Origin of the sequence: Amycolatopsis sp. NPDC098790 (assembly GCF_044759945.1) — a bacterium.
GTDB lineage: Bacteria > Actinomycetota > Actinomycetes > Mycobacteriales > Pseudonocardiaceae > Amycolatopsis.
Genome location: NZ_JBIWAI010000001.1, coordinates 2,305,116 through 2,359,524 on the forward strand (window position 1 = coordinate 2,305,116; position 54,409 = coordinate 2,359,524).

Sequence of the window (54,409 nt, forward strand, 5' to 3'; positions counted from 1 at the left end):
CAGCGCCGTCGTCACGAACGACAACCTCGACTGCAAGGACTTCGTCGGCTCCTGCACGACGACCGTCGACGTCTCCAACAGCGTCGTCGGCTCGCCGTCCGGGGGCGGGAAGAGCGTCGTGCACATCAACCTCTCCGTCGAGGTCAGCGCCGACTCGCTCGGTGCGCAGACCTGCACGGCGGCGGCCGACGCCGAGCCGTACGCGACGGTCAAGATGTCCTGCACGGTCAAGTTCAAGCTGCCGAACCGCACGGCGAGCTACCAGGTGCTGTCCAAGCCGAACGCGACCGCGGAGGTCCGCGCGGCCCTCGACGTCAACGCGGTGAAGCAGCAGGTCGCGGCGGAGTTCGCCGGCCTGGGCGGCTGAGCTGGACACCTACCCCGGGGTGCGTTGCTTTCGTTGCAGTACGTGATCTTCCGTTCTTAGCATCGGCTGCGTACAGCCGAGACGAACGGAGAATCAGACATGGCCAAGCTGGTCATTTTCGGGGGGACCGGGTACGCCGGAAGCCGGATCGGCGCCGAGGCGGTGCGACGCGGCCACGAGGTCGTCGGCGTCGCGCGCAACGCGGGTTCGGCGCCCGAGGGAGTCGACGAGCGGCGGGGTTCGCTGCACGACGAGGAGTTCGTCGCGGGCCTGGCGAAGGACGCCGACGTCTTCGTGGTCGCCACGCCGGCGCGTGCGATCGACGGCAAGAAGCTGATCGAGGCCGTGCCGTCGCTGGCCCGGATCGCGCGCGAGAACGGCGTCCGGCTGTCCTTCGTCGGCGGTGCGGCGAGCCTGCTGGTCGCCGAGGGCGGCCCGCGGCTGTTCGACACCCCGGAGTTCCCCGACGAGTACAAGGACGAGGCCGGCAGCCACGCCGAGGTGCTCGGCCTGCTGCGCGAGCAGCCCGAGGGCCTCGACTGGTTCTACGTCAGCCCCGCCGCCGAGTTCGGTGCCTGGACGCCCGGTGAGCGCACGGGCGCCTACCGCGTCGGCGGCGACGTCCTGGTGACCGACGAGAACGGCAAGTCGCACATCGGCGGCGACGACTTCGCGACCGCGTACGTCGACGAGATCGAGCAGCCGAAGCACCACCGCGCGCGCTTCACCGTCGCTTACTGAAGTTCTTTCAGCACTGGCGCGAAGGTCTCGAGGAACGGCTCGAAGACCGTGATGTAGGTGAAGCCGTAGCGCTCGCGCCGCGCTTCGAGCTGCCCGGCGATCTCCTCGACCGTGCCCAGCAGGAGCTGGGGCGCGTCGAGGAGCTCCCGGGCGTCGGGGACGGCGCTGCGCTCGGTCTTCTCGTGCCACTGCGCGGCGGCTTTCTCGCGGTCGTCGGTGACCTCGACGTGCTGAACGAGCATGTTGTACTCGACTTCGCGTTTCGCCTTCGCGCGGAAGTACGCGACGCGTTCGTCCATGGCCTCGGCGTTGTCGAGCTTGAAGGTGCCCGGCGGCTTGCCCGGTTGCTGCCGGAGCCCGGCGAAACCGACGATGTCCGCGTGCTCGGCGGCCAGGTCCAGGACGCCGTCGCTGTTGCCCGCGATCAGCAGCCGCGGGTGCTCGATGCCTTCGTCCTCGAAGTGTTTCCGCAGGTGGCCGAGGCTCTCTTCGAGGTAGCCGATCCGGGTCGCGGCGTTCTGCCAGGGGAGCCCGGCGTTGTCGAACTCGGCTTTCATGTGCCCGGCGCCGAGCCCGAGGTCGAGGCGGCCGTCGAGCAACGCGGCCGTCGAAGACGCTTCGCGCGCGAAGAGCGCGAGGTTGTAGAAGGGCACATTGGACACGAGCGTGCCCAGCCGCGGCCGGTCGGTGACGGCGGCCGCCATGGCGAGCACCGGGAACGGTGCGAACCGGCCGGTGCCGAGGTGGTCGGGCACGGTGATGGCGTCGTAGCCGAGCTCCTCGGCGCGACGGCACTTGGCGATCCAGGCGTCCCGGCTGCCGATCTCGCGGAAGCTGACGCCGAACTTGAAGTTCCCCATGCCGGCGACGCTAGCGCCGGGAACCACCGCCGGGCGCGGAGTTCGCGCCCGGCGGACGGGTTCAGGCGTTGCCGTCGAAGAGGGACGTCACCGAGCCGTCTTCGAAGACCTGCTGGATGGCTTCGGCGAGCATCGGCGCGATCGACAGGACGGTCAGCCCCTCGAAGCGCTTCTCCTCCGGGATCGGCAGCGAGTTCGTCACGATGACCTCGCGCGCCTTGCACTGCGAGAGCCGCTCGGTCGCCGGGTCCGACAGGATGCCGTGGGTCGTCGCGATGACGACGTCCGCCGCGCCCTCGTCGATCAGGGCCTCGGTGGCCTTCACGATCGTGCCGCCGGTGTCGATCATGTCGTCGATCAGGACGCAGAGCTTGCCCTCGACCTTGCCGACCACGCGGTTGGCGACGGCCTGGTTGGGCTTGTCCGGGTCGCGCGTCTTGTGGATGAACGCGATCGGCCGGTCGCCCAGCGTCTGCGCCCACTTCTCGGCCAGCCGCACGCGGCCCGAGTCCGGCGAGACGACGGTGATGTCGGCGTTGCCGTAGGTCTTCTTGATGTGGTCGGCCAGCACGGTCTGCGCCATCAGGTGGTCGACCGGGCCGTCGAAGAAGCCCTGGATCTGCGCGGTGTGCAGGTCGACCGTCATGATCCGGTCGGCGCCCGCGGTCTTGAACAGGTCCGCGATCAGCCGCGCCGAGATCGGCTCGCGGCCCTTGTGCTTCTTGTCCTGGCGCGCGTACGGGTAGAACGGCATCACGACGGTGATCCGCTTCGCGCTCGCCCGCTTGAGCGCGTCCACCATGATCAGCTGCTCCATCACGTACTCGTTGATGGGCGTGGTGTGCGCCTGGATGACGAAGGCGTCAGTGCCGCGTACGGACTCCTCGAAGCGGACGAACAGCTCGCCGTTGGCGAACGTGTGCGCCGTCTGCGGGGTGATCGTCACGTTGAGGTGCTGGGCGACCTCTTCCGCGAGCTCCTGGTGCGCGCGCCCGGAGAAGAGCATCAGGTTCTTCTTCGGCGTACCGGACTTCGGACTCATGCTGGCGACTCCCCGTCGGTTCCTGCTGCTGACTCGGCGTCGAGCGCGGCCTGGGCCGCTTCCGCCGCGGGCGTACCCGGCCTGCGCCGGATCGCCCAGCCTTCGATGTTGCGCTGCGGCGGCGCCGACACCGCGAGTGTGCCCGGGGGGACGTCCTCGCGGATCACGGCACCCGCTCCACTGTAAGCGCCGTCACCGACCTGCACCGGAGCGACGAACGTGTTGTCCGCTCCCATCCGGACATACGACCCGATAACGGTCCGGTGCTTGTTCACGCCGTCGTAGTTCACGAACACGCTGGAGCAGCCGATGTTGCTGTGCTCGCCGATCGTGGCGTCGCCGACGTAGGTCAGGTGCGGCACCTTCGTGCCGGCGCCGATGTCGGCGGCCTTCGTCTCGACGAACGCGCCGAGCTTGCCCTTCTCGCCCAGCTTCGTGCCCGGCCGCAGGTAGGTGAACGGCCCGACGTTGACGCCGTCGCCCAGCTCGGAGTCGGAGCCGTGCACGCGCACCACGGAGGCGCGCGCGCCGATGGTCATGTTCGTCAGGGTGCTGTCCGGCCCGACCGTCGTGCCTTCGCCGACCGTCGTGGTGCCCTTGAGCTGGACGCCGGGCTCGATGACGACGTCCCGCGAGAGGGTCACGCCGGCGTCGATCCAGGTCGTGGCCGGGTCGACGACGGTGACGCCCTCGCGCTGCCACCGCTGCACGATCCGGCGGTTCAGCTCGGCGCCGAGCACCGACAGCTGGACGCGGTCGTTGACGCCCTCGGTCAGCCACGGGTCGTCGACGACGAGCGCGCCGACGTGCAGCCCGTCGCCGTTCGCGATGCCCAGGACGTCGGTGAGGTAGAGCTCGCCCTGTGCGTTGTCGGTCGAAAGGCGCGAAAGGCCGTCGCGCAGGACAGCGGCGTCGAAGGCGTAGACGCCGGAGTTGATCTCGGTGATCTGCGCCTGGTCGGGGGTGGCGTCCTTGTGCTCGACGATCCCGGTGACCTTGCCGGTGCCGTCGCGCACGATGCGGCCGTACCCGGCCGGGTCGGCGACGACGGCGGTGAGCACGGTGACCGCGTTCTTCGCCTCGGTGTGCTCGTCGAGCAGGGCGCGCAGCGTCGTCGTGTCGAGCAGCGGGACGTCGCCGTAGCTGACGATCACCGTGCCGGTCAGGTCGGCGGGCAGGGTCGCCAGCGCGCAGGACACGGCGTGGCCGGTGCCCTTCTGCTCTTCCTGCACGGCGGTGCCGACCGCGCGCCCGAGGGCGTCCCCGACCCGCGCGAGGTGCTCGCCGACGGCTTCGCGGCCGTGGCCGGTCACGACGACGAGGTGCTCGGGACCCAGGCCGGCGGCGGCCCGGACGGCGTGCTCCACGAGGGGCCGCCCGGCGATCGGGTGCAGCACCTTCGGGGTCGCGGATCGCATGCGGGTGCCCTCACCCGCGGCGAGGATCAACGTGCTCAGCGGGCCGGTCAACGGCGCTCCCAACGGTTACCAACGTGTGGCTTCTGTCGGGACACGATCCTAACTGGGCTCCTCAGGCTCCCACGCGGGGTCGGTGGGAAGGCCTTCGCTCGCCCACGCACCCGCCGGGTCGGCGGCCATCGAGTTGGCCGACGCCACCTGGTTGCCGCCGCCGCGTTTCGCCTGGTACATGGCCGCGTCCGCGCGTGCCAGGACCTGCTCGCCGCGCTCCTGGGGGCGCAGCGAAACGAGCCCGATGGACAGCGTGACGCCGTGCGAGAGGTGGTGCGGCAGGTTCGACACGGACTTGACCGCGCGGCCGAGCGCCATCTTCGCCGCGGACGCCGGCGTGCCCGGCAGCAGCACGATGAACTCGTCGCCGCCGTAGCGCGCCACGAGGTCGTCGCCGCGCAGGGCGTCACGCAGCGTGCTCGCGACGACGCGCAGCACGTTGTCGCCTTCGGCGTGGGACTGCTTGTCGTTGACGCCCTTGAAGCCGTCGAGGTCGACCAGCGCGACCGCCAGGGGCTGCGCGTCGGCCGACGACGCCAGCTGGCGCAGCTTCTCGTCCAGCGCGCGCCGGTTCGGCAGGCCGGTGAGCGGGTCCTGCAGCGCCTGCTGGGTGATCGCGCCGTGCTCGGCCGACAGCCGTTCGTGCTCGCGACGCGCGTTCAGCGTGGCGATCTGCGACTCGCGCAGGCTCCACATCTCGTTCTCGAGCCGCCGCGCGTAGTCGATCAGCGACTCGCTCGCGCCGGACGCGTAGTCCGGCGTGGTGTCCAGCCGGGCCAGCTCGCGGGCGATGTTCAGCCGCATCGACGGCTGCGAGGTGTCGTCGGTCAGCGACTCGCGGGCGTGCCGCAGGACGTCGAGGGCCTCGTCGCGGCGGCCGGCCTGGTCGAGGCAGCGGGCCAGCGCGATGGCGACGATCTCGCGCTCGCCCGGGTAGCCGGTGCCTTCGTGCAGCGCCCGGAGCCGGTCGATCTGGTCGGCGCTCGGGCTGTGCAGCGCCTGGGCCGAAGCGAGGACGCCGACCTGGTCGACGGCCGCGACGCCGGCCTTGCGCGGGAACAGCGACTCGGTGAACGGGCCTTCCGCGGCCACGGCCATGGACGCGGCGGTGCGGAACTTCTCGGCGCTCTCGTCGTACTCGTCGATGCGCTCGAGCCGCAGGCCCCAGCCCAGCAGCATTTTGACGCGGTTCATCAGCTGCAGCGTGATCTCGTGCGGGCTCGCGCTTTCGCGGATCGCGCTCGCCGCGCGGCCGATGACCTCCTCGGCGGCTTCGTACACGCCGAGCTGGTTCAGCACGATCCAGCAGTCGTTCAGCGTCGACCACAGCATCCGGTTCCACTGGCGGATGCCGACCTGCCGGTTCGGGATCGCGGAGTCGTCGAGGATGGCCAGCGCGCGGGCGATCTCGGTGAGCGCGGGGTCCTCCTGCGCGGCGATGACCAGCCGGCGGCCGCGCAGCGCGTGCGCGTCGGCCCGCAGCAGGGCGAGGCCGTGACGCCGGGTGTGCGCGAGCATCTCGTCGAGCCGCGGTTCGGCCTCGGCCGCCAGGCCCTTGGTGATCAGCCGCGCGATCGCGGACGCGCGCAAGAGCTGCGCGACCATCGTCGGCTCGCCGCGGCGCTGGGTCTCGTCGAGCAGCTCGTCCATCAGCTCGACGATCTGCAGCTGCTGGGTGTACTCCTGCCGCTGGACCGCGGCGATGAGCTCCCGCGCGCGCCCGACCAGCCAGGCGTCGGACATCTCGGCCAGCGCGGGACGCCTGGCCGCACCGGGGTCGGTCGCCTCGTCGGTCAGCGCCAACCTCCCGGTCTCGTGGGTTCGGGTCCTTCTGCTGCTCCGCCGCCAGGATTCGAACCTGAACTGTCAGAACCAAAATCTGAAGTGCTGCCGATTACACTACGGCGGATCGAACCTGGTCAGGATAGCGACGATCGGGTGTCGTCCGCGCGGGGGATGCGTTACGGGGCCGTCCGCCGGGTACCCCACTCCGCGGTGCAGGCACTCCCCAGCCGCCGAAACCTCCTGTACCGTAACTTACGGCATCGTAGGTTAGGTCACCCTTCGCAAGGGCGCCCGCGTAGGAAGAAGTGAAGCGTATGACGGCCACGCTCGACCGATCTCAGCCCGCCGGGGAGCCTTCGGCTCCGAAGGGGCCCAAACCCGTCACCGAAGGCACGCGCGGTATCGGCGTGCAGCTGTCGGTGTACTTCGGCGTGATCGCGCCGCTGGTCGCACTGCTGGTCGCGGTGCCCTTCGCGTGGGGCTGGGGACTGAGCTGGGTCGACGTCGCCATCTTCGTCGTGTTCTACGCGATCAGCGGGCTCGGCATCACGGTGTCCTACCACCGCTACTTCACGCACGGCTCGTTCAAGGCCAAGCAGTGGCTGCGCGTGTTCATGGCCATCGCGGGCAGCATCGCCCTGCAGGGCCCGGTGATCACCTGGGTCGCCGACCACCGCCGCCACCACGCGTTCTCGGACCGCGACGGCGACCCGCACTCGCCGTGGGCGTTCGGCACCTCGCCGTGGGCCATCGCGAAGGGCTTCTGGCACGCGCACATGGGCTGGCTGTTCGAGCGCGACCAGACCAACGCCGAGCGCTTCGCGCCGGACCTGGTCAAGGACCCGGCGATCAAGAAGGTCGACGACCTGTTCTGGCTGTGGTCGCTCATCAGCCTCGCGCTGCCGGCGCTGCTGGGCGGGCTGATCTCGTGGTCGCTGTGGGGCGCCGTGACGGCGTTCTTCTGGGCTGGCCTGGTCCGCATCTGCGTGCTGCACCACGTGACGTGGTCGGTCAACTCGATCTGCCACATGATCGGCGAGCGCCCGTTCGCGGCCCGCGACAAGTCGGCGAACTTCTGGCCACTGGCCATTTTCTCGTTCGGCGAGTCGTGGCACAACCTGCACCACGCCGACCCGACGTCCGCGCGTCACGGCGTCAAGCGCGGCCAGATCGACATCTCCGCGCGGCTCATCTGGATCTTCGAGAAGTTCGGCTGGGTGCACGACGTCCGCTGGCCGACCCCGCAGCGCCTGGCCCGTATCGCGACGGAAAAGGGCTAGTCAACTAGGCTGCCACGGTGGCGGGGAGACGACGTTCGAAGCGTGAGCAGCAGGTCACCGGGGCACGTCCGGTAGCCCCGGTGACCAGGGTGCGGATGACCGGAACCGAGCGGCGCCAGCAGCTGCTGAACGTGGCGCGGGCGCTGTTCGCCGAAAAGGGCTTCGACGGGACGTCGATCGAGGAGATCGCGCACCGCGCCAACGTGTCGAAACCGGTGGTGTACGAACACTTCGGCGGCAAAGAGGGCATCTACGCGGTGGTGGTCGACCGCGAAACGCAGCTGCTGCTGGACCGCATGGTGTCCACGCTGCACGGCGGCCACCCGCGCGTGATGCTCGAGCAGGCGGCGACGGCTTTGCTGTCGTACGTCGAGGATTCGCACGACGGCTTCCGGATCCTGGTGCGGGATTCGCCGGTGGCGAGTTCCACCGGGACGTTTTCGACGGTGCTGAACGACATCGCCAGCCAGGTGGAGCACATCCTGGCTCAGCAGTTCGCGGCTCGGGGGTATGACGAGAAGCTGGCCGCGCTGTACGCCCAGGCTTTGGTGGGGATGGTCGCGTTGACCGGGCAGTGGTGGCTGGACGCCCGGAAGCCGAAGCGGGACGAGGTTGCGGCTCATCTCGTCAATCTGGCTTGGAACGGGTTGTCGCACTTGGAGCACAAGCCGAAGCTCCGGCTGGGTTAGCCGAGTCTTTCGGAAGAACCGCGCGGCAACGCCTGAAGGGCGAGCTTCCCGAGCAGCGCGGTCAGCGCGGCTTCGAACTCCAGTGAGTTGTCGGACTCGCCGGAAACGGCGTGCGTGAGCTCGTGCAGCAGTGTCGCGCAGTACTCGGCGGCACCGGCCAGCCGACTGCGGTGGATCACGATCCGGTTTTCGGCCGGCTCCCACAGGCCCACGGTGGAGTGCCCGGTTTCGTCGAGGCGCATGGTCTCCGAAATCACGATGTCCGGTGCACTCGACTGCCGCGGATCGACGTCCGCGAGCCGCAGGACAGCGTCGGTCAGTTCGTAGACGGACCGTTCCCGGTGCGCCAGCTGATCCGCACTGACCAGCGAGAAGGTGAAGCTGTCGTTCCACGTCGCGCGGTAGCGGCTCAGGTCGAGCAACGGCCGGCCGGACAAGTCGACCTGCTGACCGAGCTTCGCCGACACTTCCCCGGGCACGGTCACCAGGCGGTATCCCTCATCGACGGCGTAGCGCAGCTGCGGGGCGCCTTCCTGCAGCTCCGACGGCGTCACGAACACGACCTTTTCGTGGCTCGCCAAAACCGTGCACGCGTGCACGGTGATCTCGCGCCAGCTCAGCTCGTCGTGCATTCGTCCGGTCGCGAATTCGGCCAGATCGCCGGCCAGGGGAGACGCGACCCCGGTCGACCGGCACTGCCTGAGGATCGCCTTGACGCGATCGGTGTACGCGGATCGGCCGACGTTGCTGCGCTCGCGGTTGAGAGCTCGCCGCAAGGGCGCGTTGATGTCCGTGATGTTGTAGGAGAACAGGAAGTTGGGTTCCTCCGCAACGAGGAGCCCCTTGACGTAGATCCGACCGGGAGCCGCGGGAGAAGCCCGTTCCAGGACTTGGCCGATCGGGGTGGTTTCCAGCGGGTGGTCGCCGCTGTAGCGCAGGAAGAACTCCTTGGCCGCGGCCACGTCGTCGTCGGTGACGCCGTGCAGCACGACGTCCGTGCCGGTCCGGCGGGGATCGGCCGCCCCGCGGATCACGGCGTGCAGAGTCCGCACGTCGGCGAACGTTTCCTTGGCACGTTGGCGGGTGGTGATATCACCGTGCGCGGAGCGGATCTCGACGCCGACGTCGTGCCTGTCGAAAACGGCGAGCGCGTCCTTCAACCCCATGCCGAACTGGCCGATCACGGCGCCGGAACGGTGTTTCTCGTCGTTCTCCTTCTGCGTCAGGTGCGTGTAGCGCAGTCCTCGGCCGAAGTCGGCCACGTGCCACGCGCCCGCGGGGTCCTTGGTGATCACCGGCTCGGCGGTCTTCGTGAGGGTGTGTTCGTCGAGGGCGTTGGCGATGATCTCGCGGATCGCGAAGGCGACCGGCCAGTGCTCCAGCACCCGTTCGATGTTGAGGTCGAAGAACTGCTCAGCACCGTCCATCGCACGATTGTGCCCGACAAGCCGCTTGGCCGGGCCTCAGCGAAGCCGGCCGTCCTCGTGGAGGTGGTCGAAGATGATCTGGTCCACCGCCGACACCTCACCGCGGTTCGCGTACGCCAGCCAAGCGATCTCTTCGATTTCGCTGCTGGCGGCCAATGTTCCGGCGTACTCCGCCGTGTAGCAGGTCATCCGGACGACCGTGCCCGGGTGGCCGTGCGCCTCCGCTTCGAACACGCCGACCCGATCGACTCCTCCGCGATCGTCACGTCGAGTTCCTCGCGGATCTCGCGGACCAGCGTCTCGGCGTCCGATTCGCCCGGCTCGCGTTTGCCGCCCGGGAGGTAGTACACCTCCTTGCCGCGCGATCGCGTGCTCAGGATCCGGCCGTTCGCCAGGTGCAGCCAGGCGATCTTGTCGATCACCGCAGCGCGCCGGTCGCGTGGAGGTGGTCGAAGATCAGCTGTGCCACCAACGACACCCGCGGCCGGTCCTCGTATCCCAGCCACGCGATCTCCTCGATCTCGCTGCTCGCCCGCAGCGTTCCCGAGTACTCCGCCGTGTACGCCGTGGTGCGGACCAGCGTTCCCTCCGCGTGGCCGTGCGCTTGGCCCTCGAACGTGCCCGCCGGCTTCACCGTCGAAAGCGTGATCTCCACGTCGAGCTCCTCGCGGATCTCGCGCACCAACGTCTCGGCGTCCGTCTCGCCCGGCTCGCGCTTGCCTCCCGGCAGGTAGAACTTGTCCTTGCCCCGTGAGCGTGCCGCCAGGACCCGGCCGTCTGCCACCTCGATCCACGCCACCTTGTCGATCACGCCAGGACCTCGTCCGTCGTCATGACCGTGCCCAGACGGGGGAAGATCTTCGTGATCGCGTTCTCGTGCGAAATGTCGGACAGCGCCGTCATCGCGTCCGACACCGCGACCGTGTCGTAGCCGTGGTCGGACGCCGCTCGCAGCGTCGACTCCACGCCGAACTCCGTGGCGATTCCGCCGAAGTACACCGTTTTCACGCCCTTGCCGCGCAGGAACTCGTCGAGGTCCGTGTTCGCGAAGCCGCCGATCGTGTACTTCGTGACGATCTTGTCGTCCTGCGCGTCGAAGACGAGGTCGTTGCCCGGCGGGTTGTCCGGCCGCGACACCTTGACGATCACCACCGGCGCTCCGGCCTCGCGGAACGCCGTCCGCAGCCGCAGCGCGTTCGCGACGACGGCTTCGCCTCGGTGCGGCGTGGTCGGCAGCGCGACGATCCGCTCCTGCAGGTCGACGAGCACGAGCGCGGACGTGGCCGGATCGATCTTGGTCATGCCCCGATCCTAGGCACTAGGGTCGGGGCCATGGGGAACAGCAGGGAAGTAGTGGTCACGGGCGGCGGCACCGGCATCGGGTACGCCGTCGCGGCGGCGTTCGCCGAGGCCGGCGACCGGGTGACCGTCACCGGGCGCCGCGAGCAGGTCCTCGCCGAAGCCGCGACGCTCCTGGGCGCGCGGCCCGTCGTCTTCGACGCCGCCGATCCCGCGGCCGTCGAGTCCGCACTCGGGGAGTTGCCCGGGCGCGTCGACGTCCTCGTCAACAACGCCGGCGGCAACACGGACTTCCTCGACGCCGACGGCGAAGGGCTCGCCGGCTTCGCGGCCGCGTTCGAGCGCAACCTCCGGTCCAATGTGGTCAGTGCCGCCCTGGTGACGCACGCGCTGCGTGAACGTCTCGCCGACAACGCGCGGATCATCACGATCGGCTCGATCGCCGCCCGCACCGGCGCCGGCTCGTACGGCGCGGCGAAGGCCGCGGTCGAGGGGTGGAACGTCAGCGTGGCCCAGCAGTTCGGCCCGCGCGGGATCACCGCGAACGTCGTCGCGCCCGGACTGGTCGGCGAGACGGAGTTCTTCCACGGCAAGCTTTCCGACCGCCGTCGCGAGTGGCTGATCGGGAACACGATGAACAAGCGACCGGGCACGGTGGAGGACGTCGCGGCGGTCGTGACGTTCTTGGCGAGCCCCGCCGCCGGGCACGTCACCGGACAGGTGGTGCACGTCAACGGCGGGGCTCACCTGGGCAAATAGGACAGACTTGGAGGCCGGTCCCCGATCGTCAGGTCGGCGATGACGATCGAGGACCGGCGCGGGTGCTGCCGCGGGAACGCTATCTTCGGACCGCGTCCAACACTCGTCGGGGGCGGGCGAAAACTCTTGGTGCACACCATGTTCCGCGATCCGCGACCCCGGCGGAAGTGTCCACGGCATTCCACGGCCGTGGGTTTCTCATGATCAGGCGGGCGTGACCTTCAGCAGCTTGTCGTCCGTGCCGTCCGAAGTCGTCACGTACAGGGTGCCGTCCGGACCGCTGCGGACCGCGCGCAGGCGGCCGAACTTGTCGTCGAACTCCGGCGGGAGCGAGACGTCCAGGACCTTGCCCGCCGCGTCCAAGTGGTACAGCAGCAGCTTCTGGCCCTTCAGCGCCACCACGACGAGCGCGCCGTCGTTCGGGCCCCACTGCGCGCCCGTCAGGAACGCGTTGCCGCTGATCGCCTCGGTGATCTCACCGGACGTCCACAGAGGACTGACCGCGTCCGGGAAGCGCTTGAGGTCCGTCATCGGCACGCTCTCGTCGTAGCTCGAGTCCGTGCCGCCCTTCGACGGGTCCCAGCCGTAGTTCGCACCCGGCTTGAGCAGATTGACCTCGTCGTCGAAGGTCGGCCCGTGCTCGGCCGTGATCACCTGGCCGCTGCCCGGCCGGATCGCCACGCCCTGGACGTTGCGGTGGCCGTAGGTGTAGATCAGCCGTTCGTGCGCGTCGGACGAGGTGATGAACGGGTTATCCGGCAACGGGTCGCCGGTCTTCGCGTCCAGCCGCAGCACCTTGCCGCCGAGGGAGTGGCGGTCCTGGGCGATCGACGCACGGGCCGTGTCGCCCGTGCCGACCAGCAGCGCGCCGTCCGGCGCGAACGTCGGGCGGCAGCCGGAGTGCCGGCCGCTCGGGTTCACCGGCAGCCCGGTGAGCAGGTCCTTGACGCGGGACGCGCTCGCGCCGTCTTCGGCGAGCTTCCACGTGACCAGCCGGATGTCGACGGCCTTGCCGCCCTCCTGGTGGTCCTGGCAGGTGATGAACTCGCGGCTGGTCGCGAAGTCGGGGCTGATCACCATCCCGAGCAGCCCGCCTTCGCCCTTGGCGTAGACGTCGGAGAGGTCGGCCTTGACGTCGGTCGCCTTCCCGCCGCGGACCAGCGCGAGCTTGCCGGGCCGCTGGGGCACGAGGATGCCGCCGTCGGGCAGGAAGCCGACGTCCCAGCCGTGCTCCAGCCCGGCGCTCACCGTCTCGACCTTGAACTTCCCGGTCGACGCCGGGGGCGTGGACGCCGGCGGGACGCTTTGGATCGGCTCGCTGGCAGCACCCGAGCACGCCACGACCAGCAGGGACACGGCACCGATGAGACCCAGCACACGTCGCATACGGCCCATCCTGCCATCAAGCGGTGAAATCGCCGTGCGACGCGACCGCCGTCAGGAAGTCCAGATCGCGTGAACCCGGGATGTAGTGGCCGGTGCCCGGCACGAGGTCGACGACGGCGCCGGCCGCTTCCAGGCGCCGCGCGGTCGTCGCGGAGTCCACCATGGCGTCGTCCGCGCCCGCGACGGCGTACACCGGCATGGTCAGCCGGCCCAGCGCGGCGTCGCCGAAGACCGGGAACGGGCCGGTGCGGTACCGGTAGTGCGCCGACACCAGCAGCTGGTGCTCGACGATCGGCGACGTCTCCGGCTCGCCGATCGTGCTCGCCACGGACTTCCGCCGTCCCTTCTCGCCGAGCAGCGACAGCAGCACCGCCTTGACGACGAACCCCTTCTTCATCGGGCCGAGGCCGATCGGGCACCGCAACGCCAGCGCGGCGACGCGCTCGGGCCGCCGGGTCGCATAGTCGAGCGCGAGCCACCCGCCGAACGACGAGGTCAGGAACGCCGCCTGCGGGAGGTCGAAGTAGTCGAGCACGGCGTCCAGCCAGCGCGCGTACCGGTCGCTGTCCAGCGGCGGCCGCGTCTCGGCGCTCAACCCCGGCTCGCCGATGATGTCGACCGCGTACACCCGGAACCGCTCGGTCAGCGACGGGACCCGCGGCGCCCACTCCGCCGCGTTGCTGCCGGAGCCGTGCAGCAGCACCAGCGGCGGGGCGCCGGCCGGGCCCGCGACCACGACGAACGTCTCGCCTTCGGGCGTCGGGACGCGCACCTCCTCGCGGGCGCCGGGCCACGCCGTCAGCGCATCGAGGTAGCGCTCACGCAGGAGGCGCGCGCCGGCTGCGGACTTGTAAATCGTCATGCAAAGTACTCTATCCTTCCCTAACAAGTGGATAAATGAGGAGTTATTACGATCCTGGTCGCACCAGCCCGGACTCGTAGGCGAAGACGACGGCGTGCACCCGGTCGCGCAGCCGCAGCTTGCCGAGGATCCGCCCGACGTGCGTCTTCACGGTCGTCTCGCCGATGTACAGCTTCGCCGCGATCTCGCCGTTGGACAGCCCGCGCGCGATGAGCCCCAGCACGTCCTTCTCGCGCTCGGTCAGGACGTCGAGCTTCGCGACGTCGACCGGGTCGCGGTCGTCGGCGAGGTAGCGGTCGAGCAGCCGCCGCGTCACCGAGGGCGAGACCATCGAGTCGCCCCGCAGCACGCCGCGGATCGCCACGAGCATCTCCTCCGACGGCGCGTCCTTCACCAGGAACCCGCTGGCCCCGGCGCGCAGTGCGGCGTAGGCGTACTCGTCGAGGTCGAAGGTCGTGATGATGAGGACGCGCACGTCCGGCAGCTCGGCGCAGATCCGTTCGGTCGCCGCGACGCCGTCGAGCACCGGCATCCGGACGTCCATCAAGATCAGGTCCGGCCGCAGCTCGCGCGCCTTCGCGACGGCTTCCTCGCCGTTCGCCGCCTCGGCCGTGACGACGAGGTCGTCTTGGCTCTCGACGATCATCCGCAGCCCGACGCGCACCAGCTCCTGGTCGTCGCAGAGCAGTACCCGGGTGGTCATAGGTGCACCGCCGGGTTCGCGTGCGGTCGGTGGTGCGGCCCGCGGGAAGGTGCGAGACCGGACCGCGGCCTCAGCGCGGGTCGGGGCGGGCTGTCGCCTGGCGGCAGGCAGTGGGTCGGGAGTCGGCCGCCGAGTTCGCATGGCGGCGGGGCAGCGACCCGGACGTGGCCGGCCGACCGTCGACCGCCCTCCGCTTGAGCCCGCATCCTGGCCCTCATGACCCCACCACCAGGCTCGCGCGCACCCGGTACCCGCCATCCGGCAACGGCCCCGTTGACAGCTCGCCGTGGTACATCTCCACGCGCTGGCGCATCCCGGCCAACCCACGCCCCGATGATGGCAACGCCGGCGCCGGTGGGGACTTGCCGCCCGTGTTCGTCACCTCTATCCGGATCTCCTCCGGGGCGAACGCGACTTCGACGCGGCCGGTCGCGTCGGACGGGGCGTGCTTGATCATGTTGGTCAGTGCCTCCTGGACGATCCGGTAGGTCTGCAGTGCGGCGCTCGCGGGCAGGCCGGTCGCGTCGCCGGTGACGTCGAGCGTGACCTCGCGGCCGGCCTGCTCGACGAGCCGGCGCAGCTCGTCGGCGGTCGGCTGGGGACTGCGTGCCTCCTGGCCGGCGTGCAGGACCTCCAGCAGCCGCCGCAGTTCCGCGAGGGCGTTCCGGCCGGTGCGGCCGATCGTGTCGAGCGTGCGGTCGACGGCTTCCGGGTCGCGGTGCCGGGCGAGCTTCGCGCCCTCGGCGTTCAGCACTATCACGCTGATGCTGTGCGCGAGGACGTCGTGGAGTTCGCGCGCGATCCGCGTGCGCTCCTCCGCGACTGCCGCTCGCGCCTGGGCTTCGGCGCGCTTGTCCTCCTCTGCGGTGAGCCTTTCCTTGCTGCGGAAGAACTCCCCGAGTGCCCAGGCGGCGATGTGCAGGGGCCAGATGCCGACGATCGTCGCCGTGGGGTTGTCGGTGTACGTCCCCCAGGCGAACCCCCATTGCCAGCCCAGCACGAAGATCGCCACCGCGATCACCGCGGCGAACCGCCGCTGCCCGAGCTTGACCAGGTTGAACAGCACGACCGCCATCGCCAGCTCGGTGCGGCCGCGGTCGTACGCCCAGATCTCGTTGACGTACACCACCACCGCCCCGGCGATGACCAGCACGGCGACCGTCCGCGGGAACCGGCGCCGCACCAGGAGCGGGAGCAGGAACAGCATCGGGATCGCGCGCGTCGTCCACGGCTCCTCGCCCACCCAGTTCGGCGCGAGGAACACGAAGACGGCGTACAGCGGCAAGTCCACCGTCCACCGGTGTCTCCGCACCCACATCACGAGTCGTTCCACGCCACCGAACGTAGCGCCGGGAGCGGGTCCGGGTCGTCATCCCTTCGGTCCGACCGTGTCCTCCCTTGGGAGGACCTGACCGGGCGAGCCGGCGGATTCGCGGCCACCCCGGCCGTTCCTAGCGTCGGAAGCATGTCGATCACCAGGGAATTCCTCCGCCACCCGATGCTGACGGGCGCGATCGCGCCCAGCTCGCCGCGGCTGGCCGAAACCATGACGGCGGGCCTAGGCCTGGAACGCGCGGCCCGCGTCGCCGAGCTGGGACCGGGCACGGGCGTGTTCACCGAAGCGGTCCTCGCGCTGCTTCGCCCCGAAGCACGCCTGACCGCCTACGAGATCAACCCGCGTTTCGCGGACGTACTTCGCGAGCGGTTCCCGGACCTGGACGTCGTCACGGGCTCGGCCGAGCACCTCGCGCTCGACGGCGTCGACGTCGTCGTCTCGGGCCTGCCCTGGACGGCCATGACCGCGGACCGCCAGCGCCGCATCCTCGACGCGGTCACGGGAGCGCTGACCCCGAACGGCCGCTTCACGACCTTCGCGTACGCCCACGCGGCCTGGACGCCACCCGCGCGTCGCTTCGCCGCTTCACTGCGAAGCCGTTTCGCCGTCGTGGAGCGCACTTCGGTCGTCTGGGGCAACCTGCCACCCGCGTTCGTCTACCGCGCGGCGCTCCCGGTGGCGGTGGGGAGGACGCGGGATGGACAGCCTGCTGCGGCCACTGCTTGACGCGCCCGCGCCGGTCGTCTACCTCGTCTGCTTCGCGATCATCGCGGCGGAAACGGCGTTGCTGCCCGGGATCGTGCTGCCGACGTTGTCGACGTTGCTGCTGATGGGTTTCCTCGCCGAACGCGGCACGCTCCACTTCGGACTCGCGTTGCCGGTTGCCGTGCTCGCGGCCGTCCTCGGCGACCAGCTCGCGTATCTGGAAGGGCGGCGCCTGCGCCGGTCCCGGCTCGCCCGCCGCGTCGGCCAGGACCGCTGGGACCGCGCGGAAGCGGCCGTCGCGCGCTACGGCGTCCCGGCGGTGATCGCCGGCCGCTGCCTGGCCGGGCTGCGGACGCTGGTGCCGCGCGTCGCGGGCTCGGCGGCGATGCCGTACCGCCGGTTCGCGGTGGGCAGCGTGTGCGCGGCGGTGCTGTGGGCGAGCGCAGAACTGCTGGCTGGTCACGTCACCGCGCTGGTCGTCTGAAGGCGTTCCGCGGTTTCGGCGTCCGCGGGCAGGAACGTCTCCAGCTTCAGCTCCGACACCGTGACGTCGGCGGCGGTCGCGAACGTCGTGATCGCCGTGATCAGCCGCAGCTCACCGGCCGAAGTGGACAGTCGCACCGGGACGGCGAAGCCGAGGTGGCCGTCCGTCGGCGGCCGTTGCGGCGGCAGGTAGGACTCCAATTCGGCGAGCTGCGCGGCCAGCCGGTCGTCCGGGGTGCGGGCCAGGTCGTTGCGGAGACGCTCGAGGATGTGCCGCGCCCAGTCGTCGAGGTTCCGCACGCGCGGCGCCATGCCGTCCGGGTGCAGCGCGAGCCGCAGCGTGTCGACCGGTTCCTTCAGCAGCTCCGCCGAAACACCCTCGGTGAGCAGGGAAAACGCGTCGTTCTTCGCGACGAGCAGGCCGTAGCGGTCGACGACGATCGCCGGGTACGGGCGGTGGCCGTCGAGCAGGCGCCGCAGCCCGTCGAGCACCGGCCGGATCGCCGGGTCGTCGAGCCGCGTTTCGGGGTACGTCGGCGCGTAGCCGGCCGCGTGGAGCAGGCCGTTGCGTTCGCGCAGCGGCAGTTCGAGGGACTCGGCGACGCGCAGCACCATGCCGCGGCCGGGCAGCGAGCGGCCGCTCTCCATGAAGCTGACGTGCCGCTGCGTCGTGCCCGCGCGCAGCGCCAGGTCGAGCTGGCTGAGGCGGCGCCGGGTGCGCCAGTCCTTGAGCGTCGTTCCGAAGTCCACGGGGTTCATCTTGCTCGGGCGCGCCATTCCCCGTGGGGAATTGAAGGCATACCCGGGTTGGGTGACGCTTCCGGCATGACGAAATTCGGCCTGGTCGTGCCGACCTACCAGCCCATCCTCGACGCCGGGCGGACCGCGCCCGAGCTGGTCGACGCCGCCGTCTCCGCCGAGGAGCTCGGCCTCGACTCGGTGTGGGTGGGGGACACCCTGGCGCGCGCCCCGCTCGACGCGTTCACTGTTCTGGGTGCTTTCGCCGCACGGACCTCACGGGTGACATTGGGGACGTCCGCGCTGCTCCCGGCCTTGCGCGACCCGGTTCTCTCGGCGAACCAGCTGCTGTCCCTCGACCTTTTGAGCGGTGGTCGCCTCACGGTGGCCGTCGGTGCCGGTTTCGCCGGGCGGAGTGAGCCGGAGTTCGCGTTCGTGGGGGTGCCGTGGGCCCGTCGCCGGGCACGGCTGGACGACATCGTGGGGTTGTGGCGGGCGGCGTGGAGCGGCGCGGATTCCTTCCACGGCGAGGTGCTGCACTACGACTCGCTGCCTTCCTTCCCCGCGCCCGCACGTGTGGGCGGGCCGCCGGTGTGGCTGGCGGCGTACACACCGGGGGCGATTTCGCGCATCGGACGGCTGTACGACGGCTGGCTGCCCTACCCGCCGGATCCCGCGGACTACGTGTCCGGACTGGCGCAGATCCGCGCGCTTGCGTCACGCCCGGTGACCCCGGCGCTGTTCGCGACGGTCCTGGTGGAGGACGACCTGGATCGCGGCCGCGCGCTGCTGGAGGAGTACTGCCAGCGGAACTACGGGATGCCGGCGGACTTCGTCCAGGGGATCCAGATGCAGGTGACGGGCTCGGCGGCGGAGGTGGCGTCGAAACTGCGTGAGTACAAAGGGGCCGAACACGTCCTGCTGCGGATCGCGAGCACGGACCCGAAGGTGTTCGACGAGCAGCTCCCGAGGCTGGCGGAGGTGGCGAACCTGCTGCGTCACCAGCCGTGACCGGAAACTTGTCGGGGGTGGCACGTAGGCTGGGACCGTGACCGACGCTCCACTGTCCGGACTCCTCACCGCCACCCTTCCCGACCCGGCCCTGCGCGGCGTGGTCGAGCGCGCCGGCGCGCCGCTGCTCGAGCTGCAAGGCCCGATCGCCGCCCGGCAGCTCGTCGCCGCCGCGCTCGCCGCCGACGAGGGCGCGGCCAAACCCGTCCTCGCCGTCACCGCCACCGGCCGCGAGGCCGACGAGCTGACCGCGTCCCTCGGCGCCCTCCTCGGCAAGGGCAGAGTCGCCGACTTCCCCAGCTGGGAGACGCTCCCGCACGAACGCCTCTCGCCGCGCGCCGACACCGTCGGGCGCCGGCTGGAGGTGCTGCACCGGCTCAAGTCCGAAGACGACACCCTGCGCGTCGTCGTCGCCACCGTGCGCAGCCTCATCCAGCCGATGGCGCCGGGCCTCGGCTCGCTCAAGCCGATCGACCTGGTCGTCGGCGAGGAAGAGCCTTTCGAGGAGCTGCTCGAACGGCTCGTCGAGCTGGCCTACACCCGCGTCGACATGGTGGAGAAGCGTGGCGAGTTCGCCGTCCGCGGCGGCATCCTCGACCTGTTCGGCCCGACCGCGCAGCACCCCGTCCGGGTGGAGTTCTGGGGCGACGAGGTCAGCGAGATCCGCGCGTTCGCGGTGTCCGACCAGCGGTCGCTGCCCGGCGAGATCCCGCGCGTCACCGCGCCGCCGTGCCGGGAACTGCTGCTGACCGCGCCGGTCAAGGAGAAGGCCGCGGAGCTGGCGAAGACCTACGAAGCCGACGCCCACCTGGCCGAGATGCTCACCAAGCTCGCCGACGGCATCCCCGTCGAGGGCATGGAAGCGCTCATCCCGGTGCTCTGCGAAGGCGAGCTGGAGCTGCTCACCGACGCGATGCCGATCGGCACGCACGTCCTGCTCACCGACCCGGAGAAGATCCGCGCCCGTGCCGCCGACCTCGTCCGCACCGGCCAGGAGTTCCTCGAAGCGTCGTGGACGACGGCCGCGGCGGGCGGCCAGGCCCCGATCGACCTCGGCGCGTCCGCCTACCGCGGGCTCGACGAGATCGCGTCCCACGCCCAGGACACCAAGCGCGCCTGGTGGACGCTCACCCAGCTGACCAGCGAAGACCCGGACGTCTACCGCGTCTCGGTCGAGGCCGCGCCGTCGTACCGCGGCGAGCTCGAGCGCGCGATGACGGACCTGCGCGCCCACACGGCGTCGGGCGGCACGGCGGTGCTCGTCGTCGCCGGCCAGGGCACGGCAGCGCGCGCGGTCGAGCAGCTGTCGAGCGCCGACGTCCCGGCGACCCAGGCCGGCGACGGTCTTTCGAGTGCGCCGGCGCCGGGCATGGTCACGGTCACCTGCGGCGGCCTCACCGACGGCTTCGTCTCGCCGGAGCGCGCACTGGTCGTGCTCAGCGAAGCGGACCTCACCGGCCGCGGCGCGGGTGCCGGAACGTCCACAAAGGACTTGAACACCAAGATGCCGTCCCGGCGGCGCAACGCCGTGGACCCGCTGGCGCTGAAGGCCGGCGACTACGTCGTGCACGACCAGCACGGCATCGGCCGGTTCGTCGAGATGGTCCAGCGGACGGTCGCCGGCGCCACCCGCGAGTACCTGCTGCTGGAGTACGCGTCGTCGAAGCGCGGCCACCCGGGCGACCGGCTGTTCGTCCCGACCGACCAGCTCGACGAGGTCTCCCGCTACGTCGGGGGCGAGCTGCCCACGCTCAACAAGCTCGGCGGCTCGGACTGGAAGAACACCAAGGCCAAGGCCAAGAAGGCGGTCAAGGAGATCGCGGCCGAGCTGGTCCAGCTGTACGCGGCGCGCCAGGCCGCGCCCGGGCACGCGTTCGGCGCGGACACGCCGTGGCAGGGCGAGCTGGAAGACGCCTTCCCGTTCACCGAGACGAACGACCAGCTGGCCGCGATCGACGAGGTCAAGGCCGACATGGAACGCGGCGTCCCGATGGACCGCGTCATCTGCGGCGACGTCGGCTACGGCAAGACGGAGATCGCCGTGCGCGCGGCGTTCAAGGCGGTGCAGGACGGCAAGCAGGTCGCGGTGCTCGTGCCGACGACGCTGCTCGCCCAGCAGCACCTGAACACCTTCCACGAGCGCATGCGGTCGTTCCCGGTGACGATCAAGGGCCTGTCCCGCTTCACGAACAAGGCGGAGTCGGACGCGATCCTCGAGCAGCTGGCCGGCGGCGAGGTCGACATCGTCATCGGCACGCACCGGCTGCTGCAGACGGGCATCCGCTACAAGGACCTCGGCCTCGTGATCGTCGACGAGGAGCAGCGGTTCGGCGTCGAGCACAAGGAGCACATCAAGGCGCTGCGCACGCACGTCGACGTGCTCACGATGTCCGCGACGCCGATTCCGCGAACGCTGGAGATGTCGCTGGCCGGCATCCGCGAGATGTCGACGATCCTGACCCCGCCGGAGGACCGCCACCCGATCCTGACGTACGTCGGCGCGTACGACGACAAGCAGGTCGGCGCGGCGATCCGGCGCGAACTGCTGCGTGACGGCCAGGTCTTCTACGTCCACAACCGCGTCTCCTCGATCGAGAAGGCCGCGCGGCGGATCCGGGAGCTGGTGCCGGAGGCGCGGGTCGTCACCGCGCACGGGCAGATGAACGAGGAGAAGCTCGAGAAGATCATCCAGGGCTTCTGGGAGAACGAGTACGACGTCCTGGTGTGCACGACGATCGTCGAGACCGGCCTGGACATCTCGAACGCGAACACGCTGCTCGTCGAACGCGGCGACCTGCTGGGGCTCGCTCAGCTGCACCAGCTGCGCGGCCGCGTCGGACGTGGGCGCGAGCGCGGGTACGCGTACTTCCTGTACCCGCCGGAAGCGCCGTTGACGGAGACCGCGCACGACCGCTTGGCGACGATCGCCCAGAACACCGAGCTGGGCGCGGGCATGGCGGTCGCGATGAAGGACCTGGAAATCCGCGGCGCGGGGAACATCCTCGGGGCGGAGCAGTCCGGGCACATCGCGGGCGTCGGGTTCGATCTGTATGTGCGGTTGGTGGGTGAAGCGGTCGACGCGTTCCGCCGGCACGCGGGCGCGGAGCCGTCCGAAGAAGAGGAATTGGCGGAAGTCCGCGTGGACCTCCCGATCGACGCGCACATCCCGCACGACTACGTCCCGGGCGAAAGGCTGCGGCTGGAGGCGTACCGCAAGATCGCGGCGGCGCCGGACACGGAGGGCCTGGACGCGGTCCGCGAGGAGCTGATCGACCGGTACGGCCAGCCCCCGGCCCCGGTCAACCGGCTGCTGTCGGTGGCGCGCTTCCGGCACACGTGCCGCGAGGCGGGCGTGACGGAGGTGGCGGTCCAGGGCACCACGATCCGGTTCGCGCCGCTGCCGCTGGCCGACTCGCAGATGGTGCGGTTGAAGAGGCTGTACCCGAAGGCGGTGTTCAAGGCGGTGACGAACACGGTTTCGGTCCCGAAGCCGACCGAGGGCCCGGCGGGTGGCCGGATCGGGGCGCCGACCTTGCGGGACGAAGAGCTGTTGGACTGGTGCACGAAGCTGCTGACGCAGCTAACGAAGAAACCTGCGGCGGTGTAATAGGCGTTGGACACCCGCGCCGGTTCGGGCGAACTGTCGTCGTGGCTGCTGGAATCGCGCTCGTGGTGATCGTACGTTCGCCCCATGGAGGACAAACGGGGGCCGAACATCCGCGGCCGGCAGCTCGGGGAGCGGCTTCTCCGGCGCATGGCCGAACGGAACTGGGGCGTCCGTGAGATGTCACGGAAGCTGGACATGAGTGCCCAGTGGGTGTCGTCGGTGACCCGCGGGCTCCATCGGCCCGATCCGGTGCATTTGGCGCGCTTCCTGACGATCCTCGGGTTCCGCGGTGCTGAATACCGCGAGCTGATGGCGCTCGGGGAAGAGATCCGCAAGCCAGGGCTGCTGGAGAGCTACGCCGGCAGCTGGCAGGTGCAGACCCTGGCTTGGCACGAGGAACGCGCCACCGAGATCGCAGCTTTCCAGGGCGTTATCTTGCCGGGACTTCTGCATACCGCAGATTACGCTCGTTGCCTGATGGTCGAAACCGGCAACGTTGCATCGCCGGACGGTATCGATGAGCGAGTGTTCGCGCGTATGGCGCGGCAGCTGGTGCTCACTCGTCGCCCGATGATCGAGTTTCGGTTCTTCATCCACGAGTTCGCGCTACGCCTGCCGGTCGGTCGCGAGGACCGCTCGGTCATGCGGGGACAGTTGGCCCATCTGCTCCGGGTCTCGGCCCAGCCCAACGTATCGATCCGCGTGGTGCCCGCCAGAATCGGTGGTCATCCGGCCATCTCGGGTCATTTCAAGCTCATCGAATCGACCGAATTCGAGCCCGTGGTCTACATCGACCAGGAAATATCGTCGCTCTTCCTCGAAGCGCCGGACGAGATCGCGGTCTATCGGCAAGTGGTGGCCAGACTCGGCGATGCGGCACTCGATTCGGCGCAATCGGAGGCGTTCATCGCCGATCTGGCGGAATGACCTGGCGCGAACTCCTCAGCCGACTTCGCTGAACATCGGCGGCAAACCCTCCGCCAACCCCATCCGCACCGACTCCACCGGCACCGGAACCGCCCCGGCACCAGCCATCGGCAGCGGCCGGGGCCGTCGCGGCATCCGGGACCCCGCACCCCCACCCCGCCCCGGGTACACCAACAACCCCCGCACCGGATCCGGGACCGCGTCCAACGCCGCCGTCACCACCGGCAGCCCCCGGAACGCGTCCCGGCGCGATTCCGACGCGAACTCGATCTCCAGCACCACACCCCAGCGGTGTTCGTGCCAAACCCACTGCTCAGCGCCGTTCGTCAGCGCTGCCTCCGTGAGGGCGTCGCCGTGCGCCAGGCGCCACAACGTTGCCGAGGACTTGCCGTCGAACACTTCGATCGTCAGCCACTGGTCCATAAGTCGACATTAGCGCCGCGCGTAGCCCGTGGGTGTTGCGTTTCGGGTGCGATGGTGTGAGAGGGTATGGCCTGTGATGCGGATCATGGGGCGCCCTCGCGCGCTGGTCGCGGTCGTTTCCGGTGCTCTGCTGCTCGGCGGCCTGGCGGGCTGCGGCTCGGGCCCCAGCCAGGTCGGCAGCGCCGTCATCGTCGGGGACAGCTCGGTCTCGCTCGACCGCGTCCAGTCGATGATCGACCAGGCCGTCCGCGAACAGCCCTACGGCCAGAAGCTCGCCCGCGAGCACAAGCTCGACCAGCTCGGCCGCGAGATCGTCCGGCAGTCCGTCCTGCACGAGCTCACCGAGCGCGCCGCCCGGAAGGAAGGCCTCGTCGCCGACCAGGGGAAGGTCGCCTCGCTCGTCGCTCAAGAGAAGTCCGCTCCGGTCACCGACACCGGGCAGGGGGACTCCGTCGCCGTCACGCAGATCGTCTCGAAGCTGCGCGACGCGAACGAGGTCGCCCGCGACGTCGTCCTCGAAATGCAGCTCGCCGAGAAGTACCTGCCGAAGCTGTCCGTCGGCGCGGACTACGTCGGCATCGCCGCCACCAGCGAGACCGACCCCGAGGCCCGCGCCCGCGCGTTCGCCTACGCGCAGCAGTTCGCGGCCGACCCCGGGAAGATCCAGGCGACCGTCCAGCAGGCCGGGCAGGAAGCCCAGCAGGCGCAGCAGACCGGCATGCCCGGCGCGGGCGGCTTCTCCGACGCGGGCATGACCGAGCTCTTCGGCGCCGCCCAGTACCTCTCGCTGGCGCAGACGCCGCTCTTCGGCTCGCCGGCGAACAGCGTCGTCGCGTTCCAGGCGCGGATGCCCGCCAAGCCGGACTGGTACATCTTCGTCGTCCGCAGCCGCGGCACCGACAAGGCCGTCCCGGCCGACCAGGAAGCCCAGAAGCCCACCGACCAGCAGCTGACGTCCATCGGCACCCGGCTGCTGCAGCCGTACCTGGCCGACGCCGGGCTGCGCGTCAACCCCCGCTACGGCGTGTGGGATGTTGTCGGCATGAACCTCGCGCCGAACCAGGACGCCACGAAGGGCCTCGTCGTGCCCTTGCGCGGTGCCGCACCCGCCCAGCAGTGAGCACGGGTGTCGTCGTAGTCGTCCGCGGGGCGACGCTGCCCGCCGCGGCACTGAAGATCCTGCGTGACTCCACCGCCGTGTACGCGGCGACGGACATCGACGCGAGCGTGTTCGGCATCCCCGCCATCACCGAGGCACCCACTCTGAAGGACGTCGTGCTGCTCGCCGGGTCCCGGGACGAACCCGCGGCCTCGCTGCTCATCGCGACCGGCGCCGACGTCATCGAGACACCGGCGCCGCCGCTGGTCGAGGCCGCCGAGGTGATGGACCGGCTCCGCTCGCCCGGCGGCTGCCCGTGGGACGCCGCCCAGACGCACGATTCCCTCCGCCAGTACCTCGTCGAGGAGACGTACGAGCTGCTCGACGCCATCGAGTCGGGCGACCGCGAAGCCCTGCGCGAGGAGCTCGGCGACGTCCTGCTCCAGGTGCTGTTCCACGCGCGCGTCGCGGCCGAGGACCCCGCCGACCCGTTCGGCATCGACGACGTCGCCGCCGAGCTCGTCGCGAAGCTGGTCGGCCGGCACCCGCACGTGTTCGCCGACGCCGATGGCGTGCACACCGTCGAGCACCAGAACGTCAAGTGGGAAGAGCTGAAGCAGCAGGAGAAGCAGCGCAAGTCCATTGTGGACGGCGTCGCGCTCGGTCAGCCGGCGGTGGCGCTGGCCGGCAAGCTCGGGCAACGCTCCGGGCGCGCGGGCATCCCGCTCGACCTCTTCCCGGCCGGCACCGGCGCCGCGGCCCAGCTGTTCCGCATCGCGGCGACGGCGCGGCGTGCGGGCGTCGACCCGGAGGGTGAGCTGCGGGCGATCGCGAAGCAGTTCGCCGAAGACATCCGGGCCGCCGAGCAGGCCGCGCGCGACGCCGGCCTGGAGCCGACAACCCTGGAGGCCGACGGCTGGCGCAAGTTCTGGCCCTCCCACGACTGAGCCGAAGCGGAACTTTCCCTATGAAAGCTCCCACCTGGGGGCGGAGCTTTCATAGGGAAAGCTCCACTGTGACGCAGCACACAGTCGGGTGAGAACCGTTGGCGGGTGCCCGGCGTCTTGCCTGGTGTGAGGAAGCTGCCGCTGGAAGACGCCGACGAGGAACACCTCGTCCGGCGCACGGCCAAGGGCGACCGCGCGGCGTTCGAGGAGCTGTACCGCCGCACGGCGCCCTGGCTCGCCGTGCGCCTGCGCCGCCGGTGCGCGGACGAGCAGGTCGTCGCCGAAGTCATGCAGGAGACGTTCCTGGCCGTCTGGCGCGCGGCGGGCTCGTTCGCGGGCGCCGCGGCCGGCGGCAGTGCGGTCGGCTGGGTGTGGACGATCGCCGCGCGCCGGCTGGTCGACGCGTTCCGGCGCCGGGCGCACCACGCCGAAGTGCCGGCGGAGGTGGCCCTCGACGTCGCGCCCGTGCCGGCGGCCGAGGACGTCGCCCTGGCGACGGCGATCGGTGACGACGTCGGCGACGCGCTGCGCGACCTCGCCCCCGAACTGCGGCAGGTGCTGCAGGCGATGGTGCTCGACGGGCTGACCGTCCGCGAGACCGCCGTGCTGCTCGGGCTGCCGGAAGGGACCGTCAAGACCCGTGCCCGCCGGGCGCGGATCGCGATGCGGGAGGCACTGTCATGACCCATGCGTCGGACGAGCTCATCGCCGGCTACGCGGCGGGCGACGACCTCCCGGGTGATCGGCTGTGGGGCCTCGAAGCCCACCTCGAGACGTGCCCGGCGTGCCGGGCGCGGCTAGCGGCGGTGGCGCCGGTGCAGCCGGTCGTGGCCGCTGTCTGGGACCGGATCGCCGTCGACCTGCGGCCGCAGCCGCGGCCGTCCCGGCGGCGGTGGCTCGACACGTGGGTCACCCCGGCGATGGTGCCGTGGCTGGCGATGATCGGGCTGGTCACGCTGGTCGCGGTCGTGCTGGACCAGGTCTGGCACGTCGCGCTCGACGACGTCACGGGCGTGCAGCTCTTCGCGCCGGTGCTGCCGGTGCTCGGGGTGGCGGCGTCGTGGGCGCGGGGGCTCGACCCGGCGTACGAGGTCGTCGCGGCGACGCCGCGGGCCGGGCTCTACCTGGTCGCGCGACGGACGGTGGCGGTGCTCGCCGTCGTCCTGCCGGTGCTCGGCGTCGCCGGGTGGCTGACCGGCACCGCGCCGGCGCTCTGGCTGCTGCCGAGCCTGGCGTTCACCACGGGAACGCTCGCGCTCGGCGGGCTGATGGGGATCAGCCGGGCGGCGTACGCGCTGCTCGGCGTGTGGGTCGCGGTCATCGTCCTGCCGAGCCTCGCGGCTCCGGGGCGGGCTTTCGCGCTCAGCATCGGGGCAGTGCCGGTGTGGGCGGGGATCTTCGCGCTGACCACGGTGGTCGTCGTCCTGCGCAGGGCGGCGTTCACCCGGCTCGGCGCGCACCACTAGGGAGGAAGAGATGCGGGCAGTCGGAGCCGGCGAAGTCGCGCCGTCGACCTACGCCTGGGAGATCCAGGCCGAGGCGCTGAAAGTGCGGGTCGGGCGGCGGAAGATGGCGGTGGACGGGCTGGACCTGTCCCTGGGCAAGGGGGTGCACGGCCTGCTCGGCCCGAACGGGGCGGGCAAGACGACGCTGATCCGCGCGCTGGCGACGGTGCTGCGGCCGGCGTCGGGCACGTTGACGCTGCTCGGCGGGACCGGACAGCGCGCGCTGCGTCGCCGGATCGGGTACCTGCCGCAGAACTTCGGGTACTACAAGCGGTTCACGGTCCGCGAGTTCGTCGAGTACCTGGCGTGGCTGAAGGAGATGTCCAAAGAGGACATTCCGGGGGCGGTGCAGCGCGCGATCGAACGGGTCGGCCTGGCCGACCGCGCGGACGACCGGATGAAGACGTTGTCCGGCGGCATGGTGCGGCGGGTCGGGATCGCGCAGGCGATCGTGAACGACCCGGACATCCTGCTGCTGGACGAGCCGACGGCCGGCCTCGACCCGGCCCAGCGGGTCCGGTTCCGCGAGCTGGTCCAGGAGCTGGGACGGGACTCCTGCGTGCTGATCTCGACGCACCTGGTGGAGGACGTCGCGACGGCGTGCACGGACGTCGTGCTGTTCGCGGAGGGGAAGCTGGTGTTCCAGGGGACACCGGACGAGCTGGCCGCGGCCGGCACCGCGGAGCACGTGGGGGACAGCCCGATCGAGCGCGGGTACTCGGCGCTGCTGGACCACCGGCCGGGTCAGGGGGCGTGGTGATGGTCCTGCGCATCGAACTGCGGCGCTCGATCGCGCCCTGGGCCGGGCTGGCGCTGCTCGTGGTGGCGCTCGGCTTCCTCTTCCTGCTGTCCGGGCCGTGGTGGAAGGTGCCCGCGCCGTGGACGGCGAACACGACGACCACCGCGCTGTGGCTGCGGTTCCTGCTGGTGTTCCTGTGGCCGATCGCCGTCGGCGCCGGGGCGATCCAGGGCATGCGCGACAGCCGCTCCGGCATGGTCGAGCTGCTGGCGACGACGTCCCGACCGGGCTGGCACCGAGCGATCCGGCTGGCAGGCGCGGTCGGGGCGCTGAGCGGGCTCGCGTTCCTGCTGGTGTTCGGCGTCGGCCTGGCGGAGGTGCTCGGGCACGGCGGGTTCGTGTCCGCGGGCTTCCTGCCGGTCGTGCTCGTCGGCCTGCTGGCCGTCGTGGCGGGGAGCTGGGCCGGCCTGGCGGTCGGCAGGCTGCTGCCGCACCCGCTGACCGCGCCCGCGCTGGCCGTGCTGTCACTGGTGGGCTCGATCCTGGCCTGGACGTCGCTCGAAGGTGGCGTGCTTTCGGTGGAGTACAACCGGTTTGGTGTGCTGGCGCCGGTTCTCGGGCAGCCGCGCGGCGCGCTGGTGACGACGGCGGCTTCGGTGGACGCCGGGCAGCTGGTGTGGTTCGCGGGGCTGGCCGCGACGGGGTTCCTGCTGCTGGCGGCGAACTCCGTGCGGGCCCGGCTCCTCGGCCTGCTCCCGGTGGTGGCCGGGGCCGCGATCGCCCTGCCGGTCTTCCCGGCTTCCGGCGACGGGCTCCTGGTACCGGACAGCGTCGCCGCCCAGAAGGTCTGCGACGGGCCGATCTGCGTCACCCGGGCGCACGAAGACAGGCTGGCCGCGTTGGCCGTGCCGGGCCGGGAAGCGCTGGCCATGCTGGCGAAGCTGCCCGGCGCGCCCACCCGGATCGAGGAGGAGACCGCGCCGAACTCCCTCGCGGGCCCGCCCGCCCGTGACCCCGGCGTCGTCCGCCTGGACTTCCAGCGCAACGACGTCCTGCTGACGGCGAACGCGGACGACCTGCGGCTCGCGGTGCTGTCCGGCGCCGGGTTGCCTTCGTGCGGCCATCCGTACGGCGGCAGCCTCGCCGACCTGGGGGCCCGGATGATCGCGGGGGCGTACTTCACCGGGGAGCTGAAGCCGTTGCCCGAGTACGCCGGGCGGTGGTACGCGAGCCAACCCGGCCCGGTCACGCAGGCGTGGGCGGACTTCCGCGCGCTGCCTCGGGAGGTTCAGTTCACCCGGATCGTCGCGCTGCGCCAGGCGTTGCTGACCTGCCAGGGCGACCCGCTCGACACGCTGGTGCCGGGGTACCGGCGATGAGGTGGGCGACGCTGTACGCGCGTTCGCGGCAGGTCCCGGCGGCGGTCACGGCCCTGCTGCTCGCGACCGCCGGGCTGTGGTTCCTGGCGCGGGACTCGTGGTCGCCGCTGCCGGTGATGCTGACGCTGACGGCGGGCATCGCGGTGGCGGCGATCGGGCTCAGCGGCCAGGACCCGGACCTCGACCGCACCGCGGCGCTGCCGTGGCCGATCCGGCGGTTCGCGCACTTGGCGCTGATCGGCGTGGCAGCCGGGGGCGCGGTGCTGGCGGTGCAGCAACTGGGCTCGACGACGGTCGACATGTCGATCATCCTGCGCGACACGGCGGGGCTGCTGGGGTTGGCGGGTTTGGCGGCGACGGTCGCGGGCGGCCAGTTCGGGTGGACGCTCCCGTTGCTGTGGGCGGCGGTGACGCCGTTCGTGCCGGACGACGGCACGACGACGAGCGAGGTCGTGTCCTGGCTGGTGCAGCCGGCGGGGACGTCGGCGGCCATGTGGACGGCGCTGATCGCGGCGGTCGCGGGAGTGGTGGCGTACACCGCTTGGGGAGGTCGGCGCTGACGCCGTTCCGCCGCACGGAAAGCCGCGGCCGCCACGGGAACCCCCGGTGCCCCGTGGTGGCCGCGGCCGACCGGCGTGTCACACGTTGCGGATGTTCGTCTCCAGCTCCAGCGGCTCGCGATCCCAGTCCTCGACCCCGAAGGCCAGGATCCGCTCGGGCCGGATCCGGATCACGGCGTCGTCGAAGTGGCTGTCGCCGAGACCGACTCCCGTCAGCGCCTCCGCGTGGCCGCGGATTTCCAGGCAGCGCACGCGCCACGGGTTCGTCGAGGGCAGGTCGTCGACGACGAACGCCACTCGGCCGTTCTCGCGGACGTTGCGGAACTTCTTGCTGCCGCTGAGGTTGTGGCCGGTGACGTCGATGGCCTTCTCGTCCGGGTTGTACCGGAACCCGACCGGGTTGACCTGCAGCGTTCCGTTCGGCTGCTGGGTCGCGAGCCGGCCCAGCGGCTGGGCGTCGAGGTACTCGAGCTCTGCTTCGGTGAACATGGCACCAGCCTTCAACTTCAAGGGAGGTTGAAGTCAAGCCTCGGCGCGAACCGCGAAGCGATCCGTTCGTGGGCGGGACCGTCCGGGTGGAGCTCGTCCGGCAGCGGGAACTCGGCGTAGTCGTCGGGTCCGTACAACGACAGCCCGTCCACGTAGTGCAGAGCCGGGTCCGAACGCTGCGCCACGATCTCCGCCAGCACGTCGCGGATCACCTCCAGGGTGAGCTTTCCGTCGCCCGGTTCACCGGTCGCGCGGAAGCGCACGACACCCGACGCCAGCGCCTCGTGGTCGAAGTCGCCCGGGCCTGGAGTCTTCTCGTGGATCGGGCAGTACAGCGGCGAGACGACCAGCAGCGGCGTCGACGGGTGGCCCTCGCGGATCGTGTCGAGGAACCCGTGCACCGCCGGGCCGAACGCGCGCAGCCGCATCACGTCCGCGTTGACGACGTTGATGCCGAGCTTCACGCTGACCAGGTCCGCCGGGGTGTCGCGCAGCGCGCGGGCGGTGAACGGGTCGAGCAGCGCGTTGCCGCTGAAGCCCAGGTTGACCAGCTCGACGCCGGCCGAAAGCGCGGCCAGCGCGGTCCACGTCGTCGACGGGCTCGCCGCGTTCGAACCCTGGCTGATCGAACTTCCGTGGTGCAGCCACACGCGCTCGGCCCGGGAAGCGGGCGTCACCGGAGCGTCGGTGCGCAACGCGACCAACGTCGTCAGTTCGTTGTGCGGCAACCAGATCTCGACGTCCTTGTCGTGCCCGGGCAGGTCCGCGAACCGCACGCCGGCGGGCGCGGTCGCCTGCGCGGCGAGCTTGCCGTCGACCAGCAGGTCGTAGACGCCGTCCGGCCGCGGCGGCGCGCCCGGGTACTCGATCTTCGTCGGCAGCGTGTCGAGTTCGATCAGGCGAGCCGTCGTGCGGAACCGCAGGCGGACGCCGGCGGGCTGCGCCTCGGCCATCGCGAGCCGCGGGTCGGTGTTCTGCGCCCGCGCGCGGGCCGGCAGGCGGTGCGGGACCAGGCCGCGCGGGGTCTTCTCGAGCTCGAGGGCGCCGCGGACGAAGTCGTCGAGCGGGGTGGTGATCATGAACTCGGCCAATCGCGGAGAAGGGAATCGAGGACGTCGAGGAGGCGGGTCCAGCTATCGGGCGCCGCGGGCGGGCTGTGGTCGAAGCCGCCGTCGGCTTCGAGGGCGACGAACCCGCGGACGAAGCTGCCCAGGAGCCGGACAGCGTGCGTTTGGTCCGGCCCGGTCAGGTCGTAGCCGCGCAGGATCGCGCGCATCAGTTCCGCGTGCCGCACGCCCGCGCTCGCCGCCGCGGTTTCGGCGTCGAGCCGCAGCTGCGCCGCCGCGAACCGGCCGGGGTGCTCCCGGGCGTAGTCGCGGTGGACGTCGGCGAACGCGATCAGCGCGTCCCGTCCGGACCGCCCGGCCAGCGCGACGGACGCCCGCTCGGCGAGCTCCTCCAGGGCCAGCAGCGCGATCCGCGTCCGCAGGTCATGCGCGTTCCTGACGTGCGAATACAGGCTCGCGACCTTGACGTCGAACCGGCGCGCCAGCTCCGACGGCGTCACCCGGTCGAAGCCGAGTTCGTCGGCCAGCTCGGCGCCCGCGCGGACGAGCCGCTCGGTCGTCAGTCCGGCACGCATCATCGTCTCCACCTCCTAAAGCCAATGTAGATTTACCTAAAGGCTTTAGGCAAGGAGATAATGGGTGACATGCGCCGCCAAGCCGTCAGCTCGTCGACGATCGCGTCGATCGGCTACGACCGGGAGGAGCACCTCCTGGAGATCGAGTTCGTGAACGAGAGCGTCTACCGGTACCGGCTGGTGCCGGAGTCGGTGTTCCGCGACCTGATGGCGTCGCCGAGCCACGGGCGGTTCTTCAACACCCGGATCCGCGACCGGTACCCGACGGAACAGGTGGACTAGCGCCGGTCAGTTCTTCTTCAGCTCCTCGGCGAGCATCACGATGATGCCGCTGGGGCCGCGGACGTAGGTGAGCCGGTAGATGTCCTCGTACGTCGCCACGCCGCGAAGCGGATGGCAGCCGTGCCTCGCGGCGATCTCGAGGGCTTCGTCGAGGTTGTCGACGGAGAAGCCGACGCGGTGCATGCCGATCTCGTTCGGACGAGTGGGCTCCGACTCGATCGCTTCGGGGTGGATGTACTCGAAGAGCTCGACGCGGCCGTGACCGTCCGGCGTCTGGAGCATCGCGATCTTGGCGTGGTTGCCGTCGAGGCCGACGGCGGTGTCGGTCCACTCGCCGCTGACCGTGTCGCGGCCGACGACGGTGAGCCCCAGGTCGGTGAAGAAGGCGATCGTCGCTTCGAGGTCGCGAACGGCGATGCCGACGTTCTCAAGTTTGATGGCCATGCCGTGCATGCTATCGACGACGCCCAGCAGCTCTTAGGCGAACAGCCCGTCGCCCCAGTAGCCGGTCTTCGAAACGCCCGGCGGCACCGCGAAGTGCGCCGAACCGGTGTGCTGGACGTACTCCATCATCGCGTCCTTCGAGGACAGCGCCTGCTGCATCGGGACGTACTGCGAGCGCGTGTCACGGTTGAACGCCAGGAAGAACAGCCCCGCCTCGAGGTGTCCGACGCCGTCCGAGCCGTCGACGAAGTTGTAGCCCCTGCGCAGGATCCGCACCCCGTTCAGCGCCTGGTGCGACGCCAGCCGGACGTGGGCGTCCGCCGCGATCAGGGGCTCGCCGCCCGCGCCGCCGACGTCGAGGTCCAGCTCGTCGAACTCCGCCGTCTGCCCCAGCGGGGCGCCGGTGCCCTTCGTGCGGCCGACGATCTGCTGCTGGCCCTCGAGGGTTTCGCGGTCCCACGTCTCGATGTGCATCCGGATCCGGCGCGCGACCAGGTACGAGCCGCCCGCCATCCACGGCTGGCCGTCGGCCGCCGTGGCCCACACCTGGTCGCGCAGGAAGTCCGTGTCCTCGGACTTGATGTTGTTGGTGCCGTCCTTGAAGCCGAACAGGTTCCGCGGCGTCGCCTGCGCCCGCGAGGTCGACGAGCTGCGGCCGAAGCCGAGCTGCGACCAGCGGACCTCGGTGACGCCGAAGCCGAGGCGCACCAGGTTGCGGACCGCGTGCACCGCCACCTGCGGGTCGTCCGCGCAGGCCTGGATGCAGAGATCACCGCCGCTGCGGGCCGGGTCGAGCTTGTCCTTCGGGAACAGCGGCAGGTCGATCAGCTGCGGCGGCCGCTTGCCCGCCAGGCCGAACCGGCCGTCGAACAGCGACGGCCCGAACCCGATGGTCAGCGTCAGGTTCGACGCCGGCAGGTCGAGCGCCTCGCCGGTGTCGCCGGGCGGGGCGTACTGGCTTCCGTCGACCGCGCCGCCCGCCACGACCTCCTGGCCCGCGGTCATCCGGCGGGCCGCGTCGGTCCACGTCTTCAGCAGCTGCCGCAGCTTCTCGCGGTCCTTCGTGGTGACGTCGAGGGCCGCGAAGTGCAGGTTCGCCTGGGTCGGCGTGACGATGCCGGCCTGGTGCTCGCCGTCGAAACCGACGACGTTCACCGCCGCCTCGGCACTGCCCGTCGCCTTGTCGATCCCGATCCCGGCGGCGGCCCCCGCCCCGGCGAGCGCGACCCCCGCGCCCGCCAGGCCGAAGAGCTTCCGCCGCGAAACCCGCGTGCCCTCCGCCGACGTCACTTCGACACGACCTCCGCAACCTTGCTCAGCGGCTCGCTCAGCGCGTCCACGGCCGAAGCGAACTCCTTGACCTGGTCCTGGGAAAGATCCGTGTAGAGCTTGAAGCCGTCACCCGCGCGCTGCTTGTCGAGCAGACCCTGGACGTTCGCGAACTCCTTGTCCAAAGTGGACACCAAAGCCGGGTCCTTCGCCTGCAGGATCGGCCGCAGCGAGGTGATCGCGCCCTTCGAACCGTCCACATTGGCCTGGAAGTCCCAGAGGTCGGTGTGCGAGAACGTCTCCTCCTCGCCGGTGATCTTGCCGGTCGCGACCTCGTCGAGCAGGCCCTTCGCGCCGTTCGCGAGGTCGAGCGCGGTCAGTTCGAGGGTCTTCGTCTTCGCGACCAGGTCCTTGACGTCGGTCAGCAGCTTGTCCGCGATCTGCGGGCTGTCGGCCTGCAGGCCGCTCTTGAACAGGTCCTTCTCCAGCCGGTGGAAGCCGGTGAACTGCTGGCCCGGCTCGAGGTCGGCCTCGCGGACGTCGATGGCCGGGTCCAGGTCGCCGAACTTCTCGGCCACCGGCTCGATGCGCTCGTAGTAGACGCGGGTGCGCGCGTACGCGGCCTTCGCCTCGTCGACCTTGCCCGCCTTGACGAGGTCGACGAACTTGGCCGTCTCCTCTTCGAGGGCGGCGGTGTTGTTCGCGACGTAGTCGGCGTAGCTCTTGGTGGCCTGGGCCTTCTGCGCGTTCGCGTCGTTCTGCTTGGGCGCGCCGCCGGTGACGGTGAAGTCGCCGCGGATGCCGTTGCCTGCCATGCCGGGCTTGCACGCGGTCTGGTACTTGCCGGCGTCGGCGACCTCGACGATCAGCCGCCGGTTCAGGCCGGGCGCGATGTTCTCGACCTCGCCCATGATCCGGTCGCCCTCGGCGTAGAGGTAGAACTCGGTGACCTTGCTGCCCTTGTTGGTGATCTCGAAGGTGACGTTGCCCGCGTTGGCCGTGGTGGCCGAGACCTCGCACGCGGTGTCGGACGCCGAGACCTTGATCGGGCCGCCGTCCGCCGCGGCACCGGCGGTGTCGCTCTTGCTGTCGCAGGCGGACAGCGCCACCAGGGCGGCGGCACTGGCCAGCACGGCCAGCGGGGTGGTCTTGCGCACGGTCACTCCTTCGAGGCGGCCGCGGCGGCGGGCGCCGGCGCGGTCTTCTTGCTGGGCTTGAGGAACAGCGGCAGCACGATGACGACGTAGGCGACCCAGGCGATGGCCTGCAGGACGGTCGTCTGCTGCGAGTAGTTGAAGATGCCCTTGAGCAGGGCGCCGTACCAGGACGTCTCGGGCAGCGTGCTCGACGCGTCGAAGGCGAGCGTGTTGATGCCCGGCAAGAAGGCGGCCTCCTGCAGGTCGTGCAGGCCGTAGCCGAGCACGCCCGCGGCGACGAACACGAGCAGGACGCCGGTGATCGTGAAGAACTTGCTCAGGTTGAAGCGGACGGCGCCCCGGTAGAGCAGCCAGGCGAGCACGACCGCGGCCGCGATGCCGATGGCGAAGCCGATCAGCGGCTGCACGGTGTCCGACTGCGCGGTCTGGACGGCGGAGTAGAAGAACACCGCGGTCTCGAGCCCTTCGCGCCCAACTGCGAGGAACGACAGCAGCAGCACGGCGGCCGGGCCGACGTCGAGCGCGTCGTCCATCTTGCCGCGCAGCTCGGCGGCGATGCTCTTCGACGCCTTGCGCATCCAGAAGATCATCGCCGTGACGAACACGACCGCGACGATCGAGAGGCTGCCGCCGAGCAGCTCCTGGTGCTCGAAGGAGAGCTGGGCAGTCGTGTAGGTCAGGACCGCGCCGACGGCGACCGACAGCAGCACCGCGGCGCCGACGCCCGGCCACACCCAGCGCAGCGCGTGGCGCCGGTCGGTCTTGACCAGGAACGCCACCAGGATGCTGACGACCAGCGCGGCTTCCAGGCCTTCGCGCAGCCCGATCAGCGCGCTCGAGAACAACACCGGTCCGCCTCCCTGGGTTTCTGCCTTCCGAGATGGTTTTAGGTAAGGCTCACCTGTAAGTCCAGCGCGTGTTCGCCGGCTCGAAACGATGCAATCGGACAAACAGGGCATCGGTTCGAAGTTAGGTTAGGGTAACCGCAGGTCAGGGGCCTGCGCGTCGACTCGATAACGAAATCTGTGACGTCGCTGGCAGCGGGCTTGTTTTAACCATCCGCTTGCCTGACCAGGCTTCCGGGTGACCCCCTTGAGTGGCTCCGTAACCTGATCGGGTGGCCGATACCGCTCAGCCGACCGTCACGCCTCCGTCGTCGCCTCCGGGCGGTCCGCCGAGGCGGTACGTCAGCCGGATCGCCCTCGCGCTGGGACTGGTGCTCACCGGCGTGATCCTGGTCGTCACGATCGGTGTCCGGAATCCGGACGCGCCCGCGGCGGCGCCGCCGGCCCAGCCGGCGCTGGCCATCCCGGAGCAGCGCCCGCAGCCCGGCGCCGAGTCGCCGCGCGCCGGGCTCGCCGCCCCGGTCGACCGGCCCGCGGTGTCCGATCAGGCCGAACTGGACGCGTGGGCGACGCGCGTCGCGGACAAGACGCACCTGCCCCCGCGCGTGCTCGCCGCGTACGGCCGGGCGGAGATGTGGATGCAGCGCCAGAAGCCGACGTGCCACCTGTCGTGGGCGACCCTCGCCGGCATCGGCCGGGTGGAGACCGAGCGCGGGGACTTCGACCTCTCGGCGATCGCCGCGAGCGGCCGGGTCGTCAAGCCGGTGGTCGGGCCGCCGCTGGACGGTTCGCCGGGCGTCCCGGCGGTGCACGACACCGACGGCGGCAAGCTCGACGGCGACAAGTCGTGGGACCACGCGATCGGCCCGCTGCAGTTCCTGCCGTCGACGTGGAAGAAGTACCAGGAGCGGGCCAACGGCGACGGCGGCGCCCCGGACCCGCAGAACGTGGACGACGCGGCCTTCACGGCGGCGCGGTACCTGTGTTCGGGCGGCGACGACCTGGGGACGCCGGCGGGGTGGTGGCGGGCGATCCTGTTCTACAACTCGGGAGTCGCGTACGGCCAGGACGTGTTCAGCGCGGCGGACGCCTACGCCGAAGCGAGTGTCGCGCCTTAAAGCTCGCGGTCGGCGAAGAACGGCGTCACGGCCATCAGGACCAGCAGCAGCAGCCCGGCGTAGGCGCCCAGCGTGACGAAGATCGACATTTCCGGTTCCTCCCTGGTAACGGTCTGGAACCAGCTTCGCGTCCGGAGGGGTCGCGCGGATCGGCCGAGGGGCCCGCGTTGATCGGCCGAAAGTCTGATGCCGCCCGGGCCGTTCGGCCCTGGCGTCAGGTGTCGCGCAGGGCGATGTGCGCCTTGACCTCGCTGATCGCCTCGAGGTACTCCGGCACCGGGTTCATCGCCGACGCCATCCGCATCTGGGCCAGCGCCTCGACGAACCGGCCGAGGCGCTGCAGCGTCCGGCCGAGGATGAACCGGGCGTAGTGGTCGGTTGGGTCCAGCTCGAGCACCCGCGTGAACGCCTGTTCGGCGCGCCGGAGCTGGGCGGAGTGGAAGTACGCGCGCCCGGCCAGGAGGTGGACCGACGGCTTGTCCGTCTCGGTCTCCAGCAGGGGCTGCAACGCCTTCAGCGCGTCCAGCGGACGGCGGCGGCCGACCAGATCCTCAGCCTGGCGGAAGGCGTGGAACCGCGACTCCTCGGGAGGCTGCGAAGCAGCTGCGGCGTCCGTCATGGTCATCCCACGTTACCTCGGAAGAGGGGGTTGCACACGCCGCCGATCGGGACGTGATGGACTGTGCCGCCATGAGCAGCCCGTACCGGGGCCTGGCGCCCTACCTCTACTACGCCGACGCCACCGAGGCGCTCGCCTGGCTGACCAGGGTCTTCGGGTTCACCGAGGAAGTCCGGTTCTGCGACGGCGCCGGCGAGGTGTTCCAGGCGACGCTGCGCGCGGGTGAGGCGCGGATCCAGATCGCCGGCGTCGGTCCGGACTACTGGCAGGCCAAGGGCGTCGACGGGCCGGTCGGCCAGCTCAACATCCTCTACGTCGACGATGTCGACGACGTCTACGAACGCGTCGAGACGGCACTCGGCGACGAAGGCGAGCTCGACCCGCCGCAGGACCAGCCCTACGGCGCCCGCGTGTTCACCGTCGCCGATCTCGGGGGCAACAGCTGGACGTTCTGGCAGCAGACGTCCGAGACCGTCGAGCTGCCGCCGGGCTGGCAGGCCGTCCGCGGCGGTGAGTCCTCCAACGGGTGAACAGCCATGACGGCTAGGCTGGGCGCGTAATCGCAGGCAAGACGCACCGAGGAGCATGGCGTGGCTCTCATCGAGCAGGTAGGCGCGCGCGAGATTCTGGACTCGCGTGGCAACCCGACGGTCGAGGTGGAGGTGGCCCTCGACGACGGCACGCTGGCGCGGGCCGCGGTCCCGTCGGGTGCGTCGACCGGTGAGCACGAAGCGGTCGAGCTGCGGGACGGCGACACCGGCCGCTACAACGGCAAGGGCGTCGAGCGCGCGGTCGCCGCGGTGCTCGACGAGATCGGCCCGGAGATGGTCGGCATCGAGGCCGTCGACCAGCGGATCGTCGACCAGAAGCTGGTCGACCTCGACGGCACGCCGGCGAAGTCCCGCCTCGGCGCGAACGCCATCCTCGGCGTCTCGCTGGCCGTCGCGAAGGCCGCCGCGGAGTCGGCCGAGCTGGAGCTGTTCCGCTACCTGGGCGGCCCGAACGCGCACGTGCTGCCGGTGCCGATGCTGAACATCCTCAACGGTGGTTCGCACGCGGACAGCAACGTCGACGTGCAGGAGTTCATGATCGCGCCGATCGGCGCGGAGACCTTCCGCGAGGCCCTGCGCTGGGGCGCCGAGGTCTACCACTCGCTGAAGTCGGTCCTGAAGGGCCGCGGCCTTTCGACCGGTCTGGGCGACGAGGGCGGCTTCGCGCCGAACCTGGCGAACAACCGCGAGGCGCTCGATCTGATCCTGCAGGCCATCGAGAAGGCCGGCTACACCCCGGGCCGCGACGTCGCGCTCGCCCTCGACGTCGCCGCGACGGAGTTCTTCGCCGACGGCGCGTACACCTTCGAAGGCAGCAAGAAGAGCGCGGAGCAGATGTCGGCCTACTACGCCGAACTGCTGCGCGACTACCCGCTCGTGTCCATCGAGGACCCGCTGAGCGAGGACGACTGGGACGGCTGGGTCACCCTGACCGCCGAGGTCGGCGAGAAGGTCCAGATCGTCGGCGACGACCTGTTCGTCACCAACCCGGACCGCCTCGAGGAGGGCATCACCCGCCGCGCCGCGAACGCGCTGCTGGTGAAGGTCAACCAGATCGGCACGCTGTCGGAGACGCTCGACGCGATCTCGCTGGCGACGTCGTTCGGCTACAAGTCGATGATGAGCCACCGCTCGGGCGAGACCGAGGACACGTTCATCGCGGACCTGGCGGTCGCCACCGGCGTCGGCCAGATCAAGACCGGTGCCCCGGCCCGCGGCGAGCGGATCGCCAAGTACAACCAGCTGCTGCGCATCGAGGAGACCCTCGGTGACGCCGCCCGGTACGCCGGCGAGCTGGCCTTCCCGCGGTTCAGCGCCGAGGGCTGAACCTGCGATGGCGGATCGGGGCAGGACGACGCGCGGTCGTCGCGGAGGCGGCGGGGCCTCGCGGGCCGGCGGGGCTTCGCGTGCCCGCCGCCCGGAGGCCGCGCGCGCCGGGAGCCCCGGTTCCCGGCCACCCCGGACCGCCGACGGCACGACAGCGGCGCGGCGCCGCACCGGCGACGCGGACACGACCCGGGCCCGGCTGCGCCGGAGCCTGGCGGCGAAGCGCGCGTCCGGTGCGGCGAAGGTGCTCGGCATGTCCACCACCCGCCGCGCGGCGGTGGTGGCGATCGTGGTGTGCGCGCTGGCGTTCACCATCGCCGTGCCCCTGCGCACGTACCTCGCCCAGCGGACCGAGATCCGCGAGCAGCAGGCGCAGCAGGCCCAGCTGCAGCAGACGGTCGCCGAGCTCCAGGGCCGCAAGGCGGAGCTGAGCGACCCGGCGCAGATCGAGGCGGAGGCCCGGCGGCGGCTGCGGTACGTCAAGCCGGGCGAGACGCCTTACATCGTGCAGCTGCCGGAGGACAAGGCCCCGGACGCGGCACCGCAGCAGGGACAGCAGCCGGCCGCGGCGGGCTCCTGGTACGAGAACCTGTGGAACCAGGTCTCCGGCGGCTGAACTAACCTTGACCGCGTGAACAGCACGCAGCAGCACCGGTTCGAGCCCGTCACCGACGCCGACCGCGAGACCATCGCGGAGCAGCTCGGACGGCCGCCGCGGGCGTTGCGGGCCGTTGCCGCGCGGTGCCCCAGCGGCCACCCGTCCGTGGTGCAGACCAGCCCGCGGCTGGAGAACGGCACGCCGTTCCCGACGCTCTACTACCTGACCTGCCCGAAGCTGAACTCGATGATCGGCACCATCGAGGCGTCCGGGCTGATGAAGGAAATGACCGAGCGGCTGACCACCGATCCCGAGCTGGCCGCCCAGTACCAGCGCTGCCACGAGACCTACCTCGCCGAGCGCGACGCGATCGAGCCGCTCGGCCACCAGGTCACCGCCGGGGGCATGCCCGGCCGCGTCAAGTGCCTGCACGTGCACGTCGCCCACTCGCTCGCGGTCGGTCCCGGCGTGAACCCGTTCGGTGACGAGACGCTCGAGCTCCTTAAGTCGAACGGGTGGCCCTCGGGGGACTGCGCCGCGTAACGCTCGCGGCTTGTGAACAGATAACTGGTCTGGGTGAGCGAAAACCCCATTCGGTTCTCTCGAAGGGGTGAAACCTCGCGTCGGGTACGGCAGGCTGTCACCCGGGCGTGGTGACCGATCCGGCCAGGAGGGCTCTGAGACATGCGCGTGTGGCGGCTGCCTGACGCAGTCGGGAGTCACGCCCGAAGATTCGGGCTCCGCCACCGCACCGCGTTCCCCCTGATCACCGGCATCCTCGCGGTGATCCCGGCGCTGGCGGCCGGTGGCGGCACCCTCGGCTGGCTCGGCGGCACCGGTGACCACACCCGCGACGCCGCCCTGAGCCAGGGCTACGACCCCGGCAACGCCGCCCTCCAGCAGATCGCCGTCGACGGCACCCTCCCCGGCGCGCCCACCCCGCTGCCGCTTCCGGCGTACGAGCTCCCCGACGGCCCCCTCGGCATCCCGGCCACCGCGCTCGCCGCGTACAAGAACGCCGCCGACATCCTGGGCCGCGAGCTGCCCGCGTGCCACATCGACTGGGCCCTGATCGCGAGCATCGGCCGGATCGAGTCCAACCACGCGCGCGGCGGCTATGTGGACAGTGCGGGTACCACCCGCGAACCGATCCTCGGCCCGCAGCTCAACGGCCAGGGCGGGTTCGCCGCGATCCCGGACACCGACCAGGGCCTGCTCGACACGGACCCGGTGTGGGACCGCGCGGTCGGGCCGACGCAGTTCATCCCGGCGACGTGGAAGGGCTACGCGTCCGACGGCAACGGCGACGGCAAGTCCGACCCGAACAACATCTTCGACGCGGCGCTGGCGACCGGCCGGTACCTCTGCTCCGGCGGCTTCGACCTGTCGAACCCGGACCAGCTGCGCGGCGCGATCTACCGGTACAACAACTCGGACACGTACGTGAACACCGTGATCCTGTGGGCCGAGGCGTACCGGAACGGGATCATGCAGGTGCCGGACAGCACGGTCCCGGTCGGCGCGCCGAACGCGGCGGCGCTCCCGGCACCGCCGGCCGTCCCGCCGCCTCCGGTCCCGACGACCACGCCGCCGGCGCCCACGACTACGCCAAGCGTTCCGGGCTCGACTTCGACCGGCCCGACCACGTCGAAGCCGGCCTGCACGCCGCCGACCACGACGGTCACGACCACGACCGAAACGTCGACGACGACCACCCCGCCGCCGTCCCCGACGACGACCGGAACCGGCGAGACCACGCCGAACCCGACGACCACGCCGCCGCCCCCGACGTGCGGGACGGTCACCTCGGTGACCACGACCACGACGACCACGACCGTGGGGCCGCCACCCGCCGGTTAGGGTGATCGCATGCCTCGTGTTGCCGCGATCGACTGTGGGACCAACTCCATCCGCCTGCTCGTCGCCGAGCTGACGCCGCGTCACGACGGCACGGTCGACCTCCGCGACCTGCACCGCGAGATGCGGATCGTCCGGCTCGGCCAGGGCGTCGACGCCACCGGGCAGCTGGCTCCCGAGGCGATCGAACGCACGCGCGCCGCGCTCGCCGACTACACGATCGCCGCGCGGCGCAAGGGCGTCGAGAAGGTGCGCATGGTCGCCACGTCCGCGACCCGCGACGCGAAGAACCGCGACGACTTCTTCCGGATGACCCGCGAGACCCTGGGCGTCGAGGCCGAGGTGATCACCGGCGACGAGGAGGCGCGGCTGTCCTTCACCGGCGCGGTGGGCGAGCAGGACCCGGACGACGGCCCGTTCGTGGTGTCCGACGTCGGCGGCGGCTCGACCGAGCTGGTCCTCGGCACGTGGGACGGCCGCAAGGCCGAGGTGCTCGCGGCGAAGTCGGTCGACATCGGCTGCGTCCGCATCACCGAGCGCGCGCTGAAGAGCGACCCGCCGGCCGCGGAGGAGATCGCCGCCGCCCGCGACCTGGCCGGCAAGGTGCTGACGGAGGCGTTCGACGTGGTCGACGTCGCCCGCGCTCGCACCTGGGTCGGCGTCGCCGGCACGGTGACGACGCTGTCGGCGATCGCGCTGGGGCTGCCGGAGTACGACAGCGAGCGGGTCCACCTGTCCACTTTGGGCCCGGCGGACATCGACCGGCTGGCGTCGCGCCTGCTGTCGGAGAACCACGCGCAGCGAGCGGCCAACCCGGTGATCCACCCGGGCCGGGTGGACGTGATCGGCGGCGGCGCGGTGGTGGTCCAGACCCTGGCCGAGCAGTTGGCGGCCCGCGGCGGCCCGACCGAGCTGGTCGTCAGCGAGCACGACATCCTGGACGGCATCGCCCTCTCCCTGGCCTGACCGACCGGGCGCGTTCGCGGGACGCCTTTGTGGGCGGTCCCGTGGCGCCGACCAGGCCGGGCATCGATGGCGGTGCGCGGCGCGTGGCCTGGCACCGCCGTGGTCCGGCACCCGGCCGACCTTCGCCCTCTCCGCGGCTTGACCGACCGCCACCCACGTCATGAAAGGGTCGTTCATGTCGCCGGACGACATGAACGACCCTTTCATCTCATCCGGCGGGTGCGAAGTGCCTGACCGACCGTTCGGCCACCCCAAAAGACTTGCGCCACAAGGGAACCGTGGGTGAGCGGGCGATGACCACCTGTCCGCGCTAGGCCGTCCGGAGTATCCGGATTCCTACGTTGGTTGTGCTCCAACCAGGTGGTCCCGACGACCGTCACACATTTGCAACACCGCAGTCCTGTGATCACCTTCACCGCCCCCGCTAGCGTGCGTCTCACCTTTCGGACAGACGGAGATGGAGGGGACATGCGTCGTTCGCGCAGGCTCTGGGGACCCACGGTGGTGATGACCTCGCTGGCGCTCGCGCTCACCGCGTGCGGTGGCGGCTCGGGCAGCTCCGCGGGCGCCGGCGAGACGGACCCGGACGGCACGGTCAGCGTCTACGGCACCGAGCCGCAGAACGCGCTGGTCCCGACCAACATCAACGACCTCGGCGGCACCAAGGCGCTCCAGCCGATGTTCGCCACGCTGGTCGGCTTCAAGGGCGCGGACGCCAAGCCGTTCAACCTGATGGCGGACTCGATCACCACGACCGACTCCAAGGTCTACGACATCAAGATCAAGCAGGGCTGGAAGTTCCACGACGGCACCGAGGTGAAGGCGCACAACTTCATCGACGCCTGGAACTACGGTGCCTACGCGCCGAACGGCCAGCTCAACACGGACTTCTTCTCGAACATCCAGGGCTACGCCGACGTGCACCCCGCGGACGAGAACGCCAAGCCGGCCACGGACAAGATGTCGGGCCTGGTCGCCAAGGGCGACTACGAGTTCCAGGTGACGCTGACCTCGCCGTTCTCGGTGTTCGACATCAAGATCGGCTACCAGGCGTTCGCGCCGCTGCCCGACTCGTTCTTCAAGGACCCCAAGGCCTTCGAGCAGCACCCGATCGGCAACGGCCCGCTGAAGTTCGTCTCGCGGACGCCGAACCAGGACATCAAGCTCACCCGCAACGACGACTACAAGGGTGAGGACAAGGTCCACTTCAAAAACCTCGACATCAAGATCTACTCCAGCCAGGAGACCGCCTACCAGGACCTGCTGAGCGGGCGGCTCGACTTCATGGAGGCGCTGCCGCCGTCGGCGGTCGCGGGCGGCAAGTACAAGGCCGACCTCGGCGACCGGCTCGTCACCGGCCACCTGCTCGGCGTCAGCACCATCGCCGTGCCGTACTACGTGCCGGGCTACGACAACCTCGAGCTGCGCAAGGCGATCTCGATGTCGATCGACCGCGCGCAGATCACCAAGACCGTCATGAACGACACCTACGTGCCGCTCGACGGGTACGTCGCCCAGGGCATCACCGGTGCGCGCTCCGGCGTCTGCCAGTTCTGCAAGTTCGACCCGGCGGCGGCCAAGGAAGCCTTCGCGAAGTCCGGCTTCAAGGGCAAGCTGACCATCGCGTCCAACGCGGACGGCGGCCGCAAGGAACCGCTGGTCGCGGCGTGCAACAGCATCAAGAACACCCTCGGCGTCGAGTGCGACTTCGTGCCGGCCACCGACTTCGGCCAGTGGCGCAGCATCGTCACCGGCAAGAAGCTGACCGGCATGGGCCGCTCGGACTGGTCGGCGGACTACCCGTCCATCGAGGACTTCCTCAACCCGATCTACAAGACCGGCGGCTCCTCGAACGACTCGTCGTACTCGAACCCGCAGGTCGACGCGCTCCTCGCGCAGGCGGACGCCACCGCCGACAAGGACGCCGCGGTCAAGCTGTACCAGCAGGCCGAGGACCTGATCGCGAAGGACCTGCCGTCGATCCCGACGTGGGACGAGAAGGGCGTCGCGGCGAAGTCGAAGAACCTCAAGTCCGCGGCGCTGGACTTCCGCCGCATGCCGGACTACCCGTCCATCGAGGTCCTGAAGAAGTGACGCGCTGACCGACCGCACCCACCACACGCCGTCGTGAGCGGGAAACAGGGTTAGAACACTGTTTCCCGCTCACGACGGCCGGCGCGCACTAGGAACGTCATGACCCGTTATGTCCTGCGACGGCTGCTCCAGCTGATCCCCGTTTTCTTCGGCACCACCTTCCTCATCTACGTCCTCGTCTGGGCCGTGCCCGGCGACCCGTTCTCCGGCAAGTGCGGCCAGACCGCCTGCCCGCAGGCGTACATCGCCCAGATGACGGAGAAGTTCCACCTCGACGACAACCTCTTCGTCCAGTACTTCAAGTACCTCGGGAGCCTGTTCACCGGCGACTGGGGCGAAACCTTCAACGGCACCTCGGTCGGCGAGCTGATCGCCACGTCGTACCCGATCACGTTGCGCCTGGCCGTGATCGCCGTGGTCATCGAGGCCCTCATCGGGCTCACCGCCGGCGTGCTGACCGGCCTGCGCGGCAAGGGTTTCCTCGACAACCTGGTCCTCGTCTCGACGACGTTCCTGATCTCGCTGCCGGTGTTCGTCACGGCGATCGTGCTGCAGCTCGCGCTGGGCAGCAACGGGCTCGGCCTGATCGAGGCCAGCGTCTCCGACGACCCGAGTGTCGGCGAGCTCATCGTGCCCGGCATCGCGCTCGGCAGCCTGTCCATGGCCTACGTGGCCCGGCTGGCGAGAACGAGCATCGCCGAAAACCGCCGCGCCGACTACGTCCGGACGGCGATCGCGAAGGGCCAGCCGCAGAGCCGCGTCGTCGGCGTCCACCTGCTGCGCAACTCGGTGATCCCGGTGCTCACGTTCCTCGGCACCGACCTCGGTGCCCTGATGGGCGGCGCGATCGTCACCGAAGGCGTGTTCAACATCAACGGCCTCGGCGGGCTCATCTTCCGCGGCATCCAGAACCGGGAGAGCGCGACCGTCGTCGGCGTCGTCGTCCTGCTGGTGCTGGTGTACCTGCTGATGAGCCTGATCGTCGACCTGCTGTACGCCGTTCTCGACCCGAGGATCCGCTATGACTGACCCGAACCTGGTGGGCGGCGGCGGTGCCGACGCGGCCGAGCTGTCCCGCATCGACGACTCCGGCACCGGCCCGCAGAAGCCCCGCAGCCTGTGGAGCGACGCGTGGCGCCAGCTGCGGCGCAAGCCGGCCTTCGTCGCGTCGGCCGTGATCATCCTGGTCATCGTGCTGATCGCGATCGCGCCCGGCCTGTTCAGCTCGCGGGAAGCGGGGTTCAGCGACCTCACCCACGCCAACGAAGGCCCGTCCGCGGACGCCTGGTTCGGCTACGACAACCAGGGTTACGACGTCTACGCGCGCACCATCTACGGCGCCCGCGCGTCCCTGCTGGTCGGGGTGTTCGCGACCCTGCTGACCGTCCTCTTCGGATCGCTCATCGGCATCTTCGCCGGCTACTACGGGCGGTTCGTCGACAGCGTCCTGTCGCGCTTCGGCGACATCTTCGCGGGCCTGCCGTTCGTGCTCGGCGCGATCGTCATCCTGACGACGTTCAACGCGCCGGGCTCGAACCCCGGCGCGGTCACCATCATCGTCCAGGTGGTCTGCTCCATCGCCGTGCTGAGCTGGCCGGTGGCCATGCGCATCATGCGGTCGGCGACGCTGGTGGCCAAGCAGCTCGACTACGTCAAGGCCGCGCGCGGTCTCGGCGCGAGCACCCCGCGGATCATCTTCCGGCACCTGCTGCCGAACACCCTCGCGCCGGTGCTGGTGTACGCCACCATCGCGCTCGGCGCGTTCATCGGCGCCGAGGCGACGCTCGCCTACCTCGGCATCGGCGTGCGCCCGCCGGTGATCTCGTGGGGCGTGATGATCAGCGACTCGCGGGACTACTTCCGGGTGGACCCGCACATGCTGCTGTTCCCCGGCGCCTTCGTCACCCTGACCGTGCTGGCCTTCGTGATGCTGGGTGACGGCATCCGCGACGCGCTCGATCCGAAGTCGAGGTAGATCCCCTTGTCCGACAACGAACTCCTGCTCGAAGTAGAGGATCTGCACGTCGAGTTCCGCACCTCCGACGGCGTGGCCAACGTGCTCAACGGCGTCGGCTATTCGGTGCACGCCGGCGAAACCCTGGCCGTGCTGGGCGAATCCGGGTCCGGGAAGAGCGTCACCGCCCAGACGGTGATGGGGATCCTCGACATGCCACCGGGCGTGATCACCGCCGGTGCCGTCCGCTGGCGCGGCGAGGACCTGCTCACCGCGTCCGACGAACGCCGTCGCGAAGTCCGTGGCAGCGAGATCGCGATGATCTTCCAGGACGCCCTCTCCGCGCTGAACCCCGTGTTCACCGTGGGCTTCCAGATCGAAGAACAGCTGCGCGTCCGGCTCGGCATGTCCAAAAAGGACGCGCGCAAGCGCGCGATCGAGCTGCTCGACATCGTCCGCATCCCGGCCGCCGAGCGGCGGATCAAGGACTACCCGCACCAGTTCTCCGGCGGCATGCGCCAGCGCGCGATGATCGCGATGTCCCTGGCCCTCGACCCGGACCTGCTCATCGCCGACGAGCCGACCACCGCGCTCGACGTCACCGTCCAGGCCCAGATCATGGACCTCCTGGCCGAGATCCAGGCCGAACGCAAGATGGGGCTCGTGCTCATCACACACGACCTCGGCGTGGTCGCCGAGGTCGCCGACCGGATCGCGGTGATGTACGCGGGCCGGATCGTCGAACAGGCCGACGTCGTCGAGCTGTTCCGCGCGCCGGCCCACCCGTACACCGCCGCGCTGATGGACTCCCTGCCCCGGCTCGACCTCAAAGGACAGACGCTGGAAACCATCAAGGGCCTGCCGCCGAGCCTCCTGGACATCCCGCCGGGCTGCCCGTTCCACCCGCGGTGCAAGCGGGCGGAAGCGCGGTGCAGCGAGGAAGTCCCGCCGCCGCACGGCATCGGCTTCGGCCGGACCAGCGCGTGCCACTTCGCCGAAGAGGTGGTGAACTCCCGTGCCTGAACCCATTCTGTCCGTCGCGGAACTCCAGAAGTACTTCCCGGTGCGCACCGGCGTCCTGTTCAAGCGCACGATCGGCCAGGTCAAGGCCGTCGACGGCGTCTCGTTCGACCTCATGCCGGGCGAGACGCTCGGCGTTGTCGGCGAGTCCGGCTGCGGCAAGTCCACTTTGGCCCAGGTGCTGATGCGTCTCGAAGAACCCACCGGTGGCACGGCGAAGTTCGAAGGCCGCGACATCTTTTCCATGCGTGGCAACGAGCTGCGCAAGCTGCGGCGCGAGATCCAGATCGTGCTGCAGGACCCGTACACGTCGCTGAACCCGCGGATGACCGTCGGCGACATCGTCGGCGAGCCCTTCGAGATCCACTCCGAGGTGGCGCCGAAGGGGTCGCGCGCGACGAAGGTGCAGGAGCTGCTGGAGGTCGTCGGCCTCAACCCCGAGCACCTCAACCGCTACCCGCACCAGTTCTCCGGCGGGCAGCGCCAGCGCATCGGCATCGCGCGGGCATTGGCGTTGCGGCCCAAGGTGATCATCTGCGACGAGCCCGTGTCCGCATTGGACGTCTCGATCCAGGCGCAGGTGATGAACCTGCTCGGCGACCTGCAGACCGAGTTCGGGCTGTCGTACGTGTTCATCGCGCACGACCTGTCCGTGGTGCGGCACCTGTCCAACCGGGTCGCGGTGATGTACCTCGGCAAGATCGTCGAGATCGGGACGGACGAAGAGATCTACGAACGACCGTCCCACCCGTACACCCAGGCGCTGCTGTCGGCGGTGCCGGTGGCCGACCCGGCCGTGCGCGGGCAGCGGCAGGTGATCCGGCTGACCGGCGACGTGCCGAGCCCCCTGGATCCCCCGTCCGGGTGCCGGTTCCGCACGCGCTGCTGGAAGGCGCAGGACAAGTGCGCCACCGAAGTCCCGGAGCTGGTGCCCAGGACGGACGGCCACTTGTCAGCTTGTCACTTCGCGGAGCAGAAGTCGGTTGTTCCATAACGTACGTTTGGCCGTTGTACGCGCAATGTCCGGTCTATACGGTGCAGGAACCGCTTTCCCGAGGAGGAGAATCGTGAAGAGACCCAGGCTTCTCGCCGCGGCCGTGGCCGTCCCGCTGTTCGGGGCGATCTCGGCCGTCGCGGTCCCGGTCGCGTCGGCGCAGCCCGCGCTGTCCGGCCCGGCGACCGAGTTCACCGTGCTCGCCAAGGACGTCCGGAGCATCGGCGCGACCCAGCAGGCCATCAAGGCCGCCGGCGGCACCGTGCTGGAGACCAACACCGCCGTCGGTCTCATCAAGGCCAGCGCCCCGGCCACCGGGTTCACCGAGCGCGTCTCGGCGAACCGGGCCGTGTTCGGCGCGGCCAAGTCGCAGGTCATCGGCTCGCTGCCGAAGAACGGCAAGAAGGTCAAGAACGACAACGTCGAAAAGGAAGGCCGCCGCACCGCGTCTTCGGCGAAGAAGGCCGCCGCGGTCGGGATGGACCCGCTGGACGATCAGCTCTGGGGCCTCAAGTCCGTCCGCTCCGACCTCTCGCGCACCAAGCAGGCGGGCAGCAAGCAGGTCAAGGTCGGCGTCATCGACACCGGCATCGACGGCACGCACCCGGACATCGCGCCGAACTTCGACGCGGCCGACTCGCGCAACTTCACCAAGGACATCCCGTTCGACGCCAACGGTGTCGAGGTCGACGGCGCGTGCGAGTTCCGCGGCTGCGTCGACCCGGTGAACCACGACGACGGCGGCCACGGCACGCACGTCGCCGGCACCATCGCCGCCGCGGCCAACGGCTTCGGCGTCTCGGGCGTCGCGCCGAACGTGACGCTGGTGAACATCCGCGCCGGCCAGGACTCGGGCTACTTCTTCCTGCAGCCGACCGTCGACGCGCTGACCTACGCCGGCGACGCGGGCATCGACGTCGTCAACATGTCGTTCTACACCGACCCGTGGCTGTACAACTGCGCGGCGAACCCGGCCGACTCGGCCGCCGAGCAGGCCGAGCAGCGCACGATCATCGAGGCGACCCAGCGCGCGCTGAACTACGCGCACCGCAAGGGCGTCACGATGGTGGTCGCGCTGGGCAACCAGCACACCGACCTCGGCGCGCCGCAGCCGGACACCACGAGCCCGGACTACCCGGCCAACTCGACGCACCCGCGCACGATCGACAACGCCTCGTGCCTGAACCTGCCGGTCGAGGGCAACCACACGATCGGCGTCGGCGCGTTCGGGCCGTCGCAGGCGAAGGCGGACTACTCGAACTACGGCACCGAGCAGATCTCGGTTTCCGGGCCGGGCGGCTACTTCCGCGACGGATTCGGCACGCCGTGGTTCCGCACGCTCGAGAACGAGATCCTCTCGACGTACCCGAAGAACGTGGGTGTGGCCGCCGGCAACATCGACGCGAACGGCAACGTGACCCCGGACGGCGTCGAACTGGGCATCCAGAAGGCGACGGCGGCCGACGGCCGGGTCGGCTACTACCAGTGGCTGCAGGGCACGTCGATGGCGACGCCGCACGCGACGGGCGTCTCGGCGCTCATCGTTTCGCAGTACGGCAAGAAGTCCCACGGCGAGTTCGGCCTGGACCCGGACAAGGTCCAGCGCGTGCTCGAGGGCACGGCGTCGGAGATCGCGTGCCCGGTCCCGCGCACGGTGGACTACGTGGACGAGGGCCGCGGCCCGGAGTTCACGGCGACGTGCGTGGGAGACCCGTCGTTCAACGGCTTCTACGGGAACGGCGCGGTGGACGCGTACGCGGCGGTGACGCGCGGTTCGCAGTACTTGAAGTAGGGATTCCGCAACGGACGGCCCACCTCCAGCCGGGGGTGGGCCGTTCGGCGTGCGAGGGTGCTTTCCCGCCGCCGAACGGTTCTTCGGGCGCGCCTGAGCAACCTTTCCCGGACCTCGCGCGTGTCCGACGGGACGAGGGGGAGGTTTCGGGTGGACGTGCGTGAACCGGCGCTGCCGGTCGGTCCGTGGTTGCCGGGGGAGCCGACGGCCGGGGAGGTGGCCGCCGCGCGGGCGTGGCTCGCCCGGCGGGGGGTGCGGGTGTGGCTGCCGACCCGGCTGCTCTCGCTGAGGCTCGGCTCCCGGGAGTGGGCCGCCCGGACGGTGTCGCCGTGGTTCGGGGCCGGCTACGTCCTCGTGCTCTTCGTGAGCAGCATCCTGCGGGAGGTGCCCGGCCGGCTGGGGCTGCTCTTCATCGCGTTCGCCGTCGTGCTGGCGATCCGCTCGCGGGAGGGCCGTCGCCGGGAAGAGGTCGCCGAGCGCTGGGCGGGCACCGGCACCCCGCCCGCACCGCGGGACGCCGTGCGGCAGCTGGGCGGGTGGTTCCTGACCGCCACCGCGATCACCTTCGCCGGGGGCGCTGCCCTGTGCGCGGCGATGATCGTGCTCGCCCCGGGCGTCGACGCCTTCGCCCAGACCGCCGCGCTGGCCGCGGGTGCCGGAGTCACCGTCGCGGTCGTCGGGCGGATCCTGCGGGCCCCGGTCATCGCGGAGGACGCCGCCTCGCGGGCGGTCGACGCCCTGCTCCGGGCCCACGACGCCTACCGCCACGCACCGTCGGCGGTGTTCGCCATCGCGGCGCTGCCCGTGACGATGGGTGCCGGGCTGCCCGGCTGGCTCGAGTGGACGGCGGTCGCGTACGCCGTGGTGGCACTGGGCACGCAGCTGACCGGCTGGCTGGTGACGCGCCGCCGCGAGCTGCCGCCGGGCTTCTACGGCCGGTAAACCTCACCGGTGCTTCGCGCGTGTACGACGGGACAGGGGGAGGCCCGATGTTGGTGCTGACGGCGGAAGAGCGAGCGGCGTCGAGGTGGCTGAAGCGGCACGGCGTGACCGTGGCCGAGCCCGCGACGCTGCTGACCGCGCGGCTGAGTCCGCGCGGCGGCAAGGGCGTGCCGGAGGCGTTCGTCCCGGTGGCCGTCGTGACGGTGGTGAACTGCGTCGCCCTCTTCGGCTACCCGCTCCTGCGGCTCCTGCCCGGGGTGGAGGGAGCCGACCTGCCGGCCGGCTGGGCCGTGACGTTCGGGGCCGCGCTCTTCCTGACGGCGATGTGGCTCCACCGGCGCGCCGGCGACCGCCGGGCGGCGCTGCAGCTGGGGACCCGGCGCCTGGACCGGCCGCGGCCGCCGTGGCACGAGGTGGTCGGCGGCTGGTACGTGACGTCGCTGGTGGTCACCTTCGGCGGGGGCGCCGCCCTCGGCGTCGCGCCGGCGGCCGCCGGTTCGTTGTGGGGTGTCTTCTGGCTCGGCCTGCTCGCGATCGGCGCCGTCGTGAACGCGGTGATCCTGACCGGGGTGATCCGCCGGCCCGTCCTCGCCGAGGACGAAGGTTCGCTGGCGGTCGACGTCGTGACGCGGCTGGAGGACGTCCGCCTGGCCCTGCCGTCGTTGTTCGCGGCGCCGGTGGTCGTCGACCTCGTCGCCGAGAACCCGCCGGGCAGGCCGTGGCTCATCGGTTACGTCGTGCTGGCGGTCGCGACCAACGTCGTCGCGCTGTTCGCCCAGCGCGCCCGGACGCCCGCGTTGCCCGCGGAGGGCTGCTACGGGGTGCCGGCGTGAGCCGCGCGGCCGAGCGCGCGACGGCGTTGCGCTGGCTGGCGAGCCGCGGACAGCGCGTCGCGGCACCGACGCCGTTCATCGACGCGCTGCTGGCCACGCGCCACCTGAGGGGCCGCAGCTTCGGGTGGCTGCTGGTGTTCGGCGTGCCGGTGTTCTTCGGCGCGGTCGCCTTCATGGACTTCTTCGGCGCGTACACGAGCACGGCGGTGTACTTCGGCTGCCTGGTCGTCCAGCTGACGCTGTGGCGGTCCGTCCGGTCCGCGCAGAGGCAGCTGGCTCGGCACGTCCAGCCGTGGCCGGGCCCGGCCGCCCGCCCCGGCGGCTGGTTCGTCGCGGCGGGCGCACTGGCCTACGGCGGCGGCGCGGCGCTCGCGCTCTCCCTGGTGGCGACGGCACCGGCGTTCGCCACCGGCCGGCTGGTCCTGGTCGGCGTCTTCGCGCTCTGCGGCGTCGTGATCGTGACGAGCGTCCTGCGCCCCGGTGCTCGCCGTGGACGACGCATCGGCCGCGGTCTACCGGGGGCTGCAGGCGGAGAACGTCCACGTGGCGTCGCCGGCCCTGGTCGCGGTCCCGCCGGTGCTGGACGTGGTCACCGAGTCCCCGCTGCCGCGCGCGTACGCGCCGCTCCTGGTGGCGTACGCGGTGGTGGTCGTCGCCGCCGAGCTGGTCGCGTACGTCCGGGGCCGCCGCCCGCTTCCCCCCGGCCACTACGGCGACCCGCTGCCGCGGGGGTCCGAGGCCGGCCGGGCGCCCTCGGACCCCCGCTGACCTCAGCGGTTCGAAGCCTTCTTGACGAACTTCGCGAGGTCCTTCGACTGCTGCAGCCGCGTCGGCTCGTGGACGTACATCATGTGCCCCGCCGGGTAGTACGCCGTGTCGATGTTGTCGCGCAGCTCCTCCGGGATCTGCAGGTGGGCCAGCACGTGTTCGGCCGCGTAGTAGGCCGTCGCGCCGTCGTAGTGGCCGAACGCCACGTGGACCCGCAGGTGCGGGTTCGCGCGCATCGCCGCGCTCACCGAGTCGGCCACCGACACCGAGCGGCCCTCGAAGTCCGAGTACGACCACGCCTTGAACGTGTCCTCGTGGATGAGCTCGTACGGCAGGTCGTTCTCGTACCCGAGTTCGGCCCGCACATAGTGGTTGAACGACGCCGCGTACGCGCCGATCACCCGGGAGATCGACGGGTCGTCGCTCATGTGCTCGCGGCCGCCGTCCGGCTCCCACGTCGTGAACCGGCCGTCCATCCGGCCGACCGTCAGGCCGCGGTCGCGCAGCAGCTCGGTGAAGAACCGCACGTGCTCGATCCGCAGGTTCACCCGGTCCACATAGGACTCGGTGAGCCCGGTCAGCGACGCCAGCGTGGCGACCGCCTCGGCGCGGTCCTGAGTGGACAGCCGCGCGCCGCGCGAAAGCACGTACGGCAGGTCCTTCGAGGCGAAGTCCTCCGCGTCGGCGAGGACGTCGTCGAGCGGGCGCTCGCCGTGCAGGC

At 70.7% G+C, this 54,409-nt stretch carries 57 protein-coding genes, 1 tRNA gene and 1 pseudogene (2 of these 59 only partly in view); 34 read left to right on the forward strand and 25 right to left on the reverse strand.

Features of this window, described 5'->3' with window-relative positions; translation table 11 throughout:
- Nucleotides 1–367, forward strand: partial view of a hypothetical protein gene (locus ACIQWX_RS11585; RefSeq protein WP_400868395.1) — the final stretch only. The gene continues 752 nt to the left of window position 1, outside the view; the window shows 367 of its 1,119 coding nt (coding positions 753–1,119); the start codon falls outside the window, past its left edge; its stop codon occupies nucleotides 365–367.
- Nucleotides 368–466: 99 nt separating this feature from the next.
- Nucleotides 467–1,108, forward strand: a complete 642-nt coding sequence (locus tag ACIQWX_RS11590) for an NAD(P)-dependent oxidoreductase (protein WP_400868397.1) — start codon at nucleotides 467–469, stop codon at nucleotides 1,106–1,108.
- Here the strand turns inward: ACIQWX_RS11590 and ACIQWX_RS11595 are convergent.
- The 5 genes from ACIQWX_RS11595 to ACIQWX_RS11615 all read right to left on the reverse strand — a co-directional run bounded on the left by ACIQWX_RS11595 (nucleotide 1,102) and on the right by ACIQWX_RS11615 (nucleotide 6,388).
- Nucleotides 1,102–1,968: a TIGR03621 family F420-dependent LLM class oxidoreductase gene (locus ACIQWX_RS11595; protein ID WP_400868399.1), complete on the reverse strand. Its 867-nt coding sequence runs from the start codon at nucleotides 1,966–1,968 to the stop codon at nucleotides 1,102–1,104. The genes ACIQWX_RS11590 and ACIQWX_RS11595 overlap by 7 nt on opposite strands.
- A gap of 61 nt (nucleotides 1,969–2,029) precedes the next feature.
- Complete coding sequence (locus ACIQWX_RS11600; RefSeq protein WP_400868401.1) at nucleotides 2,030–3,010, reverse strand: ribose-phosphate diphosphokinase; 981 nt, start codon at nucleotides 3,008–3,010, stop codon at nucleotides 2,030–2,032.
- A complete protein-coding gene (gene glmU / locus ACIQWX_RS11605; RefSeq protein WP_400868403.1) occupies nucleotides 3,007–4,479 on the reverse strand; it encodes a bifunctional UDP-N-acetylglucosamine diphosphorylase/glucosamine-1-phosphate N-acetyltransferase GlmU in 1,473 nt (490 codons plus the stop codon). Before glmU ends, ACIQWX_RS11600 begins: the two co-directional genes overlap by 4 nt.
- A 48-nt stretch (nucleotides 4,480–4,527) precedes the next feature.
- Nucleotides 4,528–6,282, reverse strand: coding sequence for a diguanylate cyclase domain-containing protein (locus ACIQWX_RS11610; RefSeq protein ID WP_400868405.1), 1,755 nt, complete (start codon nucleotides 6,280–6,282; stop codon nucleotides 4,528–4,530).
- A gap of 34 nt (nucleotides 6,283–6,316) precedes the next feature.
- Nucleotides 6,317–6,388 (reverse strand) — tRNA-Gln (locus ACIQWX_RS11615).
- 190 nt (nucleotides 6,389–6,578) lie between these two features.
- Between ACIQWX_RS11615 and ACIQWX_RS11620 the strand changes: the two genes are divergently transcribed.
- Complete coding sequence (locus ACIQWX_RS11620; protein ID WP_400868407.1) at nucleotides 6,579–7,544, forward strand: acyl-CoA desaturase; 966 nt, start codon at nucleotides 6,579–6,581, stop codon at nucleotides 7,542–7,544.
- A 95-nt stretch (nucleotides 7,545–7,639) separates the two neighbouring features.
- Nucleotides 7,640–8,233 carry a TetR/AcrR family transcriptional regulator gene (locus ACIQWX_RS11625; RefSeq protein WP_364451484.1) on the forward strand — a complete coding sequence of 198 codons (594 nt, stop codon included), beginning with the start codon at nucleotides 7,640–7,642 and terminating at the stop codon, nucleotides 8,231–8,233.
- On the opposite strand, the gene ACIQWX_RS11630 is transcribed toward ACIQWX_RS11625, so the two are convergent.
- From ACIQWX_RS11630 to ACIQWX_RS11645, 4 genes and pseudogenes are all read right to left on the reverse strand, one after another.
- Entirely contained in the window at nucleotides 8,230–9,660 is a 1,431-nt protein-coding gene (locus ACIQWX_RS11630) for a hypothetical protein (RefSeq protein WP_400868409.1), read from the reverse strand. The genes ACIQWX_RS11625 and ACIQWX_RS11630 overlap by 4 nt on opposite strands.
- A 36-nt stretch (nucleotides 9,661–9,696) precedes the next feature.
- Nucleotides 9,697–10,082 (reverse strand): annotated as a pseudogene (locus tag ACIQWX_RS11635) (NUDIX domain-containing protein).
- Nucleotides 10,079–10,471, reverse strand: coding sequence for an NUDIX domain-containing protein (locus ACIQWX_RS11640; protein WP_400868411.1), 393 nt, complete (start codon nucleotides 10,469–10,471; stop codon nucleotides 10,079–10,081). Before ACIQWX_RS11640 ends, ACIQWX_RS11635 begins: the two are co-directional and overlap by 4 nt.
- A complete protein-coding gene (locus ACIQWX_RS11645; protein WP_400868413.1) occupies nucleotides 10,468–10,962 on the reverse strand; it encodes an isochorismatase family protein in 495 nt (164 codons plus the stop codon). Before ACIQWX_RS11645 ends, ACIQWX_RS11640 begins: the two co-directional genes overlap by 4 nt.
- 30 nt (nucleotides 10,963–10,992) lie before the next feature.
- Between ACIQWX_RS11645 and ACIQWX_RS11650 the strand changes: the two genes are divergently transcribed.
- Nucleotides 10,993–11,718, forward strand: a complete 726-nt coding sequence (locus ACIQWX_RS11650) for an SDR family NAD(P)-dependent oxidoreductase (protein ID WP_400868415.1) — start codon at nucleotides 10,993–10,995, stop codon at nucleotides 11,716–11,718.
- A 204-nt stretch (nucleotides 11,719–11,922) separates the two neighbouring features.
- Here ACIQWX_RS11650 and ACIQWX_RS11655 read toward each other — a convergent pair whose 3' ends face one another.
- The 4 genes from ACIQWX_RS11655 to ACIQWX_RS11670 all read right to left on the reverse strand — a co-directional run bounded on the left by ACIQWX_RS11655 (nucleotide 11,923) and on the right by ACIQWX_RS11670 (nucleotide 15,987).
- Nucleotides 11,923–13,104 carry a PQQ-dependent sugar dehydrogenase gene (locus ACIQWX_RS11655; protein WP_400868417.1) on the reverse strand — a complete coding sequence of 394 codons (1,182 nt, stop codon included), beginning with the start codon at nucleotides 13,102–13,104 and terminating at the stop codon, nucleotides 11,923–11,925.
- A 16-nt stretch (nucleotides 13,105–13,120) separates the two neighbouring features.
- The gene (locus ACIQWX_RS11660; RefSeq protein WP_400868419.1) at nucleotides 13,121–13,966 is read right to left on the reverse strand and encodes an alpha/beta fold hydrolase; all 846 of its coding nucleotides are present in this window, start codon (nucleotides 13,964–13,966) and stop codon (nucleotides 13,121–13,123) included.
- A 46-nt stretch (nucleotides 13,967–14,012) separates the two neighbouring features.
- Nucleotides 14,013–14,669 carry a response regulator gene (locus tag ACIQWX_RS11665; RefSeq protein ID WP_400868421.1) on the reverse strand — a complete coding sequence of 219 codons (657 nt, stop codon included), beginning with the start codon at nucleotides 14,667–14,669 and terminating at the stop codon, nucleotides 14,013–14,015.
- Between the two features lie 214 nt (nucleotides 14,670–14,883).
- Nucleotides 14,884–15,987, reverse strand: a complete 1,104-nt coding sequence (locus ACIQWX_RS11670) for a sensor histidine kinase (protein WP_400869542.1) — start codon at nucleotides 15,985–15,987, stop codon at nucleotides 14,884–14,886.
- Nucleotides 15,988–16,134: 147 nt separating this feature from the next.
- Between ACIQWX_RS11670 and ACIQWX_RS11675 the strand changes: the two genes are divergently transcribed.
- Entirely contained in the window at nucleotides 16,135–16,731 is a 597-nt protein-coding gene (locus ACIQWX_RS11675; protein WP_400868423.1) for a class I SAM-dependent methyltransferase, read from the forward strand.
- Nucleotides 16,703–17,194, forward strand: coding sequence for a DedA family protein (locus ACIQWX_RS11680; protein WP_400868425.1), 492 nt, complete (start codon nucleotides 16,703–16,705; stop codon nucleotides 17,192–17,194). Before ACIQWX_RS11675 ends, ACIQWX_RS11680 begins: the two co-directional genes overlap by 29 nt.
- Here ACIQWX_RS11680 and ACIQWX_RS11685 read toward each other — a convergent pair.
- Nucleotides 17,170–17,943, reverse strand: coding sequence for a helix-turn-helix domain-containing protein (locus ACIQWX_RS11685; protein ID WP_400868427.1), 774 nt, complete (start codon nucleotides 17,941–17,943; stop codon nucleotides 17,170–17,172). The two genes, ACIQWX_RS11680 and ACIQWX_RS11685, sit on opposite strands and share 25 nt — an antisense overlap.
- A gap of 75 nt (nucleotides 17,944–18,018) precedes the next feature.
- On the opposite strand from ACIQWX_RS11685, the gene ACIQWX_RS11690 reads away from it, so the two are divergent.
- The 3 genes from ACIQWX_RS11690 to ACIQWX_RS11700 all read left to right on the forward strand — a co-directional run bounded on the left by ACIQWX_RS11690 (nucleotide 18,019) and on the right by ACIQWX_RS11700 (nucleotide 23,476).
- Nucleotides 18,019–18,942 (forward strand): LLM class flavin-dependent oxidoreductase, encoded by a 924-nt coding sequence (locus ACIQWX_RS11690; protein ID WP_400868428.1) that lies wholly within the window; start codon nucleotides 18,019–18,021, stop codon nucleotides 18,940–18,942.
- A 52-nt stretch (nucleotides 18,943–18,994) separates the two neighbouring features.
- Nucleotides 18,995–22,549 (forward strand): transcription-repair coupling factor, encoded by a 3,555-nt coding sequence (mfd, locus tag ACIQWX_RS11695; RefSeq protein ID WP_400869545.1) that lies wholly within the window; start codon nucleotides 18,995–18,997, stop codon nucleotides 22,547–22,549.
- Nucleotides 22,550–22,633: 84 nt separating this feature from the next.
- Nucleotides 22,634–23,476, forward strand: a complete 843-nt coding sequence (locus ACIQWX_RS11700) for a helix-turn-helix domain-containing protein (RefSeq protein ID WP_400868430.1) — start codon at nucleotides 22,634–22,636, stop codon at nucleotides 23,474–23,476.
- Nucleotides 23,477–23,491: 15 nt separating this feature from the next.
- On the opposite strand, the gene ACIQWX_RS11705 is transcribed toward ACIQWX_RS11700, so the two are convergent.
- Nucleotides 23,492–23,899, reverse strand: coding sequence for a hypothetical protein (locus ACIQWX_RS11705; protein WP_400868432.1), 408 nt, complete (start codon nucleotides 23,897–23,899; stop codon nucleotides 23,492–23,494).
- Nucleotides 23,900–23,984: 85 nt separating this feature from the next.
- On the opposite strand from ACIQWX_RS11705, the gene ACIQWX_RS11710 reads away from it, so the two are divergent.
- The 7 genes from ACIQWX_RS11710 (at nucleotide 23,985) to ACIQWX_RS11740 (ending at nucleotide 30,128) form a co-directional block, all read left to right on the forward strand.
- The gene (locus ACIQWX_RS11710) at nucleotides 23,985–25,019 is read left to right on the forward strand and encodes a hypothetical protein (RefSeq protein WP_400868434.1); all 1,035 of its coding nucleotides are present in this window, start codon (nucleotides 23,985–23,987) and stop codon (nucleotides 25,017–25,019) included.
- Entirely contained in the window at nucleotides 25,016–25,945 is a 930-nt protein-coding gene (locus ACIQWX_RS11715) for a MazG family protein (RefSeq protein WP_400868436.1), read from the forward strand. Before ACIQWX_RS11710 ends, ACIQWX_RS11715 begins: the two co-directional genes overlap by 4 nt.
- Nucleotides 25,946–26,071: 126 nt before the next feature.
- Nucleotides 26,072–26,629: an RNA polymerase sigma factor gene (locus ACIQWX_RS11720; protein ID WP_400868438.1), complete on the forward strand. Its 558-nt coding sequence runs from the start codon at nucleotides 26,072–26,074 to the stop codon at nucleotides 26,627–26,629.
- Nucleotides 26,626–27,411, forward strand: coding sequence for a zf-HC2 domain-containing protein (locus ACIQWX_RS11725; protein WP_400868440.1), 786 nt, complete (start codon nucleotides 26,626–26,628; stop codon nucleotides 27,409–27,411). Before ACIQWX_RS11720 ends, ACIQWX_RS11725 begins: the two co-directional genes overlap by 4 nt.
- Before the next feature lie 10 nt (nucleotides 27,412–27,421).
- Nucleotides 27,422–28,210, forward strand: a complete 789-nt coding sequence (locus ACIQWX_RS11730; RefSeq protein ID WP_400868442.1) for an ABC transporter ATP-binding protein — start codon at nucleotides 27,422–27,424, stop codon at nucleotides 28,208–28,210.
- A complete protein-coding gene (locus ACIQWX_RS11735) occupies nucleotides 28,210–29,568 on the forward strand; it encodes a hypothetical protein (protein WP_400868444.1) in 1,359 nt (452 codons plus the stop codon). The genes ACIQWX_RS11730 and ACIQWX_RS11735 overlap by 1 nt, the downstream gene beginning before the upstream one ends.
- Nucleotides 29,565–30,128, forward strand: coding sequence for a hypothetical protein (locus ACIQWX_RS11740; protein ID WP_400868446.1), 564 nt, complete (start codon nucleotides 29,565–29,567; stop codon nucleotides 30,126–30,128). The genes ACIQWX_RS11735 and ACIQWX_RS11740 overlap by 4 nt, the downstream gene beginning before the upstream one ends.
- Nucleotides 30,129–30,206: 78 nt before the next feature.
- On the opposite strand, the gene ACIQWX_RS11745 is transcribed toward ACIQWX_RS11740, so the two are convergent.
- From ACIQWX_RS11745 to ACIQWX_RS11755, 3 genes are read right to left on the reverse strand one after another with little or no spacing between them, the layout of a single operon-like run.
- The gene (locus ACIQWX_RS11745; protein ID WP_400868448.1) at nucleotides 30,207–30,617 is read right to left on the reverse strand and encodes a PPOX class F420-dependent oxidoreductase; all 411 of its coding nucleotides are present in this window, start codon (nucleotides 30,615–30,617) and stop codon (nucleotides 30,207–30,209) included.
- A 17-nt stretch (nucleotides 30,618–30,634) separates the two neighbouring features.
- Entirely contained in the window at nucleotides 30,635–31,696 is a 1,062-nt protein-coding gene (locus ACIQWX_RS11750; protein WP_400868450.1) for an SGNH/GDSL hydrolase family protein, read from the reverse strand.
- Nucleotides 31,693–32,262: a TetR/AcrR family transcriptional regulator gene (locus ACIQWX_RS11755; protein ID WP_400868452.1), complete on the reverse strand. Its 570-nt coding sequence runs from the start codon at nucleotides 32,260–32,262 to the stop codon at nucleotides 31,693–31,695. The genes ACIQWX_RS11750 and ACIQWX_RS11755 overlap by 4 nt, the downstream gene beginning before the upstream one ends.
- A gap of 66 nt (nucleotides 32,263–32,328) precedes the next feature.
- Between ACIQWX_RS11755 and ACIQWX_RS11760 the strand changes: the two genes are divergently transcribed.
- A complete protein-coding gene (locus ACIQWX_RS11760; RefSeq protein WP_400868454.1) occupies nucleotides 32,329–32,541 on the forward strand; it encodes a KTSC domain-containing protein in 213 nt (70 codons plus the stop codon).
- A gap of 6 nt (nucleotides 32,542–32,547) precedes the next feature.
- On the opposite strand, the gene ACIQWX_RS11765 is transcribed toward ACIQWX_RS11760, so the two are convergent.
- From ACIQWX_RS11765 to efeU, 4 genes are read right to left on the reverse strand one after another with little or no spacing between them, the layout of a single operon-like run.
- Entirely contained in the window at nucleotides 32,548–32,985 is a 438-nt protein-coding gene (locus ACIQWX_RS11765; protein ID WP_400868456.1) for a VOC family protein, read from the reverse strand.
- Between the two features lie 33 nt (nucleotides 32,986–33,018).
- A complete protein-coding gene (efeB, locus tag ACIQWX_RS11770; protein WP_400868458.1) occupies nucleotides 33,019–34,275 on the reverse strand; it encodes an iron uptake transporter deferrochelatase/peroxidase subunit in 1,257 nt (418 codons plus the stop codon).
- Entirely contained in the window at nucleotides 34,272–35,417 is a 1,146-nt protein-coding gene (efeO, locus tag ACIQWX_RS11775; RefSeq protein ID WP_400868460.1) for an iron uptake system protein EfeO, read from the reverse strand. Before efeO ends, efeB begins: the two co-directional genes overlap by 4 nt.
- A complete protein-coding gene (gene efeU, locus ACIQWX_RS11780; RefSeq protein WP_400868462.1) occupies nucleotides 35,414–36,259 on the reverse strand; it encodes an iron uptake transporter permease EfeU in 846 nt (281 codons plus the stop codon). Before efeU ends, efeO begins: the two co-directional genes overlap by 4 nt.
- Before the next feature lie 368 nt (nucleotides 36,260–36,627).
- Between efeU and ACIQWX_RS11785 the strand changes: the two genes are divergently transcribed.
- On the forward strand, nucleotides 36,628–37,374 hold the full coding sequence (locus ACIQWX_RS11785) for a murein transglycosylase (protein WP_400869548.1): 747 nt from the start codon (nucleotides 36,628–36,630) through the stop codon (nucleotides 37,372–37,374).
- Between the two features lie 214 nt (nucleotides 37,375–37,588).
- On the opposite strand, the gene ACIQWX_RS11790 is transcribed toward ACIQWX_RS11785, so the two are convergent.
- Nucleotides 37,589–37,993 carry a tetratricopeptide repeat protein gene (locus ACIQWX_RS11790; protein ID WP_400869550.1) on the reverse strand — a complete coding sequence of 135 codons (405 nt, stop codon included), beginning with the start codon at nucleotides 37,991–37,993 and terminating at the stop codon, nucleotides 37,589–37,591.
- Between the two features lie 71 nt (nucleotides 37,994–38,064).
- On the opposite strand from ACIQWX_RS11790, the gene ACIQWX_RS11795 reads away from it, so the two are divergent.
- The 14 genes from ACIQWX_RS11795 to ACIQWX_RS11860 all read left to right on the forward strand — a co-directional run bounded on the left by ACIQWX_RS11795 (nucleotide 38,065) and on the right by ACIQWX_RS11860 (nucleotide 52,920).
- The gene (locus ACIQWX_RS11795) at nucleotides 38,065–38,523 is read left to right on the forward strand and encodes a VOC family protein (protein ID WP_400868464.1); all 459 of its coding nucleotides are present in this window, start codon (nucleotides 38,065–38,067) and stop codon (nucleotides 38,521–38,523) included.
- Between the two features lie 60 nt (nucleotides 38,524–38,583).
- Nucleotides 38,584–39,870, forward strand: a complete 1,287-nt coding sequence (gene eno / locus ACIQWX_RS11800; protein WP_086865093.1) for a phosphopyruvate hydratase — start codon at nucleotides 38,584–38,586, stop codon at nucleotides 39,868–39,870.
- Between the two features lie 253 nt (nucleotides 39,871–40,123).
- On the forward strand, nucleotides 40,124–40,486 hold the full coding sequence (locus tag ACIQWX_RS11805; RefSeq protein ID WP_400868467.1) for a septum formation initiator family protein: 363 nt from the start codon (nucleotides 40,124–40,126) through the stop codon (nucleotides 40,484–40,486).
- A gap of 15 nt (nucleotides 40,487–40,501) precedes the next feature.
- Nucleotides 40,502–41,011: a DUF501 domain-containing protein gene (locus tag ACIQWX_RS11810; protein WP_400868469.1), complete on the forward strand. Its 510-nt coding sequence runs from the start codon at nucleotides 40,502–40,504 to the stop codon at nucleotides 41,009–41,011.
- 141 nt (nucleotides 41,012–41,152) lie between these two features.
- On the forward strand, nucleotides 41,153–42,328 hold the full coding sequence (locus tag ACIQWX_RS11815) for a lytic transglycosylase domain-containing protein (protein ID WP_400868471.1): 1,176 nt from the start codon (nucleotides 41,153–41,155) through the stop codon (nucleotides 42,326–42,328).
- 9 nt (nucleotides 42,329–42,337) lie between these two features.
- Nucleotides 42,338–43,291: an exopolyphosphatase gene (locus tag ACIQWX_RS11820; protein WP_400868473.1), complete on the forward strand. Its 954-nt coding sequence runs from the start codon at nucleotides 42,338–42,340 to the stop codon at nucleotides 43,289–43,291.
- A gap of 468 nt (nucleotides 43,292–43,759) precedes the next feature.
- Entirely contained in the window at nucleotides 43,760–45,385 is a 1,626-nt protein-coding gene (locus ACIQWX_RS11825; RefSeq protein WP_400868475.1) for an ABC transporter substrate-binding protein, read from the forward strand.
- A 99-nt stretch (nucleotides 45,386–45,484) separates the two neighbouring features.
- A complete protein-coding gene (locus ACIQWX_RS11830) occupies nucleotides 45,485–46,414 on the forward strand; it encodes an ABC transporter permease (RefSeq protein ID WP_400868477.1) in 930 nt (309 codons plus the stop codon).
- A complete protein-coding gene (locus ACIQWX_RS11835) occupies nucleotides 46,407–47,360 on the forward strand; it encodes an ABC transporter permease (protein ID WP_400868479.1) in 954 nt (317 codons plus the stop codon). Before ACIQWX_RS11830 ends, ACIQWX_RS11835 begins: the two co-directional genes overlap by 8 nt.
- A 6-nt stretch (nucleotides 47,361–47,366) precedes the next feature.
- Nucleotides 47,367–48,362, forward strand: coding sequence for an ABC transporter ATP-binding protein (locus tag ACIQWX_RS11840; RefSeq protein ID WP_400868481.1), 996 nt, complete (start codon nucleotides 47,367–47,369; stop codon nucleotides 48,360–48,362).
- The gene (locus tag ACIQWX_RS11845) at nucleotides 48,355–49,353 is read left to right on the forward strand and encodes an ABC transporter ATP-binding protein (protein WP_400868483.1); all 999 of its coding nucleotides are present in this window, start codon (nucleotides 48,355–48,357) and stop codon (nucleotides 49,351–49,353) included. Before ACIQWX_RS11840 ends, ACIQWX_RS11845 begins: the two co-directional genes overlap by 8 nt.
- Before the next feature lie 73 nt (nucleotides 49,354–49,426).
- Nucleotides 49,427–51,145, forward strand: coding sequence for a S8 family serine peptidase (locus ACIQWX_RS11850; RefSeq protein WP_400868485.1), 1,719 nt, complete (start codon nucleotides 49,427–49,429; stop codon nucleotides 51,143–51,145).
- A gap of 150 nt (nucleotides 51,146–51,295) precedes the next feature.
- Nucleotides 51,296–52,087, forward strand: a complete 792-nt coding sequence (locus ACIQWX_RS11855) for a hypothetical protein (RefSeq protein WP_400868487.1) — start codon at nucleotides 51,296–51,298, stop codon at nucleotides 52,085–52,087.
- 47 nt (nucleotides 52,088–52,134) lie between these two features.
- Entirely contained in the window at nucleotides 52,135–52,920 is a 786-nt protein-coding gene (locus ACIQWX_RS11860) for a hypothetical protein (RefSeq protein ID WP_400868489.1), read from the forward strand.
- Nucleotides 52,921–53,269: 349 nt separating this feature from the next.
- On the opposite strand, the gene ACIQWX_RS11865 is transcribed toward ACIQWX_RS11860, so the two are convergent.
- Nucleotides 53,270–53,422, reverse strand: coding sequence for a hypothetical protein (locus ACIQWX_RS11865; protein WP_400868491.1), 153 nt, complete (start codon nucleotides 53,420–53,422; stop codon nucleotides 53,270–53,272).
- Here ACIQWX_RS11865 and ACIQWX_RS11870 point away from each other — a divergent pair.
- On the forward strand, nucleotides 53,410–53,688 hold the full coding sequence (locus ACIQWX_RS11870) for a hypothetical protein (RefSeq protein WP_400868493.1): 279 nt from the start codon (nucleotides 53,410–53,412) through the stop codon (nucleotides 53,686–53,688). The two genes, ACIQWX_RS11865 and ACIQWX_RS11870, sit on opposite strands and share 13 nt — an antisense overlap.
- A 2-nt stretch (nucleotides 53,689–53,690) precedes the next feature.
- Here ACIQWX_RS11870 and ACIQWX_RS11875 read toward each other — a convergent pair whose 3' ends face one another.
- Nucleotides 53,691–54,409: the final stretch of a S10 family peptidase gene (locus ACIQWX_RS11875; protein WP_400868495.1), read on the reverse strand. 778 nt of this gene lie beyond the right edge of the window; only the last 719 of its 1,497 coding nucleotides appear in the window; the start codon falls outside the window, past its right edge; the stop codon is at nucleotides 53,691–53,693.

Excerpts from the sequence above, each read along its gene's own strand:
- ACIQWX_RS11590 (WP_400868397.1), top strand. The coding sequence starts at position 467 with ATGGCCAAGCTGGTCATTTTCGGGGGGACCGGGTACGCCGGAAGCCGG.
- ACIQWX_RS11595 (WP_400868399.1), bottom strand. The coding sequence starts at position 1,968 with ATGGGGAACTTCAAGTTCGGCGTCAGCTTCCGCGAGATCGGCAGCCGG.
- ACIQWX_RS11600 (WP_400868401.1), bottom strand. The coding sequence starts at position 3,010 with ATGAGTCCGAAGTCCGGTACGCCGAAGAAGAACCTGATGCTCTTCTCC.
- ACIQWX_RS11620 (WP_400868407.1), top strand. The coding sequence starts at position 6,579 with ATGACGGCCACGCTCGACCGATCTCAGCCCGCCGGGGAGCCTTCGGCT.
- ACIQWX_RS11625 (WP_364451484.1), top strand. The coding sequence starts at position 7,640 with ATGACCGGAACCGAGCGGCGCCAGCAGCTGCTGAACGTGGCGCGGGCG.
- ACIQWX_RS11630 (WP_400868409.1), bottom strand. The coding sequence starts at position 9,660 with ATGGACGGTGCTGAGCAGTTCTTCGACCTCAACATCGAACGGGTGCTG.
- ACIQWX_RS11645 (WP_400868413.1), bottom strand. The coding sequence starts at position 10,962 with ATGACCAAGATCGATCCGGCCACGTCCGCGCTCGTGCTCGTCGACCTG.
- ACIQWX_RS11650 (WP_400868415.1), top strand. The coding sequence starts at position 10,993 with ATGGGGAACAGCAGGGAAGTAGTGGTCACGGGCGGCGGCACCGGCATC.
- ACIQWX_RS11655 (WP_400868417.1), bottom strand. The coding sequence starts at position 13,104 with ATGCGACGTGTGCTGGGTCTCATCGGTGCCGTGTCCCTGCTGGTCGTG.
- ACIQWX_RS11660 (WP_400868419.1), bottom strand. The coding sequence starts at position 13,966 with ATGACGATTTACAAGTCCGCAGCCGGCGCGCGCCTCCTGCGTGAGCGC.
- ACIQWX_RS11665 (WP_400868421.1), bottom strand. The coding sequence starts at position 14,669 with ATGACCACCCGGGTACTGCTCTGCGACGACCAGGAGCTGGTGCGCGTC.
- ACIQWX_RS11670 (WP_400869542.1), bottom strand. The coding sequence starts at position 15,987 with ATGTGGGTGCGGAGACACCGGTGGACGGTGGACTTGCCGCTGTACGCC.
- ACIQWX_RS11675 (WP_400868423.1), top strand. The coding sequence starts at position 16,135 with ATGTCGATCACCAGGGAATTCCTCCGCCACCCGATGCTGACGGGCGCG.
- ACIQWX_RS11680 (WP_400868425.1), top strand. The coding sequence starts at position 16,703 with ATGGACAGCCTGCTGCGGCCACTGCTTGACGCGCCCGCGCCGGTCGTC.
- ACIQWX_RS11690 (WP_400868428.1), top strand. The coding sequence starts at position 18,019 with ATGACGAAATTCGGCCTGGTCGTGCCGACCTACCAGCCCATCCTCGAC.
- ACIQWX_RS11700 (WP_400868430.1), top strand. The coding sequence starts at position 22,634 with ATGGAGGACAAACGGGGGCCGAACATCCGCGGCCGGCAGCTCGGGGAG.
- ACIQWX_RS11705 (WP_400868432.1), bottom strand. The coding sequence starts at position 23,899 with ATGGACCAGTGGCTGACGATCGAAGTGTTCGACGGCAAGTCCTCGGCA.
- ACIQWX_RS11710 (WP_400868434.1), top strand. The coding sequence starts at position 23,985 with ATGGGGCGCCCTCGCGCGCTGGTCGCGGTCGTTTCCGGTGCTCTGCTG.
- ACIQWX_RS11725 (WP_400868440.1), top strand. The coding sequence starts at position 26,626 with ATGACCCATGCGTCGGACGAGCTCATCGCCGGCTACGCGGCGGGCGAC.
- ACIQWX_RS11730 (WP_400868442.1), top strand. The coding sequence starts at position 27,422 with ATGCGGGCAGTCGGAGCCGGCGAAGTCGCGCCGTCGACCTACGCCTGG.
- ACIQWX_RS11735 (WP_400868444.1), top strand. The coding sequence starts at position 28,210 with ATGGTCCTGCGCATCGAACTGCGGCGCTCGATCGCGCCCTGGGCCGGG.
- ACIQWX_RS11740 (WP_400868446.1), top strand. The coding sequence starts at position 29,565 with ATGAGGTGGGCGACGCTGTACGCGCGTTCGCGGCAGGTCCCGGCGGCG.
- ACIQWX_RS11745 (WP_400868448.1), bottom strand. The coding sequence starts at position 30,617 with ATGTTCACCGAAGCAGAGCTCGAGTACCTCGACGCCCAGCCGCTGGGC.
- ACIQWX_RS11750 (WP_400868450.1), bottom strand. The coding sequence starts at position 31,696 with ATGATCACCACCCCGCTCGACGACTTCGTCCGCGGCGCCCTCGAGCTC.
- ACIQWX_RS11755 (WP_400868452.1), bottom strand. The coding sequence starts at position 32,262 with ATGATGCGTGCCGGACTGACGACCGAGCGGCTCGTCCGCGCGGGCGCC.
- ACIQWX_RS11760 (WP_400868454.1), top strand. The coding sequence starts at position 32,329 with ATGCGCCGCCAAGCCGTCAGCTCGTCGACGATCGCGTCGATCGGCTAC.
- ACIQWX_RS11765 (WP_400868456.1), bottom strand. The coding sequence starts at position 32,985 with ATGGCCATCAAACTTGAGAACGTCGGCATCGCCGTTCGCGACCTCGAA.
- ACIQWX_RS11790 (WP_400869550.1), bottom strand. The coding sequence starts at position 37,993 with ATGACGGACGCCGCAGCTGCTTCGCAGCCTCCCGAGGAGTCGCGGTTC.
- ACIQWX_RS11795 (WP_400868464.1), top strand. The coding sequence starts at position 38,065 with ATGAGCAGCCCGTACCGGGGCCTGGCGCCCTACCTCTACTACGCCGAC.
- ACIQWX_RS11805 (WP_400868467.1), top strand. The coding sequence starts at position 40,124 with ATGTCCACCACCCGCCGCGCGGCGGTGGTGGCGATCGTGGTGTGCGCG.
- ACIQWX_RS11815 (WP_400868471.1), top strand. The coding sequence starts at position 41,153 with ATGCGCGTGTGGCGGCTGCCTGACGCAGTCGGGAGTCACGCCCGAAGA.
- ACIQWX_RS11820 (WP_400868473.1), top strand. The coding sequence starts at position 42,338 with ATGCCTCGTGTTGCCGCGATCGACTGTGGGACCAACTCCATCCGCCTG.
- ACIQWX_RS11825 (WP_400868475.1), top strand. The coding sequence starts at position 43,760 with ATGCGTCGTTCGCGCAGGCTCTGGGGACCCACGGTGGTGATGACCTCG.
- ACIQWX_RS11830 (WP_400868477.1), top strand. The coding sequence starts at position 45,485 with ATGACCCGTTATGTCCTGCGACGGCTGCTCCAGCTGATCCCCGTTTTC.
- ACIQWX_RS11835 (WP_400868479.1), top strand. The coding sequence starts at position 46,407 with ATGACTGACCCGAACCTGGTGGGCGGCGGCGGTGCCGACGCGGCCGAG.
- ACIQWX_RS11860 (WP_400868489.1), top strand. The coding sequence starts at position 52,135 with ATGTTGGTGCTGACGGCGGAAGAGCGAGCGGCGTCGAGGTGGCTGAAG.
- ACIQWX_RS11865 (WP_400868491.1), bottom strand. The coding sequence starts at position 53,422 with ATGCGTCGTCCACGGCGAGCACCGGGGCGCAGGACGCTCGTCACGATC.